Annotated in this window: 53 protein-coding genes (2 of these 53 running past the window's edge); 25 read left to right on the top strand and 28 right to left on the bottom strand. The window is 67.0% G+C overall.

The features are described from left to right. On the top strand, nucleotides 1-1,112 hold the 3' portion of the coding sequence (locus tag ACZ1J6_RS15545) for a GNAT family protein (protein WP_132265107.1). It extends 55 nt beyond the left edge of the window; only the last 1,112 of its 1,167 coding nucleotides appear in the window; its start codon lies beyond the left edge, outside the window; the stop codon is at nucleotides 1,110-1,112. A gap of 90 nt (nucleotides 1,113-1,202) precedes the next feature. Here the strand turns inward: ACZ1J6_RS15545 and ACZ1J6_RS15540 are convergent, their stop codons facing one another. After that, on the bottom strand, nucleotides 1,203-1,541 hold the full coding sequence (locus ACZ1J6_RS15540) for a hypothetical protein (RefSeq protein WP_134095236.1): 339 nt from the start codon (nucleotides 1,539-1,541) through the stop codon (nucleotides 1,203-1,205). After that, nucleotides 1,538-2,221, bottom strand: a complete 684-nt coding sequence (lipB, locus tag ACZ1J6_RS15535) for a lipoyl(octanoyl) transferase LipB (protein ID WP_132265110.1) — start codon at nucleotides 2,219-2,221, stop codon at nucleotides 1,538-1,540. The genes ACZ1J6_RS15540 and lipB overlap by 4 nt, the downstream gene beginning before the upstream one ends. Before the next feature lie 105 nt (nucleotides 2,222-2,326). Here lipB and ACZ1J6_RS15530 point away from each other — a divergent pair, with 105 nt between their 5' ends. Then, nucleotides 2,327-3,139 (top strand): DUF7847 domain-containing protein, encoded by an 813-nt coding sequence (locus tag ACZ1J6_RS15530; RefSeq protein WP_134095237.1) that lies wholly within the window; start codon nucleotides 2,327-2,329, stop codon nucleotides 3,137-3,139. Nucleotides 3,140-3,286: 147 nt separating this feature from the next. Here the strand turns inward: ACZ1J6_RS15530 and ACZ1J6_RS15525 are convergent, their stop codons facing one another. The 5 genes from ACZ1J6_RS15525 to ACZ1J6_RS15505 form a co-directional block, all read right to left on the bottom strand. Next, nucleotides 3,287-3,919 (bottom strand): class I SAM-dependent methyltransferase, encoded by a 633-nt coding sequence (locus ACZ1J6_RS15525; RefSeq protein WP_132265114.1) that lies wholly within the window; start codon nucleotides 3,917-3,919, stop codon nucleotides 3,287-3,289. A gap of 102 nt (nucleotides 3,920-4,021) precedes the next feature. Then, nucleotides 4,022-4,366, bottom strand: a complete 345-nt coding sequence (gene arsC, locus ACZ1J6_RS15520) for an arsenate reductase (glutaredoxin) (RefSeq protein WP_132265116.1) — start codon at nucleotides 4,364-4,366, stop codon at nucleotides 4,022-4,024. Then, nucleotides 4,363-4,947: a (2Fe-2S)-binding protein gene (locus tag ACZ1J6_RS15515; protein ID WP_465127459.1), complete on the bottom strand. Its 585-nt coding sequence runs from the start codon at nucleotides 4,945-4,947 to the stop codon at nucleotides 4,363-4,365. Before ACZ1J6_RS15515 ends, arsC begins: the two co-directional genes overlap by 4 nt. 111 nt (nucleotides 4,948-5,058) lie before the next feature. After that, nucleotides 5,059-7,020, bottom strand: coding sequence for a TonB-dependent receptor (locus ACZ1J6_RS15510; RefSeq protein ID WP_465128252.1), 1,962 nt, complete (start codon nucleotides 7,018-7,020; stop codon nucleotides 5,059-5,061). Between the two features lie 67 nt (nucleotides 7,021-7,087). Next, nucleotides 7,088-7,780, bottom strand: a complete 693-nt coding sequence (locus ACZ1J6_RS15505; RefSeq protein WP_132265119.1) for a fumarylacetoacetate hydrolase family protein — start codon at nucleotides 7,778-7,780, stop codon at nucleotides 7,088-7,090. Between the two features lie 146 nt (nucleotides 7,781-7,926). Here ACZ1J6_RS15505 and ACZ1J6_RS15500 point away from each other — a divergent pair, with 146 nt between their 5' ends. Then, nucleotides 7,927-8,445 (top strand): YqgE/AlgH family protein, encoded by a 519-nt coding sequence (locus ACZ1J6_RS15500; RefSeq protein WP_431568360.1) that lies wholly within the window; start codon nucleotides 7,927-7,929, stop codon nucleotides 8,443-8,445. A 50-nt stretch (nucleotides 8,446-8,495) separates the two neighbouring features. Here ACZ1J6_RS15500 and ACZ1J6_RS15495 read toward each other — a convergent pair whose 3' ends face one another. The 5 genes from ACZ1J6_RS15495 to ACZ1J6_RS15475 form a co-directional block, all read right to left on the bottom strand. Further along, nucleotides 8,496-9,110, bottom strand: coding sequence for a nucleotidyltransferase family protein (locus ACZ1J6_RS15495; protein ID WP_465127458.1), 615 nt, complete (start codon nucleotides 9,108-9,110; stop codon nucleotides 8,496-8,498). After that, the gene (locus ACZ1J6_RS15490) at nucleotides 9,107-10,102 is read right to left on the bottom strand and encodes an XdhC family protein (protein WP_132265125.1); all 996 of its coding nucleotides are present in this window, start codon (nucleotides 10,100-10,102) and stop codon (nucleotides 9,107-9,109) included. The genes ACZ1J6_RS15495 and ACZ1J6_RS15490 overlap by 4 nt, the downstream gene beginning before the upstream one ends. An 18-nt stretch (nucleotides 10,103-10,120) precedes the next feature. Then, on the bottom strand, nucleotides 10,121-10,735 hold the full coding sequence (locus ACZ1J6_RS15485; protein WP_132265127.1) for a TetR/AcrR family transcriptional regulator: 615 nt from the start codon (nucleotides 10,733-10,735) through the stop codon (nucleotides 10,121-10,123). A gap of 91 nt (nucleotides 10,736-10,826) precedes the next feature. Continuing rightward, on the bottom strand, nucleotides 10,827-11,372 hold the full coding sequence (locus tag ACZ1J6_RS15480) for a murein L,D-transpeptidase catalytic domain-containing protein (protein ID WP_243654168.1): 546 nt from the start codon (nucleotides 11,370-11,372) through the stop codon (nucleotides 10,827-10,829). Between the two features lie 384 nt (nucleotides 11,373-11,756). Continuing rightward, the gene (locus tag ACZ1J6_RS15475) at nucleotides 11,757-13,001 is read right to left on the bottom strand and encodes a polyhydroxyalkanoate depolymerase (RefSeq protein ID WP_134095240.1); all 1,245 of its coding nucleotides are present in this window, start codon (nucleotides 12,999-13,001) and stop codon (nucleotides 11,757-11,759) included. 272 nt (nucleotides 13,002-13,273) lie between these two features. Between ACZ1J6_RS15475 and ACZ1J6_RS15470 the strand changes: the two genes are divergently transcribed. The 8 genes from ACZ1J6_RS15470 to ribA all read left to right on the top strand — a co-directional run bounded on the left by ACZ1J6_RS15470 (nucleotide 13,274) and on the right by ribA (nucleotide 22,675). Further along, nucleotides 13,274-15,172, top strand: a complete 1,899-nt coding sequence (locus ACZ1J6_RS15470) for an ABC transporter transmembrane domain-containing protein (RefSeq protein WP_465127457.1) — start codon at nucleotides 13,274-13,276, stop codon at nucleotides 15,170-15,172. Nucleotides 15,173-15,301: 129 nt separating this feature from the next. Then, entirely contained in the window at nucleotides 15,302-17,449 is a 2,148-nt protein-coding gene (locus tag ACZ1J6_RS15465; protein ID WP_132265133.1) for a M13 family metallopeptidase, read from the top strand. A gap of 183 nt (nucleotides 17,450-17,632) precedes the next feature. Then, entirely contained in the window at nucleotides 17,633-18,445 is an 813-nt protein-coding gene (locus ACZ1J6_RS15460; RefSeq protein WP_132265135.1) for an undecaprenyl-diphosphate phosphatase, read from the top strand. Nucleotides 18,446-18,460: 15 nt separating this feature from the next. Further along, the gene (ppk2, locus tag ACZ1J6_RS15455) at nucleotides 18,461-19,267 is read left to right on the top strand and encodes a polyphosphate kinase 2 (protein ID WP_134095242.1); all 807 of its coding nucleotides are present in this window, start codon (nucleotides 18,461-18,463) and stop codon (nucleotides 19,265-19,267) included. Between the two features lie 144 nt (nucleotides 19,268-19,411). Continuing rightward, entirely contained in the window at nucleotides 19,412-19,579 is a 168-nt protein-coding gene (gene rpmG / locus ACZ1J6_RS15450; RefSeq protein WP_039391223.1) for a 50S ribosomal protein L33, read from the top strand. 60 nt (nucleotides 19,580-19,639) lie between these two features. Then, nucleotides 19,640-20,311: a LolA family protein gene (locus tag ACZ1J6_RS15445; RefSeq protein ID WP_134095243.1), complete on the top strand. Its 672-nt coding sequence runs from the start codon at nucleotides 19,640-19,642 to the stop codon at nucleotides 20,309-20,311. A gap of 478 nt (nucleotides 20,312-20,789) precedes the next feature. Next, a complete protein-coding gene (gene xth, locus ACZ1J6_RS15440) occupies nucleotides 20,790-21,578 on the top strand; it encodes an exodeoxyribonuclease III (RefSeq protein ID WP_132265141.1) in 789 nt (262 codons plus the stop codon). A gap of 47 nt (nucleotides 21,579-21,625) precedes the next feature. Next, nucleotides 21,626-22,675 (top strand): GTP cyclohydrolase II, encoded by a 1,050-nt coding sequence (gene ribA / locus ACZ1J6_RS15435; RefSeq protein WP_465127456.1) that lies wholly within the window; start codon nucleotides 21,626-21,628, stop codon nucleotides 22,673-22,675. Nucleotides 22,676-22,911: 236 nt separating this feature from the next. Here the strand turns inward: ribA and ACZ1J6_RS15430 are convergent, their stop codons facing one another. The 4 genes from ACZ1J6_RS15430 to ACZ1J6_RS15415 form a co-directional block, all read right to left on the bottom strand. Continuing rightward, on the bottom strand, nucleotides 22,912-23,868 hold the full coding sequence (locus ACZ1J6_RS15430) for a right-handed parallel beta-helix repeat-containing protein (RefSeq protein WP_431568322.1): 957 nt from the start codon (nucleotides 23,866-23,868) through the stop codon (nucleotides 22,912-22,914). Nucleotides 23,869-23,944: 76 nt separating this feature from the next. Then, entirely contained in the window at nucleotides 23,945-24,538 is a 594-nt protein-coding gene (locus ACZ1J6_RS15425; RefSeq protein ID WP_465127455.1) for a hypothetical protein, read from the bottom strand. Continuing rightward, nucleotides 24,538-24,759 carry a type II toxin-antitoxin system antitoxin gene (locus ACZ1J6_RS15420; protein WP_132265147.1) on the bottom strand — a complete coding sequence of 74 codons (222 nt, stop codon included), beginning with the start codon at nucleotides 24,757-24,759 and terminating at the stop codon, nucleotides 24,538-24,540. Before ACZ1J6_RS15420 ends, ACZ1J6_RS15425 begins: the two co-directional genes overlap by 1 nt. A gap of 13 nt (nucleotides 24,760-24,772) precedes the next feature. Next, complete coding sequence (locus tag ACZ1J6_RS15415; protein ID WP_132265149.1) at nucleotides 24,773-25,684, bottom strand: SPFH domain-containing protein; 912 nt, start codon at nucleotides 25,682-25,684, stop codon at nucleotides 24,773-24,775. Between the two features lie 277 nt (nucleotides 25,685-25,961). Between ACZ1J6_RS15415 and ACZ1J6_RS15410 the strand changes: the two genes are divergently transcribed. The 5 genes from ACZ1J6_RS15410 to ACZ1J6_RS15390 all read left to right on the top strand — a co-directional run bounded on the left by ACZ1J6_RS15410 (nucleotide 25,962) and on the right by ACZ1J6_RS15390 (nucleotide 28,523). Then, complete coding sequence (locus ACZ1J6_RS15410; RefSeq protein WP_132265151.1) at nucleotides 25,962-26,147, top strand: DUF465 domain-containing protein; 186 nt, start codon at nucleotides 25,962-25,964, stop codon at nucleotides 26,145-26,147. 84 nt (nucleotides 26,148-26,231) lie between these two features. Continuing rightward, the gene (locus ACZ1J6_RS15405; protein ID WP_465127454.1) at nucleotides 26,232-27,209 is read left to right on the top strand and encodes a TerC family protein; all 978 of its coding nucleotides are present in this window, start codon (nucleotides 26,232-26,234) and stop codon (nucleotides 27,207-27,209) included. Nucleotides 27,210-27,341: 132 nt separating this feature from the next. Continuing rightward, nucleotides 27,342-27,890 carry a pseudouridine synthase gene (locus ACZ1J6_RS15400; RefSeq protein ID WP_134095247.1) on the top strand — a complete coding sequence of 183 codons (549 nt, stop codon included), beginning with the start codon at nucleotides 27,342-27,344 and terminating at the stop codon, nucleotides 27,888-27,890. A gap of 180 nt (nucleotides 27,891-28,070) precedes the next feature. Then, nucleotides 28,071-28,340 (top strand): translation initiation factor IF-1, encoded by a 270-nt coding sequence (infA, locus tag ACZ1J6_RS15395; protein ID WP_132265156.1) that lies wholly within the window; start codon nucleotides 28,071-28,073, stop codon nucleotides 28,338-28,340. Nucleotides 28,341-28,373: 33 nt separating this feature from the next. Beyond that, nucleotides 28,374-28,523 carry a hypothetical protein gene (locus ACZ1J6_RS15390; protein ID WP_442046347.1) on the top strand — a complete coding sequence of 50 codons (150 nt, stop codon included), beginning with the start codon at nucleotides 28,374-28,376 and terminating at the stop codon, nucleotides 28,521-28,523. 312 nt (nucleotides 28,524-28,835) lie between these two features. Here the strand turns inward: ACZ1J6_RS15390 and ACZ1J6_RS15385 are convergent, their stop codons facing one another. The 7 genes from ACZ1J6_RS15385 to ACZ1J6_RS15355 all read right to left on the bottom strand — a co-directional run bounded on the left by ACZ1J6_RS15385 (nucleotide 28,836) and on the right by ACZ1J6_RS15355 (nucleotide 33,358). Further along, nucleotides 28,836-29,006 carry a hypothetical protein gene (locus tag ACZ1J6_RS15385; RefSeq protein WP_165921374.1) on the bottom strand — a complete coding sequence of 57 codons (171 nt, stop codon included), beginning with the start codon at nucleotides 29,004-29,006 and terminating at the stop codon, nucleotides 28,836-28,838. Nucleotides 29,007-29,101: 95 nt separating this feature from the next. Next, a complete protein-coding gene (locus ACZ1J6_RS15380) occupies nucleotides 29,102-29,308 on the bottom strand; it encodes a cold-shock protein (protein ID WP_132265158.1) in 207 nt (68 codons plus the stop codon). Between the two features lie 296 nt (nucleotides 29,309-29,604). Then, complete coding sequence (nadA, locus tag ACZ1J6_RS15375) at nucleotides 29,605-30,591, bottom strand: quinolinate synthase NadA (protein ID WP_134095248.1); 987 nt, start codon at nucleotides 30,589-30,591, stop codon at nucleotides 29,605-29,607. 126 nt (nucleotides 30,592-30,717) lie between these two features. Continuing rightward, entirely contained in the window at nucleotides 30,718-31,431 is a 714-nt protein-coding gene (locus tag ACZ1J6_RS15370; protein ID WP_132265162.1) for a hypothetical protein, read from the bottom strand. A 75-nt stretch (nucleotides 31,432-31,506) separates the two neighbouring features. Beyond that, entirely contained in the window at nucleotides 31,507-32,394 is an 888-nt protein-coding gene (locus ACZ1J6_RS15365) for an MBL fold metallo-hydrolase (RefSeq protein ID WP_465127453.1), read from the bottom strand. A 77-nt stretch (nucleotides 32,395-32,471) separates the two neighbouring features. Then, on the bottom strand, nucleotides 32,472-32,966 hold the full coding sequence (locus tag ACZ1J6_RS15360) for a DUF1465 family protein (RefSeq protein WP_465127452.1): 495 nt from the start codon (nucleotides 32,964-32,966) through the stop codon (nucleotides 32,472-32,474). Between the two features lie 194 nt (nucleotides 32,967-33,160). Then, entirely contained in the window at nucleotides 33,161-33,358 is a 198-nt protein-coding gene (locus ACZ1J6_RS15355) for a YdcH family protein (protein ID WP_132265168.1), read from the bottom strand. 224 nt (nucleotides 33,359-33,582) lie between these two features. Here ACZ1J6_RS15355 and ACZ1J6_RS15350 point away from each other — a divergent pair, with 224 nt between their 5' ends. The 7 genes from ACZ1J6_RS15350 (at nucleotide 33,583) to ACZ1J6_RS15320 (ending at nucleotide 42,506) form a co-directional block, all read left to right on the top strand. After that, nucleotides 33,583-33,738: a YdcH family protein gene (locus ACZ1J6_RS15350; RefSeq protein WP_132265170.1), complete on the top strand. Its 156-nt coding sequence runs from the start codon at nucleotides 33,583-33,585 to the stop codon at nucleotides 33,736-33,738. A 235-nt stretch (nucleotides 33,739-33,973) separates the two neighbouring features. Then, complete coding sequence (gene ptsP / locus ACZ1J6_RS15345; RefSeq protein ID WP_132265172.1) at nucleotides 33,974-36,250, top strand: phosphoenolpyruvate--protein phosphotransferase; 2,277 nt, start codon at nucleotides 33,974-33,976, stop codon at nucleotides 36,248-36,250. Between the two features lie 203 nt (nucleotides 36,251-36,453). Beyond that, complete coding sequence (locus tag ACZ1J6_RS15340) at nucleotides 36,454-37,368, top strand: helix-turn-helix domain-containing protein (RefSeq protein WP_465127451.1); 915 nt, start codon at nucleotides 36,454-36,456, stop codon at nucleotides 37,366-37,368. A 144-nt stretch (nucleotides 37,369-37,512) separates the two neighbouring features. Further along, nucleotides 37,513-38,481: a tetratricopeptide repeat protein gene (locus ACZ1J6_RS15335; protein WP_465127450.1), complete on the top strand. Its 969-nt coding sequence runs from the start codon at nucleotides 37,513-37,515 to the stop codon at nucleotides 38,479-38,481. Then, nucleotides 38,462-39,460 (top strand): tRNA lysidine(34) synthetase TilS, encoded by a 999-nt coding sequence (gene tilS / locus ACZ1J6_RS15330; protein ID WP_465127449.1) that lies wholly within the window; start codon nucleotides 38,462-38,464, stop codon nucleotides 39,458-39,460. Before ACZ1J6_RS15335 ends, tilS begins: the two co-directional genes overlap by 20 nt. Before the next feature lie 114 nt (nucleotides 39,461-39,574). Next, nucleotides 39,575-41,227 carry an NAD(P)/FAD-dependent oxidoreductase gene (locus ACZ1J6_RS15325; RefSeq protein ID WP_465128240.1) on the top strand — a complete coding sequence of 551 codons (1,653 nt, stop codon included), beginning with the start codon at nucleotides 39,575-39,577 and terminating at the stop codon, nucleotides 41,225-41,227. Between the two features lie 88 nt (nucleotides 41,228-41,315). Continuing rightward, on the top strand, nucleotides 41,316-42,506 hold the full coding sequence (locus ACZ1J6_RS15320) for a BaiN/RdsA family NAD(P)/FAD-dependent oxidoreductase (protein WP_465128239.1): 1,191 nt from the start codon (nucleotides 41,316-41,318) through the stop codon (nucleotides 42,504-42,506). A gap of 52 nt (nucleotides 42,507-42,558) precedes the next feature. Here ACZ1J6_RS15320 and ACZ1J6_RS15315 read toward each other — a convergent pair whose 3' ends face one another. From ACZ1J6_RS15315 to ACZ1J6_RS15300, 4 genes are all read right to left on the bottom strand, one after another. Then, nucleotides 42,559-44,286 carry a hypothetical protein gene (locus ACZ1J6_RS15315; protein WP_465128238.1) on the bottom strand — a complete coding sequence of 576 codons (1,728 nt, stop codon included), beginning with the start codon at nucleotides 44,284-44,286 and terminating at the stop codon, nucleotides 42,559-42,561. After that, on the bottom strand, nucleotides 44,283-46,001 hold the full coding sequence (locus ACZ1J6_RS15310) for an Hsp70 family protein (protein WP_465128237.1): 1,719 nt from the start codon (nucleotides 45,999-46,001) through the stop codon (nucleotides 44,283-44,285). The genes ACZ1J6_RS15315 and ACZ1J6_RS15310 overlap by 4 nt, the downstream gene beginning before the upstream one ends. Nucleotides 46,002-46,200: 199 nt before the next feature. After that, a complete protein-coding gene (locus ACZ1J6_RS15305) occupies nucleotides 46,201-47,361 on the bottom strand; it encodes a LacI family DNA-binding transcriptional regulator (protein ID WP_465128236.1) in 1,161 nt (386 codons plus the stop codon). Nucleotides 47,362-47,383: 22 nt separating this feature from the next. Then, nucleotides 47,384-48,763, bottom strand: coding sequence for an MFS transporter (locus ACZ1J6_RS15300; RefSeq protein ID WP_465128235.1), 1,380 nt, complete (start codon nucleotides 48,761-48,763; stop codon nucleotides 47,384-47,386). A 219-nt stretch (nucleotides 48,764-48,982) separates the two neighbouring features. On the opposite strand from ACZ1J6_RS15300, the gene ACZ1J6_RS15295 reads away from it, so the two are divergent. Together ACZ1J6_RS15295 and ACZ1J6_RS15290 are read left to right on the top strand one after the other, a co-directional pair. Next, the gene (locus ACZ1J6_RS15295; protein ID WP_465128234.1) at nucleotides 48,983-50,107 is read left to right on the top strand and encodes a glycoside hydrolase family 68 protein; all 1,125 of its coding nucleotides are present in this window, start codon (nucleotides 48,983-48,985) and stop codon (nucleotides 50,105-50,107) included. Between the two features lie 286 nt (nucleotides 50,108-50,393). Further along, complete coding sequence (locus ACZ1J6_RS15290) at nucleotides 50,394-55,124, top strand: NAD-glutamate dehydrogenase domain-containing protein (RefSeq protein WP_465128233.1); 4,731 nt, start codon at nucleotides 50,394-50,396, stop codon at nucleotides 55,122-55,124. Nucleotides 55,125-55,476: 352 nt separating this feature from the next. Here ACZ1J6_RS15290 and ACZ1J6_RS15285 read toward each other — a convergent pair whose 3' ends face one another. Continuing rightward, nucleotides 55,477-55,585, bottom strand: partial view of an Lrp/AsnC family transcriptional regulator gene (locus tag ACZ1J6_RS15285; RefSeq protein ID WP_132265189.1) — the 3' portion only. 353 nt of this gene lie beyond the right edge of the window; only the last 109 of its 462 coding nucleotides appear in the window; its start codon lies beyond the right edge, outside the window; it ends in the stop codon at nucleotides 55,477-55,479.

Genomic DNA, 55,585 nt, shown 5'->3' with positions numbered 1-55,585 from the left:
CCTTTGTCGATTACGCTTATCGGCACAATGCGTCAGATCAAAACTGGGTGCCGAACTTGCGCTCGGAAGAGATCTCCAAGTTCACCCCGGGCAAGAATCCCTTCTGGGACCATGCCCGCGGCCAGCTTTTCCTCGCCAAGCGGGGCGATCTCATCGTTGGACGCATATCGGCCCACATCGATGAACTGGCGCTGAAACAGCCGGCGGAGCAGGGCATGGGTCCCGGCACCGGCAATTGGGGCGCGATCGAGGCCGAGGACGAAGACGTCGCCAGGGCCCTTATCGCCGCGGCCGAACAGTGGCTTCGCGAAGAAGGCATGACCCGCGTCCTGGCGCCGATGAACCTTTCGGTATGGGAAGAGCCGGGCCTGCAGGTTAGCGGATTCGACCATGCGCCGATGGTGATGATGGCGCACCACGATTCGGCCTATCAGCCGTGGATCGAGGGTGCCGGATACGACCGGGTGAAGACGCTCTACACCTACGATATCGACGTGCGGAAGGAATATCCGCCGCTGATCCAGCGCATCATTTCCTCGGGCGAGAAGAACGCCAAGATCCGCATCCGCGAGGTCGATCCCAAGCGGTTCGACGAGGAAGCGGCACTGATCTGCGACATCCTCAACGATGCCTGGTCGGACAACTGGGGCTTCGTGCCCTTCACCGACCGCGAGATCGAATATACCGGCAAGGCCCTGAAGCCGCTGGTCCATCCCGAACTGATCCGCATCGCCGAATATGAAGGCGAGCCGGTGGCCTTCATGATGACCTGGCCGGACCTCAACCAGGCGCAGAAGCGTTTCAACGGACCAAAGGGCAAGCCGTCGATCCTGGGACTGATTCGCCTGCTGCTCTGGCTGCGCAAGCCCAAACCGGCCGACATGCGCGTGCCGCTGATGGGCGTGCGCAAGAAGCTGCAGTCCTCGCGTCTCGCCAGCCAGCTGGCTTTCATGATGATCGAATATATCCGCCGTGCGGCCGTCAGCAAGTTCGGCGCCAGGCGCGGCGAGATCGGCTGGGTGCTGGAGGACAACCAGGGCATGGTGGCCATTGCCGGCGCCATCGACAGCAAGATGAACCGCGAATACGCGATCTACGAAAAGGCGCTCTGAGCGGCGCGAGCGGCGCGAGGGGCCCTGGGGGGGCGTTCGGACGGGAGCGATCCGGGCCGCGACTTCGGTCGCGCCCGGATCCTGCCCCGGTCAGGGTTGCGGGGAAGGCTGCGCGGCTGCGGCCTCGACATCCGCTGCGGCCGCCGCGGCGGCATCGGCAGCCGTGTCTTCCGGCAGTGCCGCCTCGCTGGCACTGCTGCTGGTCGCGGACCGGCCGCTGCGCGTTTCGGCCACCGGCGCTGCCATCGGCGATTGCGAGCGGACCGTATCGTACGGCAGCATGTCGTCACTCACCGAGCGCGGCAGGATCTTCGCGCCGGTAGCCGCATTCTGGGCCGGAGCCTCCTCCTTCTTGCAGGCGCCGAGCGACAGGCAGGCGGAAGCGGCGAGCAGCAGGGTCAGCCTGGTGGCGTGGCGGGCCGGGGTCATGCGGGCTTCTCCGGGGGGCAGGGGCGGTCGAGCGCCGCAAGAAAGGCAGGGGCGCGGGCGATCAGCGCCTCGTCCCAGGTTTCGAATTCGACCTGGCGGCCAAGGCGGGCGAGGCTGGTGACGCCGAATTCCTCGATCCCGCAAGGTACGATGCCAGTGAAATGCGCGAGGTCCGGCCGGATGTTCACGGCGAATCCGTGCATCGTCACCCATTTGCGGATGCGCACGCCGATGGCGCCGATCTTCGCTTCGCGGCCGTCGACATCCTGAGTCCAGATGCCGATGCGGCCTTCGCTGCGGAAGCTGTCGACACCGAAATCCTGGAGCGTGTCGATCACCCAGCCTTCGAGGCCATGGACGAAGCCGCGCGCATCGCGTGCCCGCTTGCGCAAGTCCAGCAGGACATAGGCAACGCGCTGGCCCGGCCCATGGTACGTGTAGCGCCCGCCGCGTCCGGCCTCCACCACTTCGAAGCGGGGATCCAGCAATTCGCCGGCCACCGCGCTGGTGCCGGCGGTATAGACGGGCGGATGTTCGAGGAGCCAGATCAGTTCGCGCGCCTCTCCGGCGGCGATGGCAGCATTGCGCTCGGTCATTTCCTCGAGCGCGGCGCGGTAGGGCACCGGTTCGGCGCTGACGCGCAGTTCGATATCACCCGGAAGCGTGGAGGGAACAGTCATGCCGCGTTGCGTGGCGTCATTCCCTGCGGTTATCAAGTCACTTTGAGGGTCGTCTTTCACTTCGGCTCTCACTTGGCCCCTCATTTGGCGGCATCAGGAGCAGTTATGAAGTTCGACAGCAACAGGGCCTGGAGCCAGGCGTCCCAGGCGGTCTCCGCGAACAGGGAGGTTGTCCTGGCGCTGGCGGGGGTGTTCTTCCTGCTGCCGCAGCTGGTTTTCGCGATCTTCTTTCCGCAGCCGGACATGGGCACCGGCATGAACGAGCAGCAGGTCATGGCGGCGGTGAAAAGCTATTACAGCTCCATCCTGCCGATCATGATTCCCATCGCCCTGCTTCAGGCGCTGGGCACATTGTCGCTGCTCTGCCTGCTGGACACCGACCGTCGGCCCACCGTGGGGGAAGCCATCCGGGCGGGCGTGAAGGGGCTGGTGCCCTATCTGGTCGCGCAGATCGTGATCGGCCTGGCGCTGGGGCTGTTCGCCCTGGTCGTCGCGGGAGGCCTCGGCGCGGCGGGCGGCGCGATCGGCGCCACCATCGGCCTTTTCCTCGCGCTGGTGCTGGGTCTCGTCATCTTCGTGCGCTTTTCGGTGACGGCGCCGGTCGTGGCCGTGGAGAAGACGCTCAACCCGATCTTTGCCCTGGGCCGCTCGTGGACTCTCACAAAGGGCAATACGGCGCGGCTCCTGGGCTTCTATGCCTTGCTGATGCTGGCGATGATCGTGCTGATGATCTTCGGCAATATCCTGACCCTGCCGGTCACGCTGCTGGCCCCCGGAGAAGTGGTGCGGGTGGTTGCGGCCATCGTCGAATCGATCATGGCGACGATCATGGCGCTCTATTTCGTGGCGGTCGTGGCGCAGGTCCATCGCCAGCTGGCGGGCAGGGGCGAGGAAAGCCCGGCGCGGCCTTTCGAATAGGACCGCCAAGCGAATCGCGCCGGGTCTGGGTCGATCCGGCCCCGGCGCGTTCGGACCCCCGGCGGATCGGGACGCACAACGAAAAAGGCCGGCGCTGGGCGCCGGCCTTTTTCATATAGGGAGACGTGAGAAGGCGTCAGCGCCTGCTCAATCCTCGTCCTTCCAGCCCCAGAACAGGAAGCAGGGCGGGACGTTGATCGGCTCCATGCCGTTGTCGATCCGCTTGAAGTGGCGCGCCATGAATTCGCGCGCCTTGGGCGTGAACTGGTAGACCAGGAACGCGCCGCCCTTGCGAATGACGCGGTAGGTGGCGGAAGCGATCGCCGGGCCGACGCCGTCGGGCAGCGTCGAGAACGGGAGGCCGGACAGGACATAGTCCGCCTTGTCGTGGCCATGGGCACGCACGATGTCCTCGACATCGGCCGCCGAGCCGAGCACCGCGATGAAGCGGCTGTCGGTGATGGTGCGGCGCAGATAGTCGATGAACAGCGGGTTGGTGTCGATCACGATCAGCTGGCCGTCGCGACCCAGACGGTCGAGCACCGGGCGGCAGAACGTGCCGACTCCGGGGCCGTATTCGACGAAGAGCTTGCAATTGGCCCAGTCCACCGGGCCAAGCATGCGATTGATCGTGAAGCGCGAGGACGGAACGATCGAACCGACCATCACGGGATTGCGCAGGAAGCCTTCGATGAACACGCCCCAGGGTCCAAGGCTATGTTTGATCTTCCGCTTGATCCGCTGGGGCAGCGCCTCTCGGGCAAGCTCGGTACTGGTCATGCTGGAGGAAGCTCTCGCTTTTGTTGTCGTCCGGCGAAGGGCGATTCGGTGACAGATCGAGGCCGACAATGCAAGCGAGCGTCGGCCAATGTTACGTGGGGATTACAGAATCTCGTGGACCTTTTCCTGAGGACGACAAAGCCTGGCGCCCCTTTCGGTTTCCACGAGGGGACGTTCGATCAGCGCCGGCTCGGCGGCCATGGCCGCTAGGACGGTGGCATCGTCGGCATCGGGAAGGCCGCGCTCGGCCGCATCGGTGCCGCGCAGGCGCAGGCCCTGCTGCGGCGTGATGCCGGCATCGCGGTAGAGTTGCGCCAGCTTTTCCGCCGAGGGCGGGGTCTTGAGATATTCGATCACCGCGACCTCGACGCCCGGCGTTTCCTCAAGGACGGCCAGGGTCTTGCGCGAAGTGCCGCATTTCGGGTTGTGCCAGATGGTTGCCTTCACGGGCGCTTCTCCTGTTGTGCCTGGGATGTCGGTGTGGACGCCGGTTTCAGGGGCGCCATGGCCGGAACCGCCCGCGCGGCATCCCGCGGGGCGATGCCGGGGGCCGGGGCGGCGCTGATGGTTTCCTCGCGCCGCATGACCCGGCCGGCGCGCTGGACGGCGGCGACGAGGCGCGGATAGACGCCGCACCGGCAGAGATTGGGGAGCGCCTCGCGAATCTCCGTCTCGCTGGGATTGGCATTTCGGGCGAGCAGCGCGACGCCGCCGATGACGATGCCGGGCGTGCAGAACCCGCACTGGATCGCCTGTTCGGCAACCATGGCCTGCTGCATCGGGTGCGAGCGGTCGGCCGAAAGCCCTTCGATGGTGGTGACGAAGCGCCCCTCGCACTCGCCCAGTGTCACGAGGCAGGCGCGCAAGGCGCCGCCATCGACCAGGACCGTGCAGGCGCCGCAGTCGCCCACGCCGCAGCCATATTTCGTGCCGGTCAGATTCGCTCCGTCGCGCAGTGCCCAAAGAAGCGGGGTCTGCGGGTCCATGGCGATTTCGACCGGGTGATCGTTGACGGTCAGGCGCGGCATCCGGCCTCCTTATGCGTGCAGGCGCCGCTGCGCCAGTGCGCGCCGTGCGACGGGCCGGTGCTCATGCACGGCCTGTCGTGCCGATTGCGAATCGCGCCGCACCGATCGCCCTCAACGAAGCGCCACGCGCAGACCCGCCCAGAACGTGCGCGGGGTACCGAGATCGATCGAGCCGTCCTGGTTGCGGGTGACGATGGTCTCGTCCGTCAGGTTCTCGGCGCGCAGGACCACGGAGACGGGACCGGCCACGGGCAATTGCACATAGCCGTCCAGCGTGGTCGCGGCCGGAAGCACGTATGTTTCCAAATCGTCCTCGTACTGCGCGCCGACATGGCGCAGCGTCGCCGCCAGGCGCCAGCCCTCGCGCGGGAGCCAGGCGAGCGTGGCGCTGGCGGCGAATTTCGGGGTCTGGGCGGGCCGCAGGCCGTCGAGATCGGGATCGTCCGCCCTGACCTTGGCGTCGGTCCAGGCCAGCGAACCGTCGAAACGCACCGTGCCGAGATCCAGCGCCGCGCTGGCTTCCAGCCCGCGTGCCTGGACCGCGTTCACGTTCTGCCGCTCGCGCGTGTTGGTGGCCACGGTGACATTGGCGACGGCATCCTTCACCTTGTTGTCGAAGGCGGTGAGCGACAGGGTCAGCGCCGCAAGCGGCTGGATGTCGATCCCCGCTTCATAACCGCGCAGGCGTTCGGGCTTGAGAGCCGCATTGGCCTCGGTGGTGACCGGGAAAACTACGAAGGGGCGGTAGAGTTCGTTGAGCGTGGGCAGGCGCATGCCGGTATAGGCCGCGGCGCGCAGGCTCACGGCCTTGTCGGCGTGCCAGACCAGACCGGCGCGGCCGTTGCCCATCCAGCCGGAGCGATTCGCATAGGAATCGTTCTCGGTCACGGCGCCGGTGGGGCTGACCGAGCGGTAGAACCCGTTGCGGATCGTCCAGCGGTCGGCGCGGCCACCCGCGGTGAGCACGAGCTTGCCCAGGGTCCAGTCGTCCTCCGCATAGAAGCCGAGGTCGGACTGGTTGCCGCCGGCGCGGCGCACCGCCGTGAAGGCGCCGCTGGCGTTATAGGGCAGTTCCAGCAGCTTGCCCTCGGTCAGGCGCAAGTCGCTGCCGATTCGCAGGACGTGATGCTCGCCCACCGGCGGGCGCAGTTCGGCCTTGCCGCCGATGGCCGTGGTGGGGGTGCGATGCTGGTCGAGCGTCTTGCGATAGGTGCTCGAACTGATGACCACGTTCGAGAAGTCCTGCGCCTGAACGTAGCCGATCACGTCGAACTGCCACGCGCCCCGGCCGACCAGCCGCAGCGAGGCCTGCTGGCCGTCCGAGGTGGAATCCGCCCCCTTGAAGCGGAGCGTGCGCGCATCGCCATAGGCCAGCGCGGCGGCCTGCAGTTCCACCGTATCGCTCATCGGCGCGACGGCGCGGAGCGAGGCGGACCAGCTATCATAGGCGGCGCGGGCGGAAGCGGGGACGCGCTGGTCGCGGGGCGTGGTCCAGAAGCCTTCGCCCCGGTCCCACTGCACGCTGGCGACGAGGAAGCCCGCGCCCAGTTTCGGTGCGACCGTGGCCGAAGCCTGGGTCTCGCCGCGATCGTTGACGAGCGCCGAGCCCTGGAACATGCCGATCTGGTCGGGACCCGCACTGGTCATCTCGATGGTGCCTGCCACCGCGCCCGACCCGAAGGCGCCCGATCCGCCGCCGCGCGTCACCCGGATCGCGGAGAGCCGCTCGGGTGCGATGGCGCTGAAGGGAATATAGCCGAAGAACGGGTTCGCGATCGGTACGCCGTCCAGCAGCACGAGCGTGCGGCTGGAGGCATTGCCGCCCAGCGCGCGCAGCGTGGCGCCTTGCGAGGAGGGATTGGCCGAGCGGCTGTCCGAGCGGCGGAACTGCGCGAAACCGGCGACCGCGTTCAGCACGTCCTCGATCCGGCCCGACGCGCTGGAAATCACCGCGTCGCGCTCGATCGTCTCGACATCGTAGGCCGGGGTGGCCGGTCCCGATTCGAGGCCGTGTCCGGTGACGACGATCGGCGTGCCGGGCGTCTGGCCGGCGTCGGCGGCCTCTTCGGCCATGGCGGGGGCAGCGAACAGGACGGCGCAGCCCGCCAGCCATGCGGCGCGGTGGTGAGGACGGGTCACGTCAGGCGGGATCGATCGCGAGCACGACCGGCTCCAGTCCCTCGACGCGGCCTTCCAGCCGGTCGCCCGGCGCGACGGGGCCGACGCCGGCAGGGGTGCCGGTGTAGATGAGGTCGCCGGGGGCTAGGTGATAGAGGCGGGAGAGGTCGGCGATCAGCTCGGGCAAGCTCCAGATCATCTCGGAGAGCGGGGCTTCCTGCTTCGTCTCGCCGTTCTTCGCGAGCGAAATGCGCTGCTCGCCCGGCTGGCCGAAGGCATCGGCGCGGGTGATCGGGCCGATGACGGCGCCGTTCTCGAAGTCCTTGCCGGTATCCCAGGGATAGCCCTTGGCCTTGGCGGCGTTCTGGAGGTCGCGCCGGGTCATGTCGAGGCCGCAGGCATAGCCGTAGACCAGGTCCATGGCCTGTTCGGCCGCCAGTTCGAAGCCATGGCCGCCGATGGCGACGACGAGTTCCATCTCGTAGTGGCAGTCCTGCGTGCCGGGCGGATAGGCGATGGCCGTGCCGGAATGGCAAAGCGCGGCCGGGGCCTTGGTGAACCAGATCGGCGCCTCGCGGTCCACGGCATTGCCGAGTTCGCGCGCATGGGCGGCGTAGTTGCGGCCGACGCAGAAGATGCGGCGCACCGGGTAGCGGGCTTCTTCCCCGAGAACGGGGACGGCGGGGACTTCGGGCAGTTCGAACAGCAGGCTCACTCGCGATTTCCTCCCTTGCTTGGCGGCGAGGCATAAAGCGCGATTCCCGCCGGGAAAAGTGCAAGCGGCTTGCCGTCCCCTGCGAAGGGCTTACATTTGCCCCTGTGACCGAGAAACAATTCCTTGCCGGGCGACTCCTTCTGGCGATGCCGGGCATGTTCGATCCCCGCTTCGACCACAGCGTGAGCGTACTTTGCGTGCATGACGAGAACGGCGCACTGGGCATCGGCATCGGCCGGCTGCGCGAAGGCGTCCGCTTCCACGAAATCCTCGACGAGCTGGGCATCGACCCTGGCGTCGCGCCGGATTGCGAAGTGCACGAGGGTGGGCCGGTGGAGCCGGGGCGCGGGTTCATTCTTCATTCCACCGAATGGGGCGGCAGCGATACGATCGAGGTGCATCCGCTCTGCGCCTTGTCTGCCTCGATGGATGTGTTGCGCGCGATCGCCGAGGGGCGGGGGCCGGAGCGCTGGCTGATGTCCCTGGGCTATGCCGGCTGGGCGCCGGGCCAGCTCGAAGGCGAGATGCGGCAGCACGGCTGGTACGCGGCCGATCCGCATCCGGAGATCCTGTTCGATACCGCGGTGGATGACCGCTGGACCGCGACCTGGCGGGCCGAGGGTATCGATCCCGCGCTGCTGTCGAGCCAGACCGGCAGCGCCTGAGCATGGGATGGCGCGGCCTGATCCGCGCCGTTCCCGTATCAGGTGCCGTATCAGGTGCCGGGTAAGGGCCTGACCGGCCGGCTCGTCAGCGCCGAAAGATCTTCCGGGCGATCGATGTCGAGATGGATCGCGGCATCGTCGCTCTCCACGAACACCACATCGTCGAGTCCAAGCCGCAACCGGTCCCGCAGCAACCGGCCAGCGCCCTGATCGCCCGTAAGCGCGGCGATTTCGGGAAACAGGCGGGAAGACAGCAGCGCCGGATGACCGGGCCGGCCGCCGTGACGGGGCAGGGCGGCAACGCCCCCTCCGATCGCCGATGCCAGTTGCGATGCCGTGCCGTGAGGCACGCGCGGCATGTCGCCCAGGAACACGAAGACCTGCTCGGCCTCGTCCAGCGCGGCGATTCCCGCCTTCAGCGATTCGGACAGCGCGTGGCTGTCGATCCGCAGCACGTCCACCGGTGGTCCTTCCGGCCAGGCGCCGCAGTCCAGCCCCGGCCGCGCCACGACGAGGACGCGGGCCACCGGCGCGGCGCGGGCGGCGCGGATGGCATGGAACAGCAGCGGCTCGCCATCGAGCGGGGCCGAGAGTTTGTCGCCGCCGAACCGGCGCGAGGCCCCGGCGGCCAGCACCAGTGCCGCCAAAGTGCCGGGGCGCTTCACGCGCGCTCGTGGGCGGGGTTCAGCGCCTGCATGATTTCCGCGACGATCCCGGTGGCCACTTCCCAGGGCGATTTGCCGAGCCCGGCGACGCCTGGCGAAAGGTTTAGCCTCGCCAGTTCCCCGGGCGTCGCGCCTGCCGCTTCCAGCGCGGCCAGACGCGCCCCGGCGCGGGACCTGGCGCCGATCATGCCCACATAGCCGGCCCCGCCCCGGAGCGCAGCAAGGCAGCCGCCGAGGTCGTGATGATCCTCGTGCGTGGCGCCGAGATAAGCGGTCCAGCGGTCCACCCCCAGCTCGGCCAGTGCCGCTGCCGGCTCGGTGCGCAGATAGCGGGAGACCGCGAAGGGCGGCGGTTCGTGCGGGCCGTCCGGGCGCAGAAGGATCGTCTCGAACTGGGAAAGCGCGGCCAGTTGCGCCGCGGCCAGGGCGCCGGGGTCGCCGCCGGAGACGATCAACCGGCGCGGCGGATCGTAGCGGCGCGCCAGCGAGAACGGGGCCTCGTGCAAATCGAGCAGGGGGCCGCGGTCCGGCGTGACCTGCTGCGTCTTGCCGTCGCTGTGCCAGCGGCAGGCGCTGCGCGCTTCGGCATGGTGCAGCACATCGCCGGCCGCGGCCGAGTCCGGCGCGAGCCGCTCGACCAGGACGTGGAGGGCGCCGCCGCAGCGCAGGCGAATGTCGATCCAGGGGCTGCCCGCTCCGTAGTGGAGATGCCGGGGCATGCCGTCCGCCAGCACATGCGCGGCATGGCTGGCGACATCGCCTTCGATGCAGTCTCCCGAGAAATAGCCGCTGGCGGCGATCGCCTCTTCCGGTCCGCCCGGCTCCACGAACAGCATCTGCGCGCCGGGACCGCGCGGGGCGCTGCCTTCTACTTTGTAAAGCGTGGCGAGGGCGGCGGGGCGGCCGCGGCGGCGGGCTTCCGCCAGCGGCGCGCGGATATCGTCCACCCAGCCGAAGAGCGGCCAGTCCGCGCCTTCGATCTCGCCGCTCATGGGATCATCCCAGTGTCGTCATTCTGCTGCCGCCGCCGGGCGCGCCCGTGTTTCGACATGGTCGCCGACCAGCGGGGCGATGACCAGCCGGTGCAGGATACGGCCGACATCCGCGGCGCTCTGGTCCTGGCCCTTGGTGAGCCACCAGGCGAGAATGTCGATAGTGGAGCCGGTGCCGTGCACCACGCCCAGATCCTGCGGCAGCCAGTCGGCCGGGCGGGCCACGCCTTCGATCAGGCCGCGCGCCTGGCGGATGAATTCGTCGCGCACGATGGCCGCCGCGCCGCCGCCCAGGAGGGCAGACCACAGCGCCTTGTGCTCGCCGACGTAAGTGCAGAGCGCCAAGGTGGATTCGTAGCTGTTGGCATTGTGAAGGAGCGGGATGGAGAGCGCCAGCAGACCGGCGATCTCCTCGGAGGCGACATCGCCCAGCAGTGCTTCCTTGGTGGGGTAGTGCCGGAAGAAAGTGGCGTAACCGGTTCCCGCCCGCGCCGAAATCTCGCGGATGGTGATCTGGTCGAAGGCCTTTTCCTCCAGCAGGCACAGCATGGCTGCGTTGAGCGCCTTGCGTGAGCGCACCTGCCGCGCATCGGTGGGCGCGTCTTTCCTGAATCCCGCGAGATTTCCGTCCATGAACGACCCGTAACACCCTGCCTCAAGGGTGTCTAATCCACCGCACCCGACTTCGGTATGGCGGATTTCGGCATGCCGTGATGAACGGGATTCAGTATTCGCCGATTCGGTCCGCGAAGAGCAGGCGGCCGCCCGAAAGGTGCCAGAGCGCCTCGTTGAAGTCGGTATTGCTCATGGCGAAGCAGCCCTCGCTGCGGCCGAGCTTGCCCCACTTCTCGATCATGGCGGCATCGACGTACCAGGCCGGATGCATCACGATCGCGCGTTCCAGCGCCATCGAGTTGTCGTTGTCCAGCCCCTTGAGGCGGATCGAGGTGCCGTACTTGCCCGAATACCACTCGCAAGTGAGGAAGGCCCCGCGCGAGGTGGCTTCGGAGCCGGGCATGTTTGAAAAGCTCTGCAGCCAGCCGCTGTGCATCGGGTCCGACCCGCGGCCATGGGCAAGCAGGAACGAGCGCACGGTGCCCGCCTCGATATTGGCGAAATGAAGACGGGGCTTCCAGGAGGGCTGGGCGAAATCGGCGATGCCGACCAGGTCATGGCGCCAGATCTGCGTGCCAAGGCGCTGCACCTGGCGGGATGCCACGTCCAGCACGCGGCGCTGGTAGGGCGTAAGGGCGCTCGGCACCGCGCCCATGCCGATCGGAGCTGCTCCCGCAGGGCCGATTTGCACTCCGGCAGGACCGATCTGTCCTGTCGCTGTTCCTACCAGATTTTCTGCTGCCAGCACACGCGATGGCAATGCAAGGCTTGCGCCTGCCACCAACCCGCCCATGAGGACAGCACGCCGACCCAACGTCTGTTCCATACTGGTAAGTTAACCTAATCGCGGGGAACTTTCCAGCGCGATTGTCGGATCGGTTCCCGCCAGGGGTGCGGGTTGCCGCAAGCGCCAACCGCCTTGTCGTTAAGGACGATTCGCGCTGTGGATAGGGCGGGGAACCGAAGTCCCCCGCCCTTCAAACGTTTTGAACGCGTTCGCGAAGCAGCCCTGAAAGCGGGCCCGCGAACCCGCGATTCGTCAGGCTGCGGTCTTGGCCGGCTTGCGCGCGTGCTGGCGCATCCAGTCTTCCAGCACCGGGGCGATGCGGGTGCGCCACTTGCTGCCGTTGAAGATGCCGTAGTGGCCGACATTCTCGGCCAGCAGGTACTTCTTGCTGTCATCGGGCAGGTGGGTCGCCAGCTTGAGCGCGGCTTTGGTCTGGCCGATGCCGGAAATGTCGTCGCGCTCACCCTCGACGGCCAGCAGCGCCGTGTCGCGGATCGCCGAAGGATCGATCCGCTCGCCGCGATGGACGAATTCGCCCTTCGGCAGCGAGTGCTTCTGGAAGACGTGCTCGATGGTCTGGAGGTAGTAGTCGGCGGTCATGTCGCAGACCGAGCGATATTCGTCGTAGAAGGCCTTGGTGGATGCCGCGCCTTCGCCGTCGCCGGAAACCAGGTGCTTGAACATGCCGTAATGGCTCATCATGTGGTTGCCGAGGTTCATGGCCATGAACCCGGCGAGCTGCAGGAAGCCCGGATAGACCCGGCGCCCGGCGCCCGGATAGTTCAGCGGAACGGTGGCGATGACGTTGTTCTCGAACCACGAGAGCGGCTGCTGCATCGCCACGTCGTTGACGCTGGTGGGCGCCTCGCGGGTGTCGACCGGGCCGCCCATCATGGTGAGCGTGGCGGGGCGGCAGGGATGCTCCTGCTTGCCCATGATCGCCGCAGCCGCGAAAGCCGGAACGGAGGGCTGGCATACGGCGAGCATGTGCGCGCCGGGGCCGATGTGTTCGAGGAAGCCGATCACATAGTCGATGTAATCGTCCAGATCGAAGCGGCCGGCATCGGCCGGCACCAGCTTCGCGTCGGCCCAATCGGTGATGTAGACCTCGCAGCTTTCCAGCATGCGGGCGACGGTGCCGCGCAGCAGGGTGGCGAAGTGGCCGCTCATCGGCGCGACCACCAGCAGCTTCGGCGCGTCCTTGGCCAGTCCAGGGTGCGTGAAGCGGATCAGGTCGCCGAAGGGGCGGCGCAGCACGATCGATTCGGTGACGGGGTAGGACTTGCCGCCCGTGGTCACGTTCTCGATATCGAAGGCCGGCTTTCCGCGCGGGGCGGCGGCATGGGCGAAGACGTCCAGCGCCGAGGCCATGACCGGGCCGAACCCGAAATAGCCCATCGGCAGGGCGGGGTTCGAGAGAAGTTCGGCACCTACCGAAGCCCAGGCGGCGGCCCCGCTCAGCATGGTGCGCTGCAATTCGTAGGCGTTGTAAAGCAAAGTGCGTCTCCCGGACGGCGAAGCGACCCCGGCCATCCTGCGTGGTTATCAACGCCATTTGATACCGAATCGTTGCTTGTGCAATGCGGCATAAACGAAATCGCGCGCAGCCAGGTGTCCCAGCGCGGCGATCATGCTGATCGTAAAGGCGCATTTCATACACCTTTTCCTCAAGCCGGGGACGCGATAAGAGCCCGTTCGACCATTCCGGCACCTGCCGGTCCGAAAACGCTCCGGTGGGGACGTTTTCCAAGGAAAAGTTAAGGGCGCGCATGGATGCCAACGCGGGGCAGGCACGGCCGCCCGAGAACGAGAACGCTGCAACCGGCCAGGCGACCCCCGCCGCAAGGGCCGGCAGCGCCGAAGCGCGCGGTCCGGAGGCAGGCAAGCGCCCGCGCAGTCTGGGCGCCTTGCGCATGGTCTGGCGCGAACTGTTCCACTACCCCGGCCGCATGGCCGTGGCCGGGCTTTCGCTGCTGACCACGGCCACTTCGACTCTCGCGATCCCTTACGGTTTCCGCCAGATCGTCGACCAGGGGTTCGCGGAAGGCGCGGATCCGGCGGCGATCCGCTGGTGGTTCATCATGCTGCTGGGCGTGGTGATCGTGCTTTCCGTGGCCACGGCGGTGCGCTTCTACAGCGTTTCCTGGCTTGGCGAGCGCGTCGTGGCCGACGTGCGCCTGCGCGTGCAGCGCCATCTGCTAACGCTCTCGCCCAGTTTCTTCGAGGAAAACAGCCCCAAGGAAATCGCCTCCCGCATGACGGCCGATACCGCCATCGTCGAGACGGTGGTGAGCACCACGGTTTCGGTGGCGCTGCGCAATGCGATCATGGCAGCGGGCGGAGTGGCCTATCTCTTCGTGCTGGCCCCGCACCTGACGCTGGGCCTGGTCGTCGCGATCCCGGTGGTGATCCTGCCGATTGCTGCCTTCGGCCGCCGCCTTCGCGCCGTCGCGCGGCAGAGCCAGGACCGCGTGGCCGATATCGGCGCTACCACCAGCGAAGTCTTCGGCGCCTTGCGCGTGGTCCAGGCCTTCAACCAGGAAGGGCGCGAGATGGAGCGCTTTTCCGGCGCGGTCGAACGCACGTTCGAAACCGGCAAGCGCCGCATCGCCTTGCGTGCGGTGATGACGGCGGTGATCATGTTCCTGATCTTCGGTTCGATCACCGTCATCATGTGGCGGGGCGCGATCGGCGTGGCCGAGGGGTCGATCACCGGCGGCACGATCGCCGCCTTCGTGGTGACGGCGGGCATCGTCGCCGGCGCTTTCGGCTCGCTCACCGAAGTCTACGGAGACCTTGTGCGCGGGGCCGGAGCGGCCAGCCGCCTGGCCGAGTTGCTGAGCCAACATCCCACGATCTCGGCGCCCGCGCGTCCGCTGACGCTGCCTTCGCCCGGCCGCGGCAAGCTCGCCTTCGAGCGCGTGACTTTCCGCTACCCCTCGCGCCCGGAAATGGCGGCGCTGCACGATTTCACCCTGTCGATCGAGCCGGGCGCGACCGTGGCCATCGTCGGCCCTTCGGGCGCCGGCAAGTCGACGCTGTTCCAGCTGGCCGAGCGGTTCTACGATCCCCAGAGCGGGGCCATCAAGATCGACGGCGTGCCGCTGACTTCGGCCGATCCCTCCGAGATCCGCCAGCGGATCGCGCTGGTGCCGCAGGAAGGCGTGCTCTTCGCGGCGTCTGCGCGGGACAACTTGCGCTACGGCAACTGGCAGGCCGACGATGCGGCCATCTGGCAGGCGGCCGGCGCCGCCAATGCGGAAGGCTTCCTGCGCGAGCTGCCGCAAGGGCTCGACACCTTCCTGGGAGAAGACGGCGCGCGCCTCTCCGGCGGCCAGCGCCAGCGCATCGCCATCGCCCGCGCGCTCCTGCGCGATGCGCCGATCCTGCTGCTGGACGAGGCGACCAGTGCGCTCGATGCCGAAAGCGAGCGGCTGGTGCAGGACGCGCTCGAACGCCTGATGGAGCACCGCACCACCCTGGTGATCGCGCATCGCCTGGCCACGGTGCGCAAGGCCGACCGGATCGTGGTGATGGACGGCGGGCGCATTGCCGAGCAGGGCACGCACGAGAGCCTCAGCCAGGCCGGCGGCCTCTACGCCCGGCTGGCGTCGCTCCAGTTCGATTCCGACGCAGTGGCCGCTTTCTCCCGTTCGACGAACGGCTGACTCACCCCGACGAACTGCATTTCAGGGCTGGCGTTGCCGAATATGGCAATTATGTTGCGCCATCATCGGTGGGCCGTTCCGGCCTGTCGCCAGACCGTTCGTGTCATGCAATTCAGAAAGGGTGGGACCATGACCCGCATTCTCGGCCGGGTGCTCGCTTCGACGGCGCTCGCTACCGCACTCAGCTTTTCCGCCATGCCGGCCCTGGCCGATGCACCGGCCTCCTCGGATCCGATGCAGATCGATCCGGCGAAGATGGACTGGGGCAAGTCCGGCATCCAGACCCAGTGGCAGGACCCTGCCGCCAAGGCCGGCGCGGACTTCGACAAGTTCGTGAACGGCAAGTGGGAAGCCGCCGTCGTGCTGCCGGCAGACCGCACCAACTGGGGCTCGTTCACGGCGCTGCGCGACCTTTCGGAACAGCGCGTGCACGGCATCATGGACGGCCTGATCGCCTCGAAGCCCGCCGCCGGCACCGATGCCGCCCGTGTCGAGGCAGCCTATGCCGCCTTCATGGACGTGGATGCCATCAACAAGGCCGGCCTCGCCCCCGCGCAGCCTTATCTTGAGCGCATCTTCGCCGCCAAGACGCCTGACGACCTGATGAAGATCTTCGCGGCGCCCGGCTATGCCTCGCCGCTCGGCGCCTATGTGACCGCCGATGCCAAGCAGAGCGACGTCAATGCCTTCGAAGTCGGTGTCGGCAGCCTCGGCCTGCCCGACCGCGACTACTACCTGAAGAACGACGCCCGCTCGCAGGACTTGCGCGCGAAGTACCTCGATTACCTGACCTTCGTGCTCGGCAAGGCCGGTTATGCCGACGCCGGATCGGCCGCGAAATCGGTGCTCGCGCTCGAAACCCGCCTGGCGAAGGCCCAGTGGGACCGCGCTGCCAGCCGCGACCCGGACCTCACTTACAACAAGCTGACGGTCGCCGAGTTCGAAGCGCTCGCCGCGCCCGGCCTGATGCGCACTTTCGTCGAGACCATGGGCGCCGGCAAGGCTGCCTATATCATCGTCGACCAGATGCCGCCGACGGCCGAAGAGCTGAAGGCCGCCCGCATCGATCCCGCCAAGGCGCAGACGCTGTTCGGCGGCGGCGTGCCGGAAGTGGGCAAGCTGATCTCCGAAGTGCCGGTGGCCACCTGGCAGGCCTGGCTCGCCGCGCATTTCCTGCGCAGCAATGCCTCGGTCCTGCCCACCGACATCGATGACGCCACTTTCGCCTTCTACGGCAAGACCATGAGCGGCCAGCCGGAGCAGCGGGCTCGCTGGAAGCGCGGCGTTGCGGCGGTGGAAGGCATGGCCGGCGAACTGGTCGGCAAGATCTACGCCGAAAAGTACTATCCGCCCGAAGCGCAGGCGGCGATGACCGACCTCGTCTCCAACTTGCGCAAGGCCATGGCGGTGAACCTCCAGAGCCTCGCCTGGATGGGCCCGGAAACCCGCAAGGAGGCCGAAGCCAAGCTCAACGCCTTCACGCCCAAGATCGGCGCCCCGGCGAAGTTCAAGGAATACGAAGGGCTGACCTTCTCGGCCACCGATCCGCTTGGCAACGCCATCGCCGCGGGTTCCTGGGAGAACGACGACCAGATGAAGCGCATCGGCCAGCCGGTCGACAAGACCGAATGGTTCATGCTGCCCGAGACGGTCAACGCCTACTACAACCCGCCCTATAACGAGATCGTGTTCCCGGCCGCCATTCTCCAGCCGCCGTTCTTCAACGTTTCGGCCGACCCTGCGGTCAACTATGGCGGCATCGGCGCGGTGATCGGCCACGAAATGGGCCACGGCTTCGACGACCAGGGCGCCAAGTCCGACGGCACCGGCAACCTTCGCGACTGGTGGACCCCGGCCGACAAGGCCAACTTCCAGAAGCTGCAGGACAAGCTGGAAGCCCAGTACAACAGCTTCTGCCCGTTCGACGACGGCAAGACCTGCGTCAACGGCAAGCTGACCATGGGCGAGAACATCGGCGATCTCGGCGGCCTCAGCCTCGCCTACCGCGCCTACAAGCTCTCGCTGAACGGCAAGGAAGCCCCGGTGATCGACGGCCTGACCGGCGACCAGCGCTTCTTCATGGCCTGGGCGCAGGTATGGCGCAGCAAGTACCGCGAGGAATCGGTACGCCAGCAGCTCATCACCGACCCGCATTCGCCCGCCCATTACCGCATCAACGGCATCGTTCGTAACTTCGACGAATGGTACAAGGCCTTCGGCGTGAAGCCCGGCGACGCTCTTTACCTCCCGCCCGCCGAGCGCGTGCGCATCTGGTAAGGAAACTGTAAGAAAACAGGGCTCGGTCGGATAGCGACCGGGCCCTGAATTCTTCTGGCGAACTTCGCCGTGCGCTGCATTTGGTCCAAAACGCGCCAAACCGTATTTTCTGAACGACTATAGGTACTAGAGAGCCGCGCAGCGGGTTGACTTGGCCGGTGCGTCCGGCATGACCTGCGGCCCATGAGCCTCACCCTTACCGCGATCCTCCTCGGCATTGTCGAGGGCCTCACCGAGTTCCTGCCCGTCTCCTCGACCGGCCATCTCATCCTCGCCACCCGCCTGTTCGGCTACGACGCCTCGCAGTGGGCGACGTTCAACATCGTCATCCAGCTCGGCGCGATCCTGGCGGTCATCGTCCAGTTCTGGCGCACGTTCTGGGCCGTGGGCATGGGCCTGCTCAAGCTCAATCCCAACTCGATCCGTTTCGTGCGCAACGTGCTGCTGGCGTTCATTCCCTCGGCCGTGCTGGGCCTGCTGCTCAATAATTACATCGAGGGACTGCTGGGCGAACCTGCCGTAGTCGCCTGGGCGCTTATCATCGGCGGCATCGCCATCCTGGGGATCGAGAAAGTGGCCAAGCCCGGTCCGCTGACCGGCGTTTCCGAGCTTCCCGCCATCAAGTGCATCGGCGTAGGCTTTGCGCAGTGCCTGGCGATGGTTCCGGGCGTCAGCCGTTCGGGCGCGACGATCATGGGCGCACTGTCGATGGGTATCGAGCGCCGCACGGCGGCCGAATTCAGCTTCTTCCTTGCCGTGCCCACGATGGTCGGCGCGACGACGCTGGAATTGCTCAAGCACCACGAGGAGCTGATGGCCGGCACCGGCCCGGTGGGCTGGGGAGAGATCGGCGTCGGCTTCGTCGTCTCGTTCGTGGTGGCCCTGGTGGTCATCAAGGCCTTCATGGCTTTCGTGAGCCGCTCGGGCTTTGCACCGTTCGCCTGGTATCGTATCGTGGCGGGCGCACTCGCACTCTTCCTGCTTTCGCGGGTCTGATCAGGGATTTACGCCATGGCCGAGGACGATCACAAGAAACTCGGCCAGAAACTGGGGCGCAAGGACTACGAAAGGCAGCTTGAGCCGATGCTGGAGGAGCTGGTGGGCATGGCCCGCTGGGCCTCCGCCACCGGCGCCCGCATCGTCGTCCTGTTCGAGGGACGCGACACGGCGGGCAAGGGCGGGGCGATCAAGGCCGTCGGCGGCCAGCTCAACCCGCGCCAGTGCCGCACCGTGGCGCTCACCGCGCCCAGCGAGCGCGAGCAGGGCCAGTGGTACTTCCAGCGCTATGTCGAGCATCTGCCCACCCGCGGCGAGATCGTGCTGTTCGACCGCAGCTGGTACAACCGCGCCGGCGTGGAAAAGGTCATGGGCTTCGCCACCGGCTCCGAAGTGAAGCGCTTCCTCAAGCAGGTCCCGGTGTTCGAGCGCATGCTCGTCGACGATGGCATCCTGTTGTTCAAGTACTGGCTGTCCTGCGACCAGGAGAAGCAGGAGGAGCGACTCCACGAACGTCTCGACGATCCGCTGAAGCGCTGGAAGCTCTCGCCGATCGACGTCGCCGCGCGCGAAAAGTACGAGGAGTACACCAAGGCGCGCGAGGCGATGCTCAAGGCCACGCACAAGAAGCACGCGCCGTGGACGGTGGTGGACTTCAACGACCAGCGAATCGGACGCCTCACCCTCGTGCGCGACCTGCTGGACCGGCTGCCGGACACCAAGGTCGAGCCGCAGACGATCAAGATGCCGAAACTGAATCACGCGCCTTACAACGAGAAATTCGGCGTTCTGAAGCCGATCGAGCCGTTCGACACGGAGTGAATCAAGCCTCTTCCGCTTGACTTTGGCCTGTCACTATCGCATGGGCCGCAACCTTGAGGGGCGGCGCTCGATTGCCGCCCTGAAATTTTTCAACGGAACGCCGGCCGGCCAGGGCGGCTGAAACGAGAGATACAGGAAACCGCCATGGCGAAGCCCGCAACCGTCAAGATCCGTCTTGTCTCGACCGCCGACACCGGCTTCTTCTACGTCACGAAGAAGAACCCGCGCAACACGACCGAGAAGATGAACTTCCGCAAGTACGATCCCGTCGTGCGCAAGCACGTCGAGTTCAAGGAAGCCAAGATCAAGTAAGGTTCTTCGGAACCTTACAATTCAGGGGCGGTTCAAGCCTGCAAACCCAATGGGAGCATTATGAACCGCACCTTCAAGATCTTTCGCTCTTGCGTAGGCGCGGCCAGCCAGGTTTTTCTTGGCGCGGCCGCGTTTTCCGTTCCTGCCCTCCTTCCGGCGACGCCCGCGCTCGCGGCCCCGTCCGCCGATGCGGCGCAGTTGAGCCAGGCCGTCGAAGCGCTGCGCGCGATCTCGACGATGAAGGCCAACTTCGTCCAGACCGACCGTAACGGCCAGAGCCTGACCGGCGAGCTGACGCTCATGCGTCCCGGCAAGATCCGCTTCCAGTACGAGAAAAGCGCCCAGATGCTGATCGTCAGCGATGGCAAGGCGCTGACCATGATCGACTACTCGGTGAAGCAGGTGCAGCGCTGGCCGATCAGCAACAGCCCGCTCGGCGCGCTGCTCGATCCCAAGCGCGATGTCGCCAAGTACGGTTCGGTCAAGCAGACCGGCAATCCCAATGTCGTCAGCATCGAGGTCCGCGATCGTTCACATCCCGAATATGGCGTCATCACCCTGATCTTCACCCGCAAGGCGTCCGCGCCCGGCGGGCTTGAGCTGACTTATTGGGTCTCGCTCGATTCGCAGAACAAGCGCACCACGATCTCGCTGTCGAATCAGCGCTACGGCGTTCCGGTCTCCGACAACGATTTCCGCTGGAACGATCCGCGTCCCCGCAACCGCCGATAGGTCTCGTCGATAAGGGGGAACGCTTGGTCGCGAGTTGCCCGCTGGCTGCGACGGAATGCGACACTTTTCTGAATTCCGTTCACTTGGCAGCAAGCCAACAGCGCCTAGATTGAAATGGTCAGAGCGGCTCGAGGCGGGTTTCCCCCCTGTTGCCCACGCCTCCACAAGGGTCCTCTGATTTAGCGTGACGAACGCTTACATGAACCCTCGGTCCTCTGCCCCCGGACCGAGGGTTTTTGTTTTTTCGGGCTGCCTTTTCCGCCCGGCGGGGCTGCGAATGCTACCGCTCTGCGCTTCCGGTGCTCACGGCCATTAAGGCCGCTGCGCTCCGGTTCTCGATCGGCAGCATTCTCGCTCCCGCCGGACGAAAAAATCAGCCCGAAAAAGCGACGCAATTTTCTCTTTCGATGGAAGGCGGCAGCAGTGTTTTCGCTGGCGCCTCTGGCAATTGCGGGGCGCCATGCCTAAAGCCTGCGGCATGAAGATTGCCACCTGGAACATCAATTCGGTCCGCCTTCGCATCGATCAGGTCGAGCGGTTTCTGACCGAACAGTCGCCCGACGTGCTCTGCCTTCAGGAGATCAAGGTCGCCGAGCATCTCTTCCCGCACGATATGTTCGAGCGACTCGGCTATACCCACCGCGCGATCCACGGGCAGAAGGGCTACCACGGCGTGGCCACCGTCAGCCGCGTGCCGTTCACAGAGTTCAGCCGCTACGACTGGCAGGATAACGGAGAGGCGCGCCATGTGGGCGTGGAGCTTCAGGGCGCCGGGCAGGGCATGATTCTGGAGAACGTCTACATCCCCGCCGGCGGCGACATCGCCGACCGCGAGGTGAACTTGAAGTTCGGCCAGAAGCTGGACTTCCTCGAACGCATGACGCGCTGGGCCGACAAAGTGGACCGCCCCACGCTGATCGTGGGCGACTTCAACATCGCCCCGCTCGAATCGGACGTCTACAACCACAAGGCGCTGCTCAAGGTCGTCAGCCACACGCCGATCGAGGTGGAGACACTGGCGCGCTTCCGCGATGCCCATGGCTGGGTGGACCTCGGCCGTGAATTCATCCCCGCGCCCGAACGCAACTACTCCTGGTGGTCCTACCGCAGCTACTGGCGCCAGAAGGACCAGGGCCGCCGGCTCGATCACATGTGGGCCTCACCCGACCTGGCGAAGCAGGCCCGCGCGCACAGCTTCGTCGAGGAAACGCGCCGCTGGGAGCAGCCGAGCGACCACGTCCCGCTGATCACCGAGTTCGAACTCTGAGCGCCGACGCACCCGGGAAGGCGCTGCCTTCCGCAGGTGCCCGCCGCGTGGCGCTGGCGCTCGATGCGCTGCGCCATGGCTGGCCGGTGCGGATGGGGCCGGAAGGCGAGGGAAACGGCGCCGTCCTGCTTCCCGCCGAGACCAGCTTCGCGCCGGGTGTCACGGCGCCGCGCATGCTGATCTCCGCTGCCCGCGCCGTCACGCTCAAGCTGGCGAACCAGCGCGAAGCGGCCGTGCCCGAGGCGCCGGTGCTGATCCGCGCGGCAGAGCCCTTCGATCTCGAGACCGCCCGCGCCGTGGCCGACCCCGCGCTTGACCTTGCGCATCCCATGAAGGGGCCGTTCGCGGCCGAGCACATCGGCGACATGGACATGGCGCGAACCGCCATGGAGCTGGCGCGACTCGCCGGCATCCTGCCCGCGTTCCTCGTCGCGCCCGACATCGGGGGGGAAGCGCAGACCGTTGCTCCCGCCGACCTGGCCGAGTGGAAGGACACCAGCCGCCTGGTCGTGGCCTCGCGCGCGCGCCTGCCGGTGGCGGCCTGCGAAGAGGCGGAGATCGTCGCATTCCGCGCGCTGGACGACTTGCGCGAACATGTCGCCTTGGTGATCGGTACCCAGGACGGCGACCGGGCACCGCTGGTACGGCTCCACTCGGAATGCCTGACCGGCGACATTCTCGGCAGCCTCAAGTGCGATTGCGGCCCGCAGCTGGACGCCGCGCTGCGCGCCATGGCCGAGGAAACGAAGCAGGGTGGTTGGGGCGTGCTGCTCTATCTGCGGCAGGAAGGCCGCGGCATCGGTCTCGTCAACAAGCTGCGGGCCTATAGCCTGCAGGACCTCGGCTACGACACGGTGGACGCCAACAACCGCCTCGGCCTGCCCACGGAGGCGCGCGATTTCCCGGTGGCGGCGCGGATGCTCGAACTGCTGGGCGTCTCGGCGATCCGGCTCATGACCAACAACCCGGCCAAAGTCGCGGCGCTGGAAGGTGTGGGCGTTGAGGTGGTGGAGCGCGTACCGCACCAGCTGCCGCCGAACCCGCACAATGCCCGCTATCTCGACACCAAGCGGGACCGGACCGGGCATATATTGTAAGCGTCCGGAGCGCGCGCTCCGTTACCTGAAACGGCCCCGTGCCCGATTCGGTCGAGGCAACGCACTCCCAGGCGCGTCATCCTGATCCTGTTTCAGCGTCCATCCCGCGGCCCCGGCCTGGTTTCCGGTCAGCCAACGGAACCTGGGCCAGCGGCCAGCACAACCCGACACGCTCGAAAATGACGGATCGAGGCGCGCGCTTGTCCGCCCGGTCGCCGGTCCAGCGCAAATGGCGTTCAGCGCTTCTCGAACCCGGCGATTCCCGTGCCCAGGGTGTTGCGGCCGATCTTCAGCGGCTCGCCGGACCAGTCCGCCACGAAAGCGCTGTTGCGGTCGATGCCGGGCGCGAAACGGGCATTGTTTCCTTCCACCGTCAGCCCCGCCGAAGGGTGGCTGCGGTGCTCCGCGGCCACGGCAATGAAGGCGGAGTAGTTCTCCTTGTCGCGTCCCTGTACGAACCAGTTGCCGGCAATGCGCCCGGTGGCGCCTTCGGGAAGGTCGATCATGTAATTGGTCGCGCGGCCGGCGGCATCGTCGAAGCTGGAATCCGTGATCTCGACGTGCGCCGCGCGGCTCTTGACATAGTGGCCGCCGGTTCCCGCCTCGAAGCGGCTGCGGGTGATCGTGAGCGCGCCGTAATTGCCGATATAGACCGCGTGCGCGCAGCCCGAACCTTCGCAGGTCCCGAGGCGGGTGAACGTGGACTTGTCGATACGGATCGAACCCTGGGGATCCTCGCCGCTGAGCAGGCCCTGTTCGCTGTCGCGGAACCAGGCCTGCGACACCGAGAGGTCGCCGTGCTCGAGCCGCACGCCCGCGCCGTTCTTGTCGGGCACGCGGATATTGGCGAAGACCATGCCCTCGATCCGGGCGCCGCGCCCGCGCAGCACCAGCGCCGCCTTGTCTTCGCAGGCCTTGCCGTCGAGCACAGACTGGCCGGGGACCTGGGCCTGGTACGTGATCTCGCCCTTGCTCTGTACCGCGCAGTCGGAAAAGCGCAGCGAGGCGAAGCGGATCGTGCCGCTGCCGTCGCCGATGGCATCGACCGCGTCCTGCAGGCGGGTGAAGCCGCGCCCGGTTTCCGCCACCGTATAAGGCGCATTGTCGGCAGCCTGCCCGAACGAGACGGCGGCGGGAGCGGCTGCGAGCAAGGGGATGCCAAAGGCGAGGGCGAGTCGGGCGGAACGGTTCATGCGGGAGGTCTAGCGTCTTCGCGGGGCAACGCAGGCGCCCGTTTCGCTGCGTCCCACAGCGGGACAAGCTCCGGTGCTATCGTTGCCCCGGTCCGCGCTTGCCCCGGCGGGGTGGTTTCGGCAGCGCCTTCAGGTCGATCATCTCGCTGCGACTGAGGATCCAGAACACCATGACCGCCGACCAGAACAGCACGATCAGCGAAAAGCCGATCCCGATCGGCAGGACGCTTTCCGGAAAGCGCAGGAGCAGCCAGGCCAGGCAGAGGCTCATCGGCAGGAGGGGAAGCGTCCAGGCGGCGAGTGCGAACCATCCGGCCCGGCCGCGCGGCTGGCAGGTGAATTTCAAGCCGCTTCGATAGCACAGGAACAGCGTGTCCTGGTCGGATGTCCTCGCCGCGTCCGCCAGGCTGGCCTCGGCCGTGGCTGAGACCGTCCTGCGGCGCGTATGCCGGTGCGATACGACCAGGAAGACGGCAGTGGCCGCCAGAAACAGCGCGAAGGCCATAGGCCGGCTGCCAGCCAAACCGGAATGCATGAGCACTTTCGTCCCCGCCAGCGCCCCGAAATAGGTGGCCAGCAACAGCCAGCCCTGCCAGGCGATCGGCAGGCCGACTCCGATACCGAAGCGCTTGGGTGCGAACCAGGCGCCGTCGTCGAGCGATTCGTGCATCATGCCTCGTCCTCCGTTTCTTCCGTCGCCGTGGGCGGGCGTCCCCGGCGTGCGGGCTCGCTGACATCCACTTTGAGACCGCGCCGGGACAGCGCCTCGCGCAGGAGCACTTCGACCTGGGCGTTGACCGAGCGGAAATCGGCCGCGGCGCAGCGTTCCAGCGCTTCGTGAAGCGCTGGATCCAGCCGCAGGGCGAACGCTTTCTTGCCGGGACTCGCCATCCGCCCGGTCGCCTTACTGGTAGAGCGTGCCGGTATTGACGACCGGCTGGGTGTCGCGCTCGCCGCAGAGCACGACCATCAGGTTCGAGACCATGGCGGCGCGGCGCTCGTCGTCGAGTTCGACCACGTTCTTTTCCGAGAGCTGCGAAAGCGCCATCTCGACCATCGAGACCGCGCCTTCCACCAGCTTGCGCCGCGCGCCGATCACGGCTTCGGCCTGTTGGCGGCGCAGCATGGCGCCGGCGATCTCGGGCGCGTAGGCCAGGTGGGTGAGGCCGCATTCGTCCACCGTGATGCCGGCCACGCGCAGGCGTTCGATCAGTTCGGCGCGCAGTTCCGCGTTCACTTCGGCATGGCTGCCGCGCAGGGTGATCTCGGCATCCTCGACATCGTCATAGGCATAGCGCGAGCCGATCGAACGCACGGCGGCCTCGATCTGCACGTTCACGAAGGCCTTGTAGTCGTCCACGTCGTAAAGCGCCTGGGCCGTGTCGGCGACGCGCCAGACCACATTGGTGGCGATCTCGATCGGATTGCCGCGCAAGTCGTTCACCTTGAGCTTTTCGGACACGACATTGTTGGCGCGCACGGAGATCTTGCGCTTGGCCATCCATGGCCAGACCCAGCGCAGCCCCGCAACCCGGTCCGTACCGCGATAGGAGCCGAACAGGGTGATGGCCGCCGCCTGATTCGGCTGGATCATGTAGAAGCCCGCGGCGATCAGCACTTCGGCAGCGATGGCCGGGACGATGAAGGCGAAGATACCCAGGACTCCGCCCGGTGACGGGTCGATGCCGGCCAGCGAGAACAGCGCCAGCAGGATCGCGGCCATGATCCCCAGAAAGATCAGCAGCATGAAGTAGCCGTTCATGCTGGAGCCTGTGGATTCCCGGGAGGAATTCATCGGAAGGTGCGACTCGGCCATCGGGCGTGTCCTTGTTTAAAGTGATATCACATTAATATCAAAAGCGCACAATTGGTCAAGCAGGGTTGAAAATCGCCCGGGCGGCGTCTATGTCGGGATTGCGGGCCGGGCCCCTCTGGCGCGGCGTTCCTGTCCTGGAACGCCTCGTGATGTCGGACCGCATCGGGTGAAACCGATGCAGGTTCCAGGGGCTCAATCCAGCCCGTACAGCTCAGGCAACAGGATACCTGTCAGGCTCACCCGATCGAACCCATTTCCGTTCGATAGGGATTTTACGATGACCGACATTATGTTCCGTATGCTCGAGCGACACCAGAAGCTCGACGCCCTGCTGCGCCTCGCGCAGGGCAGACGCTCTCCCGATCCTTTCGAGATCGCGAAGCTGAAGAGACTGAAACAGGAGTTCAGGGGCAGACTCGCGCGGTTGCTACTCCCCCCAGCAACCGTTGCAGGCAGTCTGTAACCCTCGCGCCGGCGCGTTTCCCCCCATTTTCGCGCCGGCGCTTCCTGTTTTGCCCAGGTTTGGGCCGCGTTTCGGGAGTGTCCCGTGGATTTTCTCTTCTATGACCTGCTGGGTACGCCGGCGTGGTTCTGGCTGGCATTCGCCGGCCTCGTTTTCGTATTGACCGCCTTCGACCTCGGCTTCCTGCACAAGGAGGACCGGGAAATGGGCATTGGCGAATCGCTGAGGCTCTCGGTGTTCTACATCGCCATCGCCATGGCTTTCGGCGGCTGGGTGTGGTGGGCCAAGGGTTCCGAGGACGGCATCGCCTATTTCACCGGCTATTTCATCGAGAAGGCGCTTTCGATCGACAACGTCTTTGTGATCTCGATGATCTTCGGTTTCTTCGCGATCGCGCCCAAGTACCAGTACCGTGCCTTGCTCTGGGGCATCATGGCGGTGATCGTGTTGCGCGGACTGATGATCGCGGGCGGCGTGGCGCTCGTTTCCCAGGCGCACTGGGTGATGTATATCTTCGCCGCTTTCCTGGTGTTCACCGGCGTGAAGATGCTCTTCGCCAAGGAGCAGGACCCGGATATCGGCAACAACCCGGCGATCCGCTGGATCTCGCGCCACATGCGCGTGACCAAGGCGCATCACGGCGAGCACTTCTTCGTCCGCGAGCACAATGGCGCGGGCAGGCTTGTCTGGGCGGCAACGCCGCTGTTCCTGGCGCTGGTGGTGATCAACCTGGCGGACCTGGTGTTCGCGGTGGATTCGGTGCCGGCGATCTTCTCGATCACCACCGATACCTTCATCGTCTACACGTCCAACATCATGGCGATCCTGGGCCTGCGCGCACTCTATTTCGCGCTGGCGGCGATGGTGCACCGCTTCCACTACCTGAAGTATGCGCTGGCCCTGGTGCTGGTGTTCATCGGGGCGAAGATCCTGGTTGCGGACTTCGTGCTGGGCGGGGCCAAGTTCCCGCCGCTCATCAGCCTGGGCGTGACGCTGGCGCTGATCGCGGGCGGCGTGGGCTGGTCCTTGTGGAAGACACGCGGCGAATTGCCGAGCGCCTAGTCCGGATGGTCGGATTCCCGCCGGCCGCCGTCGGCCGCATGGTCGGCCGTATGGTCGGTGGGGCCGGTTGGGGGGCGGGGCAGGGTGCCTTTTGCGAAGGACTCCGGCCCCGCTCGCTGCTAGAGCGCCGCGATGGCCCGCCTCATTCTCTTCAACAAGCCCTATGATGTCTTGTCGCAGTTCACCGATGCCCGATCGCCCACGCCGCGCGCGACGCTGTCTGACTTCATCGACGTGCCGGGCGTCTATCCCGCCGGGCGGCTCGACCGCGACAGCGAGGGGCTGATGCTGCTGACCGACGACGGCCGGCTCCAGTCGCGAATCTCCGATCCGCGCTTCAAGATCACCAAGACGTACCTGGCGCAAGTCGAAGGCGAGCCCGATGAGGCCGCGATCGCGGCGCTGTGCAAGGGTGTGATCCTGAACGATGGTCCGACTCGGCCCGCGCGGGCGCGCCGTATCGACGCGCCGCAGCTCTGGCCGCGCAATCCGCCGGTACGGTTCCGCAAGACGGTGCCGGACTGCTGGATCGAACTGACCATCGCGGAAGGCCGCAACCGCCAGGTTCGGCGCATGACCGCTGCGATCGGCCATCCCACGCTGCGCCTCGTGCGGGACAGGGTGGGGGACTGGGCGCTCGACGGCCTGGCGCCGGGCGAGTGGCGCGAAGTCACCATTTGACGGTTGGTGTTGCAATTTCGCCGATATAGTCTATATCGGCCGAGCTACGTCGCCTGCGACGGGAACTTGCGGCTGCATTCCGGCAGCCACTCCTCCCCTTTACAGCTGCCTGGCCCTCAAGGCCGAAGCGTGCTTCGCGCGCGGCAGACTTGGGGCAACCCTTTTTTCGGACAGGATGCATTGGCCAAGGAAGAACTGCTGACCATGGAGGGTTTCATCGAAGAAATCCTTCCCGACGGACGTTTCGCTGTGGTGCTCGACAATGAGCATCGCATTATCGCTTACACCGCGGGCAAGATGCGCAAGTTTCGCATCCGCTCGGTCGTGGGCGATCGCGTGCACGTTGAAATGACGCCCTACGATCTGACCAAGGGTCGGATCGTGTTCCGCGAACGTACGCCTGGTCAGACCGGCGGCCCGCCGAAACGGCGCAGCAATTTCAAAAGATGACAGATGCGGCAGTGAGCCGCGAACAAGGAATACATGAACTACCATAAAGCGGACGCATGTGATCGCGTCCAATCCGTACCCCACCGCTTCTCGCTTCCTACCGTCGGTTTCCGGCGTGACGTGGAACCGGGAGCGCTCTCCAGGCAGGACCTGCGGCGCCTCGTCGCCGCCATGGTGGACTGACACCGCCCGACCTGGAACACAGGAAAAAACCCCCGCAGGCCGAAGCCTTCGGGGGTTTTTCATGTCTGGGGGGGGCATGTCTGGGGCAGGCGTGCGGGCAGGGGAGAGAACCGGCTTCGCGGTTGCAGGTCGAGGCAAGGCTCTCGGATTCGTCCGAGCGGGTGTCCGCGCGAATCCTGCAGAGAGGTAGATGCGCAAGGGCGCGAACCGATATTGCCTGCCGCTTTCGAAGTGCGTTCACTCCGAAGCGTCTTCAAACGACAGAGCTGGCATCTGCCGAACCTCGCGCGACGGCGCTGTCAGGCCGGCCGGTCAGAAGGCGGGTTTGCGCCCTTCCTCGATGCGTCGGATCTGGTCGGACATGGCGCGCCAGGCGGCTTCGGAGCGAAGCTCGCGATCGCGCACATTGGCGAGTTTCGCGATGGAGGCGGCCTCGGCCGCTTCCTGGGCGCGCGATTCGCAGAAGTCACGGGTAAATGCCATCTGCTTGCTCGCTATGTATCGGCGCCTTGGGGCAAGGCACCGGGAAGAAGCGCGCGGCGGCGGACCGAAGCCCGGCCGCCGCGCACCTCTGAAAATCAGGCCGACTTCAGGTTGACAGCCGATGCCTTGCCATTGCGGCCGACTTCGACGTCATACGAGAGGCGCTGTTCCTTCTCGAGGGTGTGCATGCCGGCGTTCTGAACGGCCGAGATGTGGACGAAGCTGTCCTGGCCGCCGTCTTCCGGAGCGATGAAACCGTAGCCCTTGTCGGTATTGAAGAATTTCACGGTGCCGATCGGCATATTAGGTTCCTTTCAAGAAACGAATTTTGGATCCTGCGAAATTGCGGGATCCGGTCGTGCGTCAGTTCGTCAATTGAAAGGAAATCGTCCCAACCCGTTCTTGCGCGGAAAAATTTCCGAACCCGAACGAAGATTGGCGACACCCGTCGCAAATTCGACATCAGCCACGCCGATATAACACGCTCCGTTGCGAATACCTAACGGCAACGGGATCGAGGCGCGAAACGGCGGCATTGCGCCATTGCCGGGGCTATGGCGGCAGTGTGCAATCGTGAACAGTCGGGGGTCGGGCGCGCTCAGCGCGTGCCCAGATCACCCTTGCCCACGGTTCCGCTCGCCATGTCCAGCATGCGGTCGAGGCTCTTCTTGGCATCGAGGCGCAGCTGCTCCTCGATCTCGATCCGCGGCTCCAGGTCGCGCAGGGCGACATAGAGCTTCTCCATGGTGTTGAGCGCCATGTAGGGGCAGATGTTGCAGTTGCAGTTCCCGTCCGCCCCCGGCGCGCCGATGAAGGTCTTGTTCGGGATCGCCAGCTGCATCTGGTGGATGATGTGCGGCTCGGTGGCGACGATCAGCGTGTCGGCATCCGTGGTCTTGGCATATTGCAGGATGCCGCTGGTCGAACCGACATAGTCCGCGTGATCGACGATGTGCGGCGGGCATTCCGGGTGCGCGGCGATCGGCGCGGCGGGATGCTGGGCCTTGAGCTTGAGCAGCTCGGTTTCCGAGAACGCCTCGTGCACGATGCAGACGCCGGGCCAGAGCAGCATCTCGCGGCCGAACTTGCGGCTGAGATAGCCGCCCAGGTGGCGGTCCGGGCCGAAGATGATCTTCTGGTCGGCAGGGATTTGCTGGAGGATCGTCTCGGCGCTGGAACTGGTGACGATGATGTCGGACAGTGCCTTCACCTCGGTCGAGCAGTTGATGTACGTGAGCGCGATGTGATCGGGATGCGCCTCGCGGAAAGCCTTGAACTTTTCGGGGGGGCAGGAATCTTCCAGGCTGCAGCCGGCTTCGACGTCGGGCAGGACCACGATCTTGTTGGGCGAGAGGATCTTGGCGGTTTCCGCCATGAATTTCACACCGCAGAAGGCGATCACTTCGGCGTCGGTCTCGGCGGCCTTGCGGCTGAGTTCCAGGCTGTCGCCCACGAAGTCGGCAATGTCCTGGAGTTCCGGGCGCTGGTAATAATGCGCGAGGATGACCGCATTGCGTTCCTTGCGCAGCCGCTCGATTTCGGCGCGCACGTCGATACCGGAAAGGTCGGCGGGCATTACGGTCATGGTGTCCCTCTGTCTGGTCGCTCCGGCGTTTTACCGGCCTTCCCCGTCTGGGGTTGGCCGGCTGCCGGGATTTGGGGCCTATCTAGGGACGCTTGCGGCAATGCCCAAGGAAAATATGCGCCGGGTTCAGGCGGCCGAGGCCCTTGTCGCCAGATCGATCCACCAGGGCGTGATCGCCAGCAATTCGGTCAGGACATGGGTGAGCAGCAGGGCGATCGTCGCGGCGATGGTGGCGGGGTGGGCATGGCCGATGGTGCGCCGGTCATGGCGCAGGATCAGCGCGACGAAGCCCAGCTGAACCACCAGAGACACCCATTCGCCCCAGGGCATGATCAGCGGCATCGGCAGCACCCGGCCCAGCGCCGGATCGGTCAGCAGGATCGTCGAGCCCAGCATAAGCCGGCGGTGCCAGTCCGGTTGGCGGCGGTGGGACACCGCCAGCGCCACCAGCAGCGCGAAGAAGGCCGCGCCGATGTGCACGGTGGCCAGGAAGTAGGCGGGCGTGAAGAACGGCGGCTGGGCGTGGGCGCGCAGGGCGGTGATGCAGAGCGCGCTCATCGAGACGACCATGAGCGGCACCATGACCGCGCTCGCCCAGCCGAGCCGGCGGTGGATCGCCAGTCCGCCCCGTCCGGCCAGCAAGGACTGAGTCACCAGCAGCCCCAGCCATGTCAGCATGATCAGGCCGTGCAGGTGCATGACGAGCGGCGCGCCGCGATAGTCGACGAAGCCCCGCATTGCGAATTGTCCGAAAGCGAAGACGATGAACAGCGAAAGGCCGATCGCCATCTTCTGCCAGAACGATAGCGCGCCAAGACGGGCCAAAGGCAATGTTGCCATGAAAAATCCCCTCACCCCATGAGTGGGGCGGGGTATACTCTTCATCGCCAAGTAGAGATACAGTAATTCGGTAAATTACTGTTCCGTAAGGGCCAGTGACCAATCGTCATCATGCCGCGTTACCAGGCTTCTTCTTTCCAGATCAAGAAGATGAGCCAGTACCGATCGGCCTGCGGCGGGCCAGAGCCGCTTGTCCACGCCTTTGTACATTTGCGGCACCATCGCGGCCACGGTGCCATGGCCTGCCTCGATCTGCTTCAGGATCTGGCGTTCGCGCTGGCGGCGGTGGCCGATCATGCCGCGGACCAGCTGGCGCGGTTTCTCGACCGCGGGGCCGTGGGCCGGGAAATAGACGCTGTCCTGTTCGCGCTCGTAAAGTTTCTGCAGGCTGGCGAGATAGTCCGTCATGTCGCCGTCCGGCGGGGAGACGACGCTGGTGGACCAGCCCATGACGTGGTCGCCGGTGAACATCGCCCCGGTTTCGGGCAAGGCGAAGCAGACGTGGTTGGAGGTGTGGCCCGGCGTGGCAACGGCTTCGAGCGTCCAGCCGTCTCCGCCGATCGTCTCGCCGTCGTGCAGCACGCGGTCGGGGCGGTAGTCGGGATCGAAGGCGGCATCCGCGCGGGGGCCGTCGTCCTCCAGCGTCAGTGCCGCGCAGCCAACCACCGGCGCGCCGGTCAGGGCCTGCAGAGGCGCCGCGGCGGGCGAATGATCGCGGTGAGTATGAGTGCAGCAGATCGCCGCGATTCGCGCTTCGCCGACCGCGCTCAGGATCGCGGCGATATGCTCGTCCTCGGCCGGGCCGGGGTCGATCACCGCCACGTCCGCGCCGTCTCCGACGATGTAGGTCTGCGTGCCGGTATACGTGAACGGTGAGGGGTTGCGGGCCAGCACCCGGCGGACGAGCGGCGCGATCCGCTCGGCTTCGGCATAAGGCTTGTCGATGTCTTTCAGCGCGTCCATTCGGCCGATATGGGCATTCGCGAGGGGCCTGTCGAGCACGGCCTTCCAGGCAGGCGCGCGCGCGGAGCCCCTGTGCTTCAGCTCGCCAGTCGCCGCTCGATCCGTTCGCGCAGGCGTTCGATCGCGCTTGGCTGCACGTCGTCGCGCAGGCGCCAGCGGCCGTCGATCCGCAGCAGGCGGTCGTAGAAGCGCTGCGTCGTTTCCACCAGGTCGACGATCTCCGGTTGCAGGCGGGCGAGTTGCGCGACTTCCGAATGGCGCAGGAGCGGCGAAAGACGGCCATTGCGGCGAAGCTGGAACTGGCTGATCTCGCCCATGATGAAGGCGCGCTGGTTCAGCAGCCAGGCGATCGCATGCATCATGCGCGTGGTCGTGCGCAGGCCCTCGCTCGACAGGGCGATACGCTCCGGCTCGTCACCCGTTTCCAGTGCCTCGCTCAAACCTGTCTCCGTCGCGGCTTCCCGCGGCGGGCCAGGCAGGGCGAACGCCTCGCGCACCTCGTCCGCGAGCAGAAGCGCCTCGCAATAGAGCGCCTCGACGATGCGCGGGTTTATGGTCGCGGAGTTGGGCATGCGCTGCCCATATTTCTTACCGGCGAGTCCGCGGCAACTGCCCTTAAGGCATTTTCCGAAACGAATCCGGTGCTTGTCCCCTATCGGTACGTTTTACGCGGACGTGCGGTCAGGCAAAAGCGGGGGTGCCGCAAGCTCGCCGCGGACGTGACGAGCGCACCCGGCACTCCTGAAGCGCCATCCTGCGCAAGAAATCAGGCGATGATATCGGGGATCAGGAAGTCCTGGATCACCGCGATCTGATCCTTGAGTTTCAATTTGCGCTTTTTCAGGCGCGCGATCTGCAGCTGGTCGCCGGCGCCGGGCACGGTGAGCGCATCGATGGCCGCATCGAGATCGCGGTGCTCGATCTTGAGGATTTCGAGGCGCTTGCGCATTTCCTCTTCGGTCACGCCAGGATTTCCTACTCTCGAATGACAGTCTGCGGATGCGAAATTCACATGCCCCGCTCGACGCAGCAGGCACGCGATTCACCGATATGAACCATTCGCGGTCTTCGCAAGATGGGCAGGATGTGGTTCCATCCGTTTTGCGCCGGATTGCCCATGCCGAGTCGCCAAGAGAGGTCGCAGGCAAAGGGGCCGGCCCACCCCCCGAACAAAGAGGAGAACCGTCCATGGATAGTTCGCACGTCAGCGCTTTGCAGCTCAAGCATGCCGGAATTGAAAGGCAGATTCATGACGAATTGTGCCGTCCGATACCTGACGCAGCCATGATCCAGGCCCTCAAGAAGCGGAAGCTCAGGATCAAGGAAGAAATCTCTCGTCACTGACCTGTCGCTGACTGGGTCAGTACCAGAGCAGCCATCCCCCGTGGCGATCCCTCGGTCTCCCTTGCATCGAGGCCGATTTCCCGGGCGGTGAAGCCGCTCCCTCAGGCGCCCTCGGTGCGGCAACGTGCCGGGGGCGGCCTTGGAGGTATCCGCTTTTCGCGCGGACGTTTTTCCCGACACATCTTTTCACAACGGCCGCGTTTCCAAAGCGCTCGCTTTGGGTTACTCGGGTTTCATGACCAGCGGAGCCGTAGAAGCAGCACGAACCATCCTCACCCGCCTCCACGAGGTCATGGCGTCGCGAAATCACGCCCAGGCCAAGTTGAATACGGTGGTCGAAGTGATCGGCGAATGCCTCGATAGCGAGGTCTGCTCGATCTATCTCCTGCGCGAAGGCATGCTGGAGCTGTTCGCGACGCGCGGCCTGGCGCAGGAAGCCGTCCACGTCACCCGCATGGCGGTGGGCGAGGGCCTTGTCGGCAGCATCGCCGACCGGATCGAGACGCTGAACCTGGCCGAAGCGGCCGCCCATCCGGACTTCTCCTATCGCCCGGAAACCGGCGAAGACCGCTTCCACTCCTTTGCGGGCGTGCCGATCGTGCGCCGGGAGCGGGCCGCCGGCGTGCTCTGCGTGCAGCATGTCGAGCCGCGTCGCTATGAGGAAGTGGAGATCGAGGCGCTGCAGACGGTGGCCATGGTCCTGTCCGAACTCATCACCAATGCCGACCTGATCGACGAAGTGGACGTCCATGCCTTGGGCGCCGCGCAGACCGGGCCGGAGCAGCTTCGCGGTCTGACGCTGGTGAAGGGGCTGGCCTCGGGTCAGGCGGTCTATCACCAGCCGCGCGTCAATATCGAGCATATCGTCGCGGAAGACACCGAGGCCGAGCGCCAGCGCGTGATCCATGCCTTCGACAAGATGCGCGAGCAGATCGACCGCATGGCCAGCCAGGCCGAATTCGGCATGGGCGGAGAGCACGAGGAAGTGCTCGAGACCTACCGCATGTTCGCTTACGACGAAGGCTGGACCCGCCGCATCAACGAGGCGATCGATTCCGGTCTCACCGCCGAAGCCGCCATCGAACGCGTGCAGCAGCGCACCCGCATGCGCATGCGCCAGATCGACGATCCCCTGCTGGCGGATCGCATGCACGACCTTGAGGATCTGGCCAACCGCCTGCTCAGGATCGTCTCCGGCCAGATGGGAACGGCGGCCTCGCTGGGGCTGCGCAACGATGCGATCCTGATCGCCCGCAACCTCGGCCCGGCGGAATTGCTGGAATACGACAAGCGCCGCCTCAAGGGCGTGATCCTGGAGGAAGGCTCGCTCACCAGCCATGTGGTCATCGTGGCGCGGGCGATGGGCATTCCGGTGCTCGGGCGCGTGCGCGGTCTGCGCGGCGTGGTGCGCGAAGGCGACCAGCTCCTGCTCGATGCCGACCAGGCCACGGCGATGGTGCGTCCTCCGGCCGGCGTGATCGAGGCTTTCGAAGCGCGTTTCGCCAAGAGCCGCCAGCGCCAGGCCGCTTATGCCGCCCTGCGTGAAGTGCAGCCGACCACGCTGGACGGCACCCGCATCCAGGTCATGATCAATGCCGGCCTGCGCGACGACATCGCCAACCTCAGCATGACCGGGGCGGACGGCATCGGCCTGTTCCGCACCGAATTCCAGTTCCTGGTCTCCGCCACGCTCCCTTCGCGCGAGCGCCAGACCCGCCTCTACCGCGACATCATGGAAGCCGCGGGCGACAAGCCGGTGAAGTTCCGCACGGTCGACATCGGCGGCGACAAGACCTTGCCGTACTTGCGTCACGACGACGGCGAGGGTGAGGAAAACCCGGCGATGGGCTGGCGCGCCCTGCGCGTCGCTCTCGAGCGCGAGGGCCTGCTCAAGGTGCAGGCGCGCGCGCTGCTGGAAGCGGCGGGCGGGCGCACGCTCCACGTCATGTTCCCGCTGGTGGCCGAGCCCTGGGAGTTCGACCAGGCCAAGGCGGTCTTCGAAAAGCAGTTCGCATTCCTGCGCAGCCAGAAGAAGCTTCTTCCAGAAGCGATCCACTACGGCATCATGCTGGAAGTCCCGGCCCTGGCCGAGCAGCTCGACCTGCTGGCGCCGAAGATCTCGTTCCTGTCGATCGGCACTAACGACCTGACCCAGTTCCTCTTCGCGGCGGACCGGGCCAATCCCAAGCTGGCCGAGCGCTACGACTGGGTGAGCCCGGCGATCCTGCGCTTTCTGCGCCGGGTCATCCGCAGCGTCGATGGCCACAATGTCGAGATCGCCGTCTGCGGCGAGATGGGCGGGCGCCGGCTGGAGGCGCTGGCGCTGCTCGGCCTGGGTATTCGCCGCCTGTCGATCACGCCCGCCTCGGTGGGGCCGACCAAGGACCTGGTCGGCCAGGTCGACTTGCGCGAAATCGGCGCCGCCATGGACCAGTGGCTGGCCCATCCGCCTGCGGACATGCGCGCCGCGCTGACCGCCTGGGCGGCCGAACGCGACATTGCAGTGGATTGATCCCCGTGTTTTCGGGGATCGGGCGTTTCAGCCCCGGCGCCCCGATTGACATAAAGCAGACTTGCGCGGATGTTACTCGCCGTGCACGGGGTCGCATCCGCCGCAAAGTATTCGAGTTATCTGCCTTGTCGTGATTGACTTTGGATTCTCGCGCGGTTTGGTGGATTCCCGTCAGGTTCAGTTACCATCCCTTCGGGAGCGGAATGGAAAACGTTGAAAATCAGGGGCCGTCCGAAGGTTTGGCCAATGCTGCGGCCGGAAGTTCTTCGTCCACGGTCGGTGCGACCTTGCGCCGGGCGCGTGAAGCTGCGGGGCTGACCCTCGCGCAGATCGCCGTCCAGACGAGAATTGCCGAGCGCCATCTCTCCGCCATCGAGGAAGACCGGCTGGGTGACCTTGCCGCGCGCACCTATGCGGTGGGCTTCTCGCGGACTTATGCCCGGGCATTGGGGCTGGACGAAAAGGCGATCGCCGAACAAGTGCGCCGCCAGCTCGATGCCGAGGGTGCGCGCGAACCGGTGGTGGTCCCGCATTTCGAGCCCGGCGATCCCGCCCGCGTTCCGTCGCTGCGCCTTGCCTGGGTTGCCGCGGCCGGCGCGATCGTGGTGATCGCGGTGCTGCTGGTGTTCTGGAGCAACTACCTCTCGCCGGAGGGCAAGCTGCCCGATCTCACCTCCGATACGCCCAGCGCCGCGCCCAGTGCCGCCGCGCCGCAGGTTCCGGCGCCCGCGCCGCAGCCGACGAACGGCCCGGTCGTGCTGACGGCCACGGTAGACGGCGTCTGGCTGCGCGTCACGGATACCACCGGCAAGCTGGTGGAAAAGACCCTGAAGCAGAACGAGAGCTGGACCGTGCCCCAGGGCGCGCAGGCGCCGCAGCTTCGGCTCGGCAGGCCGGACGGTCTGGCGATCACGGTCGGCGGCAAGGCCATCGCGCCGCTCGCCACCAAGCCGATGGTCATGTCCGGCGTTTCGCTGGTTCCGGCGGACCTGCTGGCGCGGGGCCAATCGGGGGCAGGCGCGCCTGCGCCGTCGGGAGCACCTGCTCCGGCAGCGCCCGCGACGGTCCCCACGGCCGGGGCTTCGGCTCCGGCGGCGCTTTCCACCACTTCCAACTGAGCCTGCCTCGACAAGGAGGCAGCGTTTGCGGCAATTCCGCCCGCAAGGCATTTCTGGTTAACACGCGGTTCCGTTTCTCCTGTCCATGGCGTCCCGGAACCCGAGAGGGCGCACGGCGCGCCCTGGCACGGAGTAGACTTGGCGATGAACCGTTTTTCCATGGAAGTGCGCCGGATGCGGCTGGCCGCAACGGCTGTCGTGGCCCTGGCGCTGGTCGGCGCGAGCATGCCGGCCCAGGCGCAGGACAATACCGGTGCCCGCCTGAACAAGGTGGAATCCGAAGTGCGCGCGCTGCAGCGCAAGGTTTTCCCGGGCGGTGACGGCAAGTTCTTCGAGCCCGAAATCAAGCCGGCCACGCCCACGCCCACGCCGGCCCCCGGCCAGCCCGCCTCGACGCCGATCAGCGACATGCTGCTGCGCATCGATGCCGTGGAAGGCCAGCTTCGCCAGCTGACCTCGCAAGTCGAGCAGAACACCAACCGCATCAACCAGCTTGAGGCCCGCCTGGCGGCGAGCGCTCCGGCGGCGGCGATGCCCGGTGCCATGGCGCCGGAGCAGGGCCAGCAGCCCGGATCGTTCTCGCCTTCTCCCGGCAAGGCACCGACGCCCGGCGCGACCCCGGCGCCCACGGCAACGCCCGTTGCCGCTACGCCCGCGCGCCCGGCCGGACCGTCGAATTCGCGGATCGAGGCCGTTCGCGCCATCGTCAAGCCGCAGACCGCCGATGCCGCGGATGACGAATACAGCTATGGCTACCGCCTGTGGGAAGCGAAGTTCTACCCCGAGGCGCAGCAGCAGCTGAAGCTCTACCTTGAGAAGTATCCCAAGCACGCCCGTTCGAGCTGGGGCCGCAACCTGCTTGGCCGCGCTTATCTGGACGATGGCAATCCGCTGGAGGCGGCCAAGTGGTTCGTCCAGAACTACCAGACCGACAAGCGCGGCGATCGCGCGCCGGACAGCCTGCTGTACCTTGCGGTGTCGATGAAGCAGCTCAAGGACAACAAGCGGGCCTGCATCGCGCTGGCCGAATTCAGCGAAACTTATGCCAGCGAGGCCGCCGGCCGCCTCAAGGGCACTTACGATTCCACGCGCAGTGGACTGGGCTGCGCCTGATCCCGAGCTGACGCCCGCGCCCGAAGCCGTCGAGCGGTTCCGGGTAGGGCTGTCGGCGCTCTGGCCCGAAGGCGTCGACGCGCCGGAGGCCCGGCTCGCCGTGGCGGTGTCGGGCGGGCCTGACAGCACGGCGCTGCTCCTGCTGGCCCAGGCGGCCCTGCCGGGGCGGGTGGAAGCGGCCACCGTCGACCATGGCCTTCGCCCCGAAAGCGGGCAGGAGGCGGACGATGTCGCCGCGCTCTGCCTCCGCCTGGGTGTCCCGCATGAAACGCTGAAGGTGTCGCTGGCGCCCGGCAATGTCCAGGCCGAGGCCCGCGCGGCGCGCTATGCGGCGCTGGCGGAGTGGATCGAGCGGCGCGGCCTTGCGGCTCTCTCTACCGCCCACCATGCCGACGACCAGGCCGAAACCCTGCTCATGCGCCTCAACCGCGCCAGCGGCGTGGCCGGGCTGGCCGGCGCGCGCAGCCGCGGCCATGTGCCGCTGACGGCGATACCACTGCTGCGCCCGGTGCTGGACTGGCGGCGCAGCGCGCTTGCCGAAGTCGTCGCGGGGATCGGCACGGTGCAGGACCCGAGCAATGCCAATGACCGTTTCGACCGCGTGCGCATCCGCAAGGCACTGGCCGGGGCCGACTGGCTGGACGTGGCTGCGATCGCGCGCAGTGCCGAACATCTCGCCGAAGCCGATGCCGCGCTGGACTGGATGGCAGCGCTCGAATGGCGCTCCTGCGTGAGCAAGGAGCCGATGGGCCTGCGCTATCGTCCCCAGGCCCCGCGCGCCGTCGCGCTGCGGGTGCTGGCGCGCTGCATCACCGAACTCGGCGGCGAGGAACCGCGCGGCAGCGCCGTGGCGCGCCTGCTGGAAAGCCTGCGCGAGGGACGCCCTGCTTCGATCGGCGATCTCGTGGTTCGCCCCAATGCCGGGGGCTGGAGTTTCGCCCGCGCGCCGGTTCGCGCGGCCCGCAAGACCAGGCCCTAGCGTCCCGGCCCTTGCGCCGCCCCAGGGCCGCAAGGGCATGTCCGGGCGGCGCTCTCGGTCCGCCGCTCCGCAAACCCGTGGCGTCGCGGCGCGAACGGGTATAAGGGCGCGCGGATGCTACGCTTGTCCGACCTTGCCCTGCCGCTCGACCATGCTCCCGAGGATCTCGATGCCGCCGTCTGCGCGCGGCTGGGTCTGGAGCCCGGCGAACTCGAGCGCGTCACCGTGGTGCGCCGCGGCAACGACGCGCGGCGCAAGAACGCGATCAAGCTGGTCTATACCCTCGACGTGGCGGTCAGGGACGAGGCGAAAGTCCTGGCCGCACACCACGGCGACCAGCACGTCCGCCTGACGCCGGACACCTCCTACAAGTTCGTCACGCATGCGCCCGCAGGCTTCGACGGCCCGCGCCCGGTGGTGATCGGGGCCGGGCCCTGCGGCCTGCTCGCGGCGCTGGTCCTGGCGCAGATGGGCTTCCGGCCGATCATCGTCGAACGCGGCAAGGCCGTGCGCGAGCGGACCAAGGACACGTTCGGCCTCTGGCGCCGCTCGGTGCTGGATACCGAGAGCAACGTGCAGTTCGGCGAGGGCGGCGCGGGCACGTTCTCGGACGGCAAGCTCTACAGCCGCATCAAGGACAGCCGCCACCTCGGCCGCAAGGTCCTGACCGAATTCGTGAAGGCCGGCGCGCCGGACGACATCCTCACCGAGGCCCATCCGCATATCGGCACGTTCCGTCTGGTGACGATGGTGATGTCCATGCGCGAGACCATCGAGCAACTCGGCGGCGAATATCGCTTCGGCACCCGTGTCGACGACTTCGAAGTCGAGGAGGGCGCGGACGGGGAACGCCGCATCACCGGCCTGCACCTCTCCACCGGGGAACTGCTGCCTGCAAGTCACGTCATCATGGCGGTGGGCCATTCGGCGCGCGACACTTTCGAAGTGCTGCACAAGTGCGGGGTCTATATCGAGGCCAAGCCCTTCGCGATCGGCGTTCGCATCGAGCACCCGCAAAGCTGGATCGACACCGCGCGCTACGGCGACAATGCGGGCAACAAGATCCTGGGGGCGGCGGCCTATTCGATCGCGCACAAGGCCTCGAACGGCCGCACGGTCTACAGCTTCTGCATGTGCCCGGGCGGGCGCGTGGTGGCGGCGGCCAGCGAGCCGGGCCGCGTCGTCACCAATGGCATGAGCCAGTATTCGCGCGCGGAATTCAATGCCAATTCCGGCCTCGTCGTCGATATCGATCCCGACAAGGACTATCCCGGAGACCCGCTGGCCGGCATCGCCTTCCAGCGCAAGTTCGAGGAGCTGGCCTACAAGGCGGGCGGCGAGAACTACAAGGCGCCGGGGCAGAAGCTGGGAGATTTCCTTGCGGACCGGCCTTCCACCGAATTCGGCGAAGTGATCCCAAGCTACCAGCCGGGCGTTCACCTCACCGAGTTGAAGACCTGCCTGCCGGACTTCGTCGTCGACGCCATCCGCGAGGCGTTGCCGGTCTTCGGACGGCAGGTGCCGGGTTACGACCATCCCGACGTGGTGATGACGGGCGTGGAGACGCGCACGTCCTCGCCGGTGCGAATCACCCGCGGCCGGGACCTGCAGAGCCTCAACACGCGTGGGCTCTATCCCGCGGGCGAGGGCGCGGGCTATGCCGGCGGCATCCTCTCGGCAGCGGTGGACGGCATCCGCGTGGCGGAGGCGCTCGCGCTGGAGCTGGCTCCGGTTGCGGCTGGGGATGGGGGCAAGACCGGCCAGTGATCCTTTCGCACCCGGCGCAGGAGCGGGCTTTCTCCAAGGCTCCCGCGATCCCCACTGCTCGTCCGCTGTCAGCCGAAAGGCCCATGCCTTGAAAGACGCCTACGACGCCATCGTCCTTGGCGCAGGGGCCGCCGGGCTGTTCTGTGCGGCCTCCGCCGGGCAGCGGGGCAAGCGCGTGCTGCTGCTCGACCATGCCGACCAGCCGGGCAAGAAGATCCTGATTTCAGGGGGCGGGCGGTGCAATTTCACCAATCTCGACACGGCGCCCGATCGCTATCTTTCCAGCAATCCGCACTTCGCCAAGTCGGCGCTGAGCCGCTACACACCGGCCGATTTCCTCGAAATGGTGGAGGCCTACGGCATCGCCTGGCACGAGAAGACGCTGGGCCAACTGTTTTGCGACGGATCGGCGCGGCAGATCGTCGACATGCTGCTGGAAGAATGCGCCAAGGGCGGGGTCGAGGTGAACTGCGGCGATGCCCTGGGTGAGATCGCCCATGCCGACGGCCTCTACCGCGTGGCCTTCGGCGGCCGCGTCGCCGAGGCTCCGGCGCTGGTGATCGCCACCGGCGGGCCTTCGATCCCGAAGATGGGCGCCACCGGCTTCGCCTACGATCTTGCACGGCAGTTCGGCCTCAAGGTCGTGCAGCCGCGCCCGGCCCTGGTACCGCTGACGCTGGCCGGGGACGAGGCGCTGTTTCGCGAGCTTTCGGGTGTTTCGACGGAAGTGATCGCGCGGGTCAGCGGCAAGGAGGCGGGGAAGGCGGCCTTCCGGGAAGCGGCGCTGTTCACCCATCGCGGGCTGTCCGGTCCGGCGATCCTGCAGATTTCGAGCTACTGGCAGCGCGGCCAGACGGTGACCACGCAGTTCATGCCCGGTCGGGCGGAAGGCTGGCTCAAGGACGCCAAGCGCGAACGCCCGCGCACTAGCTTGCGCAAGGTTCTGGCCGAGGCCTTGCCGGACCGCCTGGCGGAAGCGCTCTGCGAGAGGCTGGCCCTCCCCGGCGAACTCGGCGCCATGTCCGACAAGGCGCTGGGCGCCGCCGAAGCAAAGCTGGCGCGCTGGCCATTCGTGCCGGACGGTTCGGAAGGGTTCGCCAAGGCCGAAGTGACGGCGGGCGGGATCGATACCGGCGCGCTTTCGTCCAAGACCATGGAAGCGCGCAAGGTGCCGGGGCTCTACGTCATCGGCGAGGCGGCCGACGTGACGGGCTGGCTGGGCGGCTACAACTTCCAATGGGCCTGGGCGAGCGCTCGCGCCGCCGGACTGGCGCTCTAGCGGCCGGGGGAGTCTCTGGCGCGGGCCTGGCGAATTCTGCCCGGGCACCGCGTCACAGCGTCATCAGGATCTCGCGGCGGTTCGCGCCCTTCCAGGCCAGGGTGCGGTCCAGCAGGGCGATCGTGACGGCGCAGCCGGTGGCATCGTCGCCCTTGCCCGACATGGCCTCGCGCACTTTGTCATGGCTCAGACGAGTCGTGTCGACCACTTCGTCGATCAGTTCGCCGGGCACCATGGCGGTCCGCTCGCCGTGGTCCCGCGGGCGACCGAGCTTGCCGGTTTCCGCGAGGTGCGCCGCGAATTCGCGCTCTTTCCCGCGCAGTTCGGGCGGGACCGGGGTGATCCCGTCGAGCACGCCGGAATTGCGCAAGTGGATGCAGGCCGCATCGCTCTGCGCCCGTGCCGCGCGCAATTGGGCAAGGCGCAGGGTCATGGCGGTGTCTAGGTCTGCGCCCGGCAATTCGCGGCCATTGAGGAAGCTGCGGCCGCGCACGATCTCCACGGACTTGCGCACGACGGCGGACTGGTCCTGCCCGTTCTCCAGCAAGTCGCGCGCCTGCGCATTGAGCAGCCCGGCCAGTTCCGGCTGACGGTCCCATAGCCAGGACGGATCGTGACCTTCTCCGAAGGTTTCCTCGACGGCGGCCTGCATGGCGGCCCAGCTATCGTGCTCCAGCGTGGAGCGACGGCCCGAAGGGCTGTCCGCCAGTGCCAGTACGACCCCCAGGGCGATCACGCCCAGCAGCACCAGGAGACCGGCGGCGAAAGGATTGCCGCCCTCCCACGAGGCGACGCGTTCCGGCGCGAAATGGGTTTCCAGCTCGGGGAAGTTCTTGCGCACGCCGCGCAGCAGGCCGTCCACGTCGCCTTGCGCGGGCTTGCGGAGCATGCGGAACAGGCCGGCCTTGCCGGGTCGGGCCAACTCGTTCCACGCCTTGTGATAGCGATGGCCGGGCTGGAGCACGTTCTGCTGGAAGCGATAGCCCCGCAGGCGCGCGCCGAGGAAGGCGACGCCGGGGCGCGCGTCGTGAGCGGCCCATTCCCGTTCCCAGCCGAAGGCGGCATTGGCATCCTCCAGCAACGGCGCCGAGCGGGGCCATCCGCGGGCGAGGACTTCGGCCAGCCAGTCCTCGATCTGCTGGGCGCGGGTGATATGGGCCTGCGCGGCATCGTCCAGGATCTTGCGCAAGGCGCGCGTGGCTTGCCGTGCCTCGGTTTCGGAGAGCGGCTCGCTGGCTGCTGCGCTCTCGGGATCGAGCAGGATCGCCAGCCGCTCGGCAGGGCTTTCGCCGGGCCGCAGGCCCAGCGCATCGTCGGCGGCGTGGTTGCCCGGCAGGAAGGGCGCGGTGAACGGATCGATGGTGGTGAGCGGAATGCCCGCGCCGCTCACGCCCTCGCGCGCAGCGGCGGCGGCCCAGGCCATGCGGCCGAGCATGGTGGTGTCGTCCGGCTCGCCCGGGCGGGCGGCCAGCGGCTGGGCGCCGCTCCATTCGCCCGGCAGTTCCGGCGCGGCGTAAGTCCAGCGCGCGGGCGCTTCGGGAGAAGGTCCGAATTCCGGCTCGAACTCCGCATCCTCGTCGATCGGTTCCGGCTCTTCGGTCGCGGCGGCGGCCATGCCCCGCGCCAGGCGCAGCGCATGGTCGCGGGCCTCGCGAAGCTGCGCGAATCCTTCGACGTCCCGGTCCACGTCCATGGCCTTCAGCCGCGCGGCATAGGCCTTGCGGATGGCGGCGGTGTCGGCCGTCATGCCGATGCCGAGGATCGACCAGGGGGCGCTCATAAGGGGCTGCTCCCTTCGACTTCGTCCAGCCGGGCGGCGAGGACAGCGCGGGCATCGGCGATGCTTCGCGGGTCCTGGGTATCCAGCGCACCGGCGAACAGCGTGATCCAGTGCCCGATCGCCTGGCGGACGTCGCCGATGTGATCCTCGTAGCAGCGTTCGGCGCGGGCCATCAGCGCGACGTGAGCGGCATCCTCGCGGGGATGGAACTTGAGCCTGGCCAGGGCCGCGCGGCGCTCATCCAGTTCCTTGCGGCCGGGCCGGTCCTCCTCGTCGACGATGACGAGGTTGCGCTCGGTGCCGTTGACCGGGATGTGGACGTCGATCTCCAGCAGCCCGGAACTGTCGTAGGAGAAGCGCACTTCCGCCGAGACTTCGCCGGCCGGGCGCGGCGGCACGGGGATGGCGATGTGGCCCAGCTTGACGTTGCCGCGCACTTCGCGGGCTTCGCCCTGGTAGATGCCGAATTCCAGCGTCTTCTGGTTGTTGCCCAGAGTGGAATAGGTATTCACTCGCGAGACCGGCACCGGCGTATTGCGTTCGATCACCGGCGAGAACAGCCCGCGCTGCAAGCCGCCGTGGCCGTCCTGCTCCGCCACTTCGACGCCGAGCGTGAAGGGGCACACGTCAGTGATGCGGATCTCGTCCAGCGCGGCGTCGCGGCCCAGCAGCGCGGCCTGCATCGCCGCCCCCAGCGCGACGGCATGGTCGGGATGGACCGAGGCATTGGGGAACCGGCCGAACAGGCGGGTGATCGCCCGGCGTATCACCGGCATGCGCGTTGCCCCGCCGACCAGAACGATCTCGGAGAGTTCCGAAGCGTCGATCGCGCAGTCGCGCAAGGCCCGGACCACGGGTTCGCGCAGCCGGCGCAGCAGCGGTTCGCAGGCGCTCTCGAACTCGGCCTCGGTAATCGTGCCGGCGAGGCGTTCCTCGCCCAGAACTACCGCGAATTCCGCTTCGGGGGCTGTGGTCAGGGCGCGGCGGCAGCTCTCGGCCGCGCGTTTGAGCAGCGCCTCGCGCCGGTCGGCGGGCAAGGCGTCCAGCCTGGCTTCCGGATCGATGCGCGGCTTGGCGAAGGCTGCCAGGGCGTGGTCGAAATCGTCCCCGCCCAGCCGGTTGTCCCCGGCCGAGGCGCGCACTTCGACGATGCCGTCGAACATCTCGACCACCGAGACATCGAACGTCCCGCCGCCGAGGTCGAAGACGAGGAACGGCTCGCGGTCGCCCTTGTCCTGAAGGCCGAAGGCAAGAGCGGCGGCGGTCGGTTCGTTGATGAGGCGGCGCACGGTAAGCCCGGCCAGTTCGCCCGCACGGCGCGTCGCCTTGCGCTGGCGGTCGTTGAAGTAGGCGGGGACGGTGATGACGGCCTCGGTCGGGCGTTCGCCGGTCAGCGCCTCGACATCAGCGGCGAGCGCGCTCAGCACCAGCGCCGAGAGGTCCTCGGCAGCGTAGTCCTTGCCGCCGAGCCGGCTTCCCAGCCGGGCCGTGGCGGCGGTGCCCATCAGGCGCTTGAAGCTGGTGGCAGTATCCTGCGGATGCGCGGCAAGGCGGTCCAGCGCGGGACGGCCGATCCATGCCTGTCCGCCGGCTGCGACGGAGACGGCGGAAGGGGTCAGCAATTCGCCCAGGGCATTGGGCACGAGCACGGCTTCGCCGTCCTGCCAGATCGCCACGGCACTGTTCGTCGTCCCCAGATCGATCCCGATCAGCATCCCGCCGTGCCGCTCACTTCCCGGACCACCGAAAAAACCCCCTCATCTTCGCACTTTGTCCCGCCGGGCGTGATTCCACCGGCGAGGCAATCGTTGCCTAGAGCATTTTCGGCGCAGGTGGAATCACCAGAAGGCCGGGAAATGCCCAGGCAGGAAAAAGAGCGGGAAACGGGCGGATGGAGACGAAAGCCGGCGGCGATCAGCTCTGCGTGGTCTGGCGCACGACGAGGCGGGGCGGCATGACCAGGCTCTGGGTGGGCAGCCCTTCGATCCGGGCCCTGAGCTTTTCGACCAGCGCCCGCGCGCCCTCGGCGATTTCCTGACGGATGGTGGTGAGCGGCGGCGTGGTCTGCGCGGCCAGCGGCAGGTCGTCGAAACCGACGATCCGCACCTGTCCGGGAACCGCGCGGCCCATGTCGTGCAGGATGCGCAGGGCCGACATGGCAATGAGGTCCGACGCGGCGACAATACCGTCTATCGGGCCATCGATCGCGCGACCGGCCGTGGCGAGCGCCTGTTCGATCTGCGGTCCCATCGATTCGTCCGCCAGTTCGACCGGGAGATGGACGAAGGGCGCGCCGGCCGCCTCGGCCGAAATGGCGGCGCCGCGATAGCGGGTGGCGATCTCGATCCCGCCGGTCTGGCCCAGGAAGGCGAGATTGCGTGCGCCCGCAGCCAGCAGATGCTCCACGGCGATGCGGCCGCCCAGTTCGTTGTCAGTGCCGACCACGCAGTGGCTCTGGCCGCTGCGATAGTGGCCCCAGACGACCATGGGGCGGTAGGTCTGCGACACCCGTTCGATCACCGGGAACTGGTCCGACTGGCCGATGACGATGATCCCGTCGACCATGCCCGACCCGCTGAGACGCTCCAGCCAGTCCGTCGAGCCGTCCGGCATCGCGCGGCTGAGCATGACGTCGTAGCCGCTCTCGGTCAGTTCGTCTGCCAGATGGCCCAGCAGCGTCAGGAAGAACGGATCGGAGATGTGCTGGCGTTTTTCATGGCCGAGCGGAATGACCACGCCGATCACCCCGGTACGCCCGGTGCGCAGCTTGCTGGCCATCTGGTTCGGCTTGAATCCGTGCTGGCGGGCCAGCGCCTGGATGCGATCGCGCGTCTCGGCATTGACCAGGGCCTTGCCGGCCAGGGCGCGCGAGACGGTTCCTGCCGAAACGCCGGCGATGCGGGCGAGATCGGCCAGGGTGCGGACATGGCGGCGGTCGTCATGCCCAGCCCCGCCATGCCCAGCCCCGCCATGCAGGCCCCCTTCGCGCAGGCCACTCTCATTCGGCGCGGCTTCGGTCCCTTCAAGCGGGCCGGGCGCCGGCATGTCCATCAGCTGATCGTCGTTCCCCGCCATCCATCTTCCTTTTTCCGGCCGGCTAACTGTTCGAATCCCGCGGCGGAAACGGGTGGTCCGTTTGATATCTGTGTGTTCCACGCTGCGGCCGGCGCGGGGCGACTGCCAGAAGCGTCGCGCCTGCACCGGCCAGCATCAGGAACCCGGCCAGGACCAGCGCATTGCGCGGATCCGAAGCCAGCAGCGATTTATAGATCAATGGCATCGTCACCGTCTCGATCAACATGGGCGCCACGATTAAAATATTGAAAAGACCAACGTAGAGACCGGTCCGTTCGGGAGGGATCGCGCTGGCGAGAATGATGTAGGGATTTGCCATCATTCCGGCCCAGCCGAGGCCAAGCCCGATCATCAGCGGCGCCAGGGCGGCCATCGAATTGGCCTGGGGTATCAAGCACATGGCCATTCCCGAAGCGGCGAGGCAGGCCATGTGGATCCATGCCGCGCCGAATCGCCGCACGAGGGGGATGAGCGCCAGCGCCGCGGCGAAGGCGATGGCGTTGTAGAGTGCGCCGAGTTGCTGGGTCTCCAGGATCGCCGCGCGATAGGCGGGCGTGGCGGGGTCGGACGTGCCGTGGATCGAACGGGCCAGCGCGTCGGTTATGAACTGCCAGTAGACGAACATCGCATACCATTGGCAGAGCATCGAAGGCGCCAGCCGCCGCATCGGCGCCGGCATCTCCTGCAAGGCCGCGCCAAGCTCGCGCAGCAGCGCGCGCGGGGCGAGGGAGGTCGCGGTTTCGCGGCCGGTTTGCAGCGCGCCATCCGCTTCCGCAAGCGGCAGTTCCGGCACGCGCAGGAGCGACCACACCACGGTGGAAAGCGAGAGCACGGCGCCGATCGCGAAGGCCACGCGCACGATGGCGGGAATGCCGTTGGCGTCCAGCAGGTCACGGTCGATCGTGGCGGCCAGCAGCGAAGGCGCAAGGTAGGACAGTGTCTGGGCGAGGCCGGTGAAGGCGCTTTGCGTGAGAAAGCCGGTGGCCCGCTGCGCGGGACGCAGCCGGTCGGCCACATAGGCGCGGTAGGGCTCCATGGTCACGTTGTTGCCCGCGTCCAGCAACCAGAGCAGGGCCGCGGCCGCCCAGAGCGAGGGCGAATAGGGCATGGCGAGCAGGCACAGCGAGCAGATCACCGCGCCGATCAGGAAGTAGGGCGTGCGCCGCCCGAAGCGGGACCGGGTACGATCGCTCATCGCGCCGACCAGGGGTTGCACGATCAGCCCGGTCATCGGCCCGGCCAGCCAGAGCAGCGGCAGGATCGCCTCGGTAGCGCCGAGCGTGCGGTAGATTGGACTCATGTTGGCCTGTTGCAGGCCGAAGCTGAACTGGAGACCGAAGAAACCGAGGTTCATTTCGCAGATGCGCAGCAGCGAGAGTTCGGGCTTTGCGCCTGGCTTCATGGGCTCCTCCGAACTTGCGGCCGTGCCTCGTTCTATCGCGAAACCGGTGCGCTTCAAATCCGTCGATCTACCGCCCTGGCATGGGACCGGGGTTTTAGGGGCGATTTCCTAGGTTTAATTGCGGAATTGACGAAAAGTCACGGATACCCTGCAATCCATTGCTCGCTGCCGAGCCGTGAAGCTCCGAGTCAAAGTCCTCGATTGCAGGGATATTCGCGCATGCCCGAAACCGAACTGGCCCTCTCGCCGCTGCCGTGGACGGCCCGCGATCTCGCGCGGCTGGAAGCAGGCGCTTTCGACAGGGCGCCGCGGCTGGAGGACGCGGACGTCCGCCGCATTTCGCGCGATCTGGACGTCTGGGACGCCTGGCCGCTGGCCGATATCGATGGCACGCCGCGGCGTTGGCGCAGCGGCGAACTGTGGTTCGCACTCGCCGCTCCGGCCTTTGCCGACCCCGAGATGCGCCATGCCCACGCGCGCATCCACCACTTCCATCGCAAGGACGGACGCTTCCGCCATCTCGGCGCGACGTTCCCGGACGGGTTCACGCCCGGCAGCCGCGAATGGTCCGGTTCCGCCACGATAGAGGACGGGGTGGCGACACTGCGCTTCACCGCGGCGGGGCTGCGGGGGGAGCGCGATCCCTCGTTCCGTCAGCGCCTCTTTGCCAGCCGGGCGCGGCTGCCGGAGAGCGGAGGGGCCTTTGGAGACTGGTCCGAGCCGGAGGAAATCGTCGCGCCGGCGGACCTCCACTACATGACCCGGCACGAGGGCGGCGGCCGGGCCGGGGCGATCAAGGCCTTTCGCGATCCCAGCCTGTTCCGCGCGGCGGACGGCGCGCGCTACGTGCTGTTCACAGCCTCTTCGGCCGTGCGGCGCGGCGCCCATAACGGGGTGATCGGTCTGGCGCGGCAAGAGTCGGACGGCATGTTCGCCAAGCTACCGCCGCTGGTCGACGCGGCAGGCGTGAACAACGAACTGGAGCGGCCGCATATCGTGAGCCATGGGGGGCTCTGCTATCTCTTCTGGTCGACCCAGGCAGGTGTCTTCGCACCGGGTATCGCCGCGCCCACGGGGCTTTACGGGGCGGTTTCCACCGGGATCGGCGCGCCGTGGCGTCTGCTCAACGGGCACGGGCTGGTTTTCGCCAATCCCGAGGACGCGCCGTGGCAGGCCTATAGCTGGTGGGTGCTGCCAGACCTGCAAGTCGCCAGCTTCGTCGATTACCGGGGGCCGGGCGAAGGGCAGAAGCGGGGCAAACCTCGCGGGAGAGCGCACTTCGGGGGCACTTTCGCGCCCTTCCTCCAGCTTTGGCTGGACGGTGCCAGGGCCGGGCTCGGCTAGGCGGCAATTCCCTCCGCCGCCGAAGTGCAAATAAATCAATTTCGCACCGTTAAACGAATGTTGCGTGACAGGGAAATCACGTTACAACCTCGCCATGCCGACGAGACCGGCCGGTCGCTTCGGGTCGCCGCATCGTCATGTGTGTGGTTGAAAAGGCCCTGCCGTCATCTTTCGCCCGAGGCGGAAAAGCGGAAGGATGCCGGATCGCTGGACCGGCCCTATATTCGTCGTCTGGCAGCAGGCGCACTGCGACGCCTCGCCTGCCGTTGATATGCGGGAGAATGCAATGAGCGCAGACGATCTGACCGCCGCCCCCAAGACCCGAACCAAGCCGAGTCGCAAGGCCTCCGCGCTGCAGCCTGCCATCGTGGCGCGCATCCGCGATTCGCTGCTGCCCGGCGACGCGCCCGATGAAGGCGCCTGGGTCGAGGAAGCCGCGCACGTCCTGCTCGAACTGGCCGCGCACCGCGCGCCCGAGACGCCGGTGATCGAGATCGCTTCGGAGAACGACGAGCGCCGCTATCTGCGCATCGCCATCGTCAACGACGACATGCCCTTCCTGGTCGACTCGGTCGCTGCGGTCATTGCCGAGGCGGGCCTCGTGATCGACCGCCTGGCTCACCCGGTCGTTCGCGTGGAGCGCGATGCCAAGGGCGACCTCGTCGCCCTTCCGGAAGAGGCCGGCGAAGGCGCGCGCCGCGAATCGATGATCTACATCGAGACCGCCCGTGCCGATGCGCGCCAGCGCCGCGACATCCAGGCCGCGCTGGAAACCACGCTGGCCGACGTGCGGATCGCCGTGGCCGACTGGCCGAAGATGGTCGAGGCGATGGACGCCGATGCCGACCGCGTCGACGATGCCGAAGGCGCCGAGCTTCTGCGCTGGTTCGCCGGCGGCATGCTCACCCAGCTGGGCCATGTCACCCGCCGCCGCGACGGCAGCCATGCCGACCAGCTCGGCGTGTGCAAGCGCGAGGCCCGCGACCTCCTGTCCGACGCCAGCTACGACCGCGCCTTCGAGACTTTCGATGCGCAGCTTGCCGCGGGCGAGGTGCGTGCGCCGATGGTCATCAAGGCCAATGTCATTTCCACCGTCCATCGCCGGGTACCGCTGGACCTGTTCCTGGTGCCGGTCATTGAGGGCGGCAAGATCGCCGCGCTTTCGGTCCATGCGGGCATGTGGACGAGCGCCGCGCTGGCCGTTGCGCCGGACCGGGTTCCCCGTCTGCGCCGCCTCCTGGCCGGGCTTGGCAGCAAGCTGGGCTTCGACCCGGGCGGCCACACCGGCAAGGCCCTGGCCCATGCCATGACCAGCCTGCCGCACGACCTGGTGCTGGGCTTCGGCGAAGCCGACGTTGAGCGCCTGGCGACGACGATGACCGCGCTGGTCGACCGTCCGCGCCCGCGCCTCGTGGTCACTGCCTCGCCGCTGTCGCGCCACCTTTTCGCATTCGTGTGGATCGCCCGCGACACGCTCTCCACCCAGATGCGCAAGCGCATCCAGGCGATGATCGAGGAGGCCGCACAAGCCCCCACGCTGGACTGGGCGCTCAGTGTCGAGGCGGGCAACCTGGCCATGCTGCGCTATACGCTCGACATTCGCGAGGGCACCCAGGCGCTTGACGAGGAAGCGCTCGACCACCGTCTGCAGGTCATGCTGCGCGGCTGGGGCGAGGCGGTGGAAGCCGCGCTGGCCCAGTCGCTCGAACCCGGCCGCGCCGCCGCCATCGCCACCCGCTATGCCGAAGGCTTCCCGATGGCCTATCGCAGCGACTACGGTCCGGGCGAGGCCGCCATCGACATCGGCCACATGCGCGGACTGGTGGTCGGCGATGCCGGTACCGAAGCGCGCGGCAGCCGCGGGGTGCGCCTCTACCAGCACGATTCGGGCGAAGCGCCGCAGCTTCGCCTCAAGATCTACCAGGCCGAGGGCAGCCTGCCGCTGTCCGACGCGGTGCCCGCGCTGGAGAACTTCGGCTTCCGGGTGCTGGCGGAAATGCCGACCCCGCTCGACCGCGGCCGGATCGGCACGATCCACGATTTCACGCTCGCGCTGCCGACCGGCAGCGATGCGCGGGAAGTGCTGAAGCTGGCGCCGATGATCGAGGACGCCCTGGCCGGCGTGCTCAACAACCAGGCCGAGAACGATCCCTTCAACCGCCTGGTCCCCGGCCTCGGCCTCTCCAAGCGCGAGGCCGACTGGCTGCGCGCCTGGTATCGCTACTTGCGCCAGGCGGGCATGCACTTCGGTATCGGCACCGTGGTCGATGCGCTGCTCGGCGCTCCGGCCGTGACGCTGGGCATCATCGACTTGTTCCGCGGCATTCACGATCCCGCCTTCAAGGGCGACCGCGCCCAGGCCAAGGCCCAGGCGCAGGAAGCCATCCGCGCCGGCCTGGCCGAGGTCAACGCCATCAACGACGACCGCGTCCTGCGGGCCTTCCGCGATGTCGTGGCCGCCATGCTGCGCACCAATGCCTTCGCGCCCGCCGGTGAGACCGCGCTGGCCTTCAAGTTCGATTCCGCGCTGGTCCCCGGCCTTCCCAAGCCGCTGCCCTGGCGCGAGATCTTCGTCTATTCACGCCGCGTGGAAGGCATCCACTTGCGCGCAGGCCCCGTCGCGCGCGGCGGACTGCGCTGGTCCGACCGCCGCGACGACTATCGCACCGAAATCCTGGGCCTGATGAAGGCGCAGCGCGTGAAGAACGCGGTGATCGTGCCGACCGGCGCCAAGGGCGGCTTCTATCCCAAGCAGCTTCCCGATCCCGCGCTCGACCGCGCCGGATGGGCGGCCGAGGGGCAGGCGAGCTACGAGATCTTCATCGGCACTTTGCTCTCGATCACGGACAATATCGTCGCGGACAAGGTCGTGCACCCCAAGGGCGTGGTGATCCTCGACGGCGAGGACCCCTACTTCGTGGTCGCGGCGGACAAGGGCACGGCCAAGTTTTCCGACGTCGCCAACGGCATCGCCGAATCGCGCGACTTCTGGCTGGACGACGCGTTCGCCAGCGGCGGCTCCAACGGCTACGACCACAAGGCCATGGGCATCACCGCGCGCGGCGCCTGGCTTTCGGTGCAGCGCCACTTCCTGGAAATGGGCGTCGACGTGCAGAACGACCCGGTCCGCGTGATCGGCTGCGGCGACATGTCGGGCGACGTGTTCGGCAACGGCATGTCGCTCTCCCGCTCGCTCAAGGTCGTGGCCGCTTTCGACCACCGCCACATCTTCCTCGACCCGGACCCCGATGCCGCGAAAAGCTGGGCCGAGCGTCGGCGCATGTTCGACCTGCCGCATTCGAGCTGGGAAGACTATGACAAGGCGCTGATCTCCAAGGGCGGCGGCGTGTTCTCGCGCAAGTCGAAGTCGATCGCGCTGACGGACGAAGTGCGCGCCGCCCTGAGCATCGAGGCGAACGAGCTGGACCCCGAATCGCTGATCTCGGCGATCCTTTGGGCGCCGGTCGACCTGCTGTGGTTCGGCGGTATCGGCACTTACGTGAAGTCCTCCGGCGAGAACAACGCCACTGTGGGCGATCCGGCCAACGATGCCTTGCGCGTCAGCGCCAACGAACTGCGCGTGCGGGTGATCGGCGAAGGCGCCAACCTGGGCGTTACCCAGGCCGCGCGCATCGAGTTTGCCTCCAGAGGCGGGCGCATCAACACCGACTTCATCGATAACTCGGCAGGCGTCGACTGCTCGGACAACGAGGTCAACATCAAGATCGCGCTGGCCGCCGCCAAGCGGGCCGACAAGCTCACCGAGGAAGAGCGTGTCGAACTGCTGCGCGAGATGACCGACGAAGTGGCGGAACTGGTGCTGGAGGACAACCGCCTCCAGGCCCTGGCGCTTTCCATCGCCGAGCGCGGCGGGGCGACGGCCATGCCTTCGCATATCCGCCTGATCGAGACGCTGGAGGAAGGCGGCAATCTCGACCGCAAGACCGAGGGGCTGGCCGACAACGAAACGCTCGGCCGCCGCGCGCAGGACGGGCGCGGGCTGACCCGCCCCGAATTGGCGGTGCTGCTGTCCAGCGGCAAGCTGGTGCTTCAGGCGGCGATCGAGAACTCGGCCCTGGCGACGGATGCAACGCTCCAGCCCATGCTGCTGGCGGCCTTCCCGCAGCCGATGCAGGCCAGGTTCGCCCGCTTCATCGAAGGCCACCGCCTGGCCGGCGAGATCATCGCCACCAAGCTGGCCAACCGCATCGTCAATCGCCTGGGCATCGTCCATCCCTTCGAACTGGCCGAGGAGGAGGGCGCGGACCTTGCGCAAGTCGCCGCCGCCTTCGCGCTGGCGGAGCAGCTCTTCGATCTCGACGCCCTCTGGGAACGCCTCGAAGTGGCGCCGATGAGCGAAGACGCCCGCATCGCGTTGTTCGACCGCACGGCCGGCGTGGTGCGCGGGCACATGGCGGACCTGCTGCGGGCGGGCGCGGGACAGGCCGCGCCGTCCGAAGTCATGGCCCGGATCGGCAAGCCGGTCGCCACGCTCTCGGTCGACACGCACGAGCTTCTGGGCGAACGCATCGTCGCGCATTCGAAGAAGCTGCGCAGCGGCCTGCTCGAACTCGGCGCGCCCGAGGACGAGGCGGGCATGGTGGCCAACCTCTACGACCTCGACGGGGCCGTAGGCATCGCCGCGCTGGCGGCCGATGCCGGGATCGATCCGCGTCAGCTGGTGGGGGCCTTCACCCGCATCGGCGCGGGACTGGGGCTGGACTGGGCGCAGGCCAGTGCCTCGATCATGAACCCGTCTGACCCGTGGGAGCGCCTGCTCGTCGCCGGTCTTGCCCGCGACTTCCAGCAGATGCGCCTCGACTTCCTGAAGCGCCTGGCCGCGACCAAGGCCGGCAAGTCCGACCCGGCCGCCGCCGCGGAGGAATGGGGCCGCGCGCATATCGCCGCGATCCAGACCTTCCGCGCGATGGTGCAGCGCGCGGAAAACACCGTGCCGCTGAGCCCCGCCATGCTGGCGCAGATCGCCAGCCAGGCGCGGAACCTGCTCGGGCGGTAAGTGGAGACGGGGCAGGGGTTTTCTCCTGCCCCGTCTCCATTCCTTTCGTCATTGCGAGCGGAGCGAAGCAATCCAGAGTCGCGCAGAGCCGCCCTGGATTGCTTCGTCGGCTTCGCCTCCTCGCAATGACGAAGGTGGGGGGCAGGGGCGTAGGAGTGTGGGAGTGTGGGAGTGTGGGAGCGTGAGGACGACGGGCGTAGGGGCGAGTTGATGGCCGGACACGGCCCATCATCAGCGCGCAGGTCGGCCGAAATCTCACTCGTCATCCTGAAACAGGTTCAGGATGACTAGCATAGCGGGGCAGGCCGAGTGCCTTGCCGCACCTCCATCCCCGCCACACCCAAACCACCCCTCACTCCAGCGGCAGGGTGCGCGGTTCCTTGATCGCCTCGAGCACGATGCTCGACTTCACGTCGCGCACGCCGGGAATGCGTACGAGCGTCTTCAGCGTGATCTGCGAC

The organism is Novosphingobium sp. BL-S-21 (assembly GCF_055521655.1).
The sequence above is the reverse complement of the archived record's forward strand: the minus strand, read 5'-3'. Positions and strand labels throughout refer to the sequence as shown.

Excerpts from the sequence above, each read along its gene's own strand:
- ACZ1J6_RS15305 (WP_465128236.1), bottom strand. The coding sequence starts at position 47,361 with ATGGCGGGGAACGACGATCAGCTGATGGACATGCCGGCGCCCGGCCCG.
- ACZ1J6_RS15310 (WP_465128237.1), bottom strand. The coding sequence starts at position 46,001 with ATGCTGATCGGGATCGATCTGGGGACGACGAACAGTGCCGTGGCGATC.
- ACZ1J6_RS15465 (WP_132265133.1), top strand. The coding sequence starts at position 15,302 with ATGACCCGCATTCTCGGCCGGGTGCTCGCTTCGACGGCGCTCGCTACC.
- ACZ1J6_RS15390 (WP_442046347.1), top strand. The coding sequence starts at position 28,374 with ATGAACTACCATAAAGCGGACGCATGTGATCGCGTCCAATCCGTACCC.
- ACZ1J6_RS15540 (WP_134095236.1), bottom strand. The coding sequence starts at position 1,541 with ATGACCCCGGCCCGCCACGCCACCAGGCTGACCCTGCTGCTCGCCGCT.
- ACZ1J6_RS15315 (WP_465128238.1), bottom strand. The coding sequence starts at position 44,286 with ATGAGCGCCCCCTGGTCGATCCTCGGCATCGGCATGACGGCCGACACC.
- ptsP (WP_132265172.1), top strand. The coding sequence starts at position 33,974 with ATGACCAGCGGAGCCGTAGAAGCAGCACGAACCATCCTCACCCGCCTC.
- ACZ1J6_RS15460 (WP_132265135.1), top strand. The coding sequence starts at position 17,633 with ATGAGCCTCACCCTTACCGCGATCCTCCTCGGCATTGTCGAGGGCCTC.
- ACZ1J6_RS15410 (WP_132265151.1), top strand. The coding sequence starts at position 25,962 with ATGACCGACATTATGTTCCGTATGCTCGAGCGACACCAGAAGCTCGAC.
- ACZ1J6_RS15425 (WP_465127455.1), bottom strand. The coding sequence starts at position 24,538 with ATGCACGAATCGCTCGACGACGGCGCCTGGTTCGCACCCAAGCGCTTC.
- ACZ1J6_RS15445 (WP_134095243.1), top strand. The coding sequence starts at position 19,640 with ATGAACCGCACCTTCAAGATCTTTCGCTCTTGCGTAGGCGCGGCCAGC.
- ACZ1J6_RS15470 (WP_465127457.1), top strand. The coding sequence starts at position 13,274 with ATGGATGCCAACGCGGGGCAGGCACGGCCGCCCGAGAACGAGAACGCT.
- nadA (WP_134095248.1), bottom strand. The coding sequence starts at position 30,591 with ATGACCGTAATGCCCGCCGACCTTTCCGGTATCGACGTGCGCGCCGAA.
- ACZ1J6_RS15370 (WP_132265162.1), bottom strand. The coding sequence starts at position 31,431 with ATGGCAACATTGCCTTTGGCCCGTCTTGGCGCGCTATCGTTCTGGCAG.
- ACZ1J6_RS15325 (WP_465128240.1), top strand. The coding sequence starts at position 39,575 with ATGCTACGCTTGTCCGACCTTGCCCTGCCGCTCGACCATGCTCCCGAG.
- ACZ1J6_RS15300 (WP_465128235.1), bottom strand. The coding sequence starts at position 48,763 with ATGAAGCCAGGCGCAAAGCCCGAACTCTCGCTGCTGCGCATCTGCGAA.
- ACZ1J6_RS15485 (WP_132265127.1), bottom strand. The coding sequence starts at position 10,735 with ATGGACGGAAATCTCGCGGGATTCAGGAAAGACGCGCCCACCGATGCG.
- ACZ1J6_RS15365 (WP_465127453.1), bottom strand. The coding sequence starts at position 32,394 with ATGGACGCGCTGAAAGACATCGACAAGCCTTATGCCGAAGCCGAGCGG.
- ACZ1J6_RS15385 (WP_165921374.1), bottom strand. The coding sequence starts at position 29,006 with ATGGCATTTACCCGTGACTTCTGCGAATCGCGCGCCCAGGAAGCGGCC.
- ACZ1J6_RS15290 (WP_465128233.1), top strand. The coding sequence starts at position 50,394 with ATGAGCGCAGACGATCTGACCGCCGCCCCCAAGACCCGAACCAAGCCG.
- ACZ1J6_RS15530 (WP_134095237.1), top strand. The coding sequence starts at position 2,327 with ATGAAGTTCGACAGCAACAGGGCCTGGAGCCAGGCGTCCCAGGCGGTC.
- ppk2 (WP_134095242.1), top strand. The coding sequence starts at position 18,461 with ATGGCCGAGGACGATCACAAGAAACTCGGCCAGAAACTGGGGCGCAAG.
- ACZ1J6_RS15400 (WP_134095247.1), top strand. The coding sequence starts at position 27,342 with ATGGCCCGCCTCATTCTCTTCAACAAGCCCTATGATGTCTTGTCGCAG.
- ACZ1J6_RS15430 (WP_431568322.1), bottom strand. The coding sequence starts at position 23,868 with ATGAACCGTTCCGCCCGACTCGCCCTCGCCTTTGGCATCCCCTTGCTC.
- ACZ1J6_RS15490 (WP_132265125.1), bottom strand. The coding sequence starts at position 10,102 with ATGAGCGGCGAGATCGAAGGCGCGGACTGGCCGCTCTTCGGCTGGGTG.
- xth (WP_132265141.1), top strand. The coding sequence starts at position 20,790 with ATGAAGATTGCCACCTGGAACATCAATTCGGTCCGCCTTCGCATCGAT.
- rpmG (WP_039391223.1), top strand. The coding sequence starts at position 19,412 with ATGGCGAAGCCCGCAACCGTCAAGATCCGTCTTGTCTCGACCGCCGAC.
- ACZ1J6_RS15420 (WP_132265147.1), bottom strand. The coding sequence starts at position 24,759 with ATGGCGAGTCCCGGCAAGAAAGCGTTCGCCCTGCGGCTGGATCCAGCG.
- ACZ1J6_RS15510 (WP_465128252.1), bottom strand. The coding sequence starts at position 7,020 with ATGGCCGAAGAGGCCGCCGACGCCGGCCAGACGCCCGGCACGCCGATC.
- ACZ1J6_RS15335 (WP_465127450.1), top strand. The coding sequence starts at position 37,513 with ATGAACCGTTTTTCCATGGAAGTGCGCCGGATGCGGCTGGCCGCAACG.
- ACZ1J6_RS15340 (WP_465127451.1), top strand. The coding sequence starts at position 36,454 with ATGGAAAACGTTGAAAATCAGGGGCCGTCCGAAGGTTTGGCCAATGCT.
- ACZ1J6_RS15360 (WP_465127452.1), bottom strand. The coding sequence starts at position 32,966 with ATGCCCAACTCCGCGACCATAAACCCGCGCATCGTCGAGGCGCTCTAT.
- lipB (WP_132265110.1), bottom strand. The coding sequence starts at position 2,221 with ATGACTGTTCCCTCCACGCTTCCGGGTGATATCGAACTGCGCGTCAGC.
- ACZ1J6_RS15515 (WP_465127459.1), bottom strand. The coding sequence starts at position 4,947 with ATGCCGCGCCTGACCGTCAACGATCACCCGGTCGAAATCGCCATGGAC.
- ACZ1J6_RS15295 (WP_465128234.1), top strand. The coding sequence starts at position 48,983 with ATGCCCGAAACCGAACTGGCCCTCTCGCCGCTGCCGTGGACGGCCCGC.
- ACZ1J6_RS15415 (WP_132265149.1), bottom strand. The coding sequence starts at position 25,684 with ATGGCCGAGTCGCACCTTCCGATGAATTCCTCCCGGGAATCCACAGGC.
- ACZ1J6_RS15500 (WP_431568360.1), top strand. The coding sequence starts at position 7,927 with ATGCCGGGCATGTTCGATCCCCGCTTCGACCACAGCGTGAGCGTACTT.
- ACZ1J6_RS15350 (WP_132265170.1), top strand. The coding sequence starts at position 33,583 with ATGGATAGTTCGCACGTCAGCGCTTTGCAGCTCAAGCATGCCGGAATT.
- ACZ1J6_RS15480 (WP_243654168.1), bottom strand. The coding sequence starts at position 11,372 with ATGGGCGCGGTGCCGAGCGCCCTTACGCCCTACCAGCGCCGCGTGCTG.
- ACZ1J6_RS15525 (WP_132265114.1), bottom strand. The coding sequence starts at position 3,919 with ATGACCAGTACCGAGCTTGCCCGAGAGGCGCTGCCCCAGCGGATCAAG.
- ACZ1J6_RS15380 (WP_132265158.1), bottom strand. The coding sequence starts at position 29,308 with ATGCCGATCGGCACCGTGAAATTCTTCAATACCGACAAGGGCTACGGT.